This window comes from Enterococcus sp. DIV0240d, assembly GCF_051711245.1.
In the GTDB taxonomy this organism is placed as follows: Bacteria; Bacillota; Bacilli; order Lactobacillales; family Enterococcaceae; genus Enterococcus_D; species Enterococcus_D casseliflavus.
This window is the reverse complement of sequence record NZ_JBIOMG010000001.1, coordinates 1,397,274-1,454,944: the sequence shown is the minus strand read 5'-3', so window position 1 is coordinate 1,454,944 and position 57,671 is coordinate 1,397,274. Positions and strand designations below refer to the sequence as shown.

The 57,671-nt window shown below is 42.4% G+C and carries 50 protein-coding genes and 1 pseudogene (2 of these 51 cut by a window edge); 13 read left to right on the top strand and 38 right to left on the bottom strand.

What is annotated here, in order from left to right:
* The 8 genes in view from IGJ25_RS06860 to IGJ25_RS06825 are tightly spaced (at most 46 nt apart) and all read right to left on the bottom strand, a layout consistent with a single transcriptional unit that may run on beyond the window.
* On the bottom strand, positions 1-550 hold the 5' portion of the coding sequence (locus IGJ25_RS06860; RefSeq protein WP_375847844.1) for an NAD-dependent epimerase/dehydratase family protein. Its footprint begins 299 nt before the window's first position; the window shows 550 of its 849 coding nt (coding positions 1-550); the start codon lies at positions 548-550; its stop codon lies beyond the left edge, outside the window.
* Positions 547-1,161 carry a sugar transferase gene (locus IGJ25_RS06855; RefSeq protein WP_276530029.1) on the bottom strand — a complete coding sequence of 205 codons (615 nt, stop codon included), beginning with the start codon at positions 1,159-1,161 and terminating at the stop codon, positions 547-549. Before IGJ25_RS06855 ends, IGJ25_RS06860 begins: the two co-directional genes overlap by 4 nt.
* A gap of 10 nt (positions 1,162-1,171) precedes the next feature.
* On the bottom strand, positions 1,172-2,989 hold the full coding sequence (locus IGJ25_RS06850; RefSeq protein WP_142964381.1) for a polysaccharide biosynthesis protein: 1,818 nt from the start codon (positions 2,987-2,989) through the stop codon (positions 1,172-1,174).
* 12 nt (positions 2,990-3,001) lie between these two features.
* Entirely contained in the window at positions 3,002-3,766 is a 765-nt protein-coding gene (locus tag IGJ25_RS06845) for a tyrosine-protein phosphatase (protein WP_142423691.1), read from the bottom strand.
* Positions 3,767-3,789: 23 nt separating this feature from the next.
* Positions 3,790-4,497: a CpsD/CapB family tyrosine-protein kinase gene (locus IGJ25_RS06840; protein ID WP_375847848.1), complete on the bottom strand. Its 708-nt coding sequence runs from the start codon at positions 4,495-4,497 to the stop codon at positions 3,790-3,792.
* Between the two features lie 9 nt (positions 4,498-4,506).
* Positions 4,507-5,286 carry a YveK family protein gene (locus tag IGJ25_RS06835; RefSeq protein WP_375847849.1) on the bottom strand — a complete coding sequence of 260 codons (780 nt, stop codon included), beginning with the start codon at positions 5,284-5,286 and terminating at the stop codon, positions 4,507-4,509.
* A 14-nt stretch (positions 5,287-5,300) separates the two neighbouring features.
* On the bottom strand, positions 5,301-6,233 hold the full coding sequence (locus tag IGJ25_RS06830) for an LCP family glycopolymer transferase (RefSeq protein WP_015509384.1): 933 nt from the start codon (positions 6,231-6,233) through the stop codon (positions 5,301-5,303).
* Between the two features lie 46 nt (positions 6,234-6,279).
* Positions 6,280-7,149 carry a hypothetical protein gene (locus IGJ25_RS06825; protein WP_438779202.1) on the bottom strand — a complete coding sequence of 290 codons (870 nt, stop codon included), beginning with the start codon at positions 7,147-7,149 and terminating at the stop codon, positions 6,280-6,282.
* A gap of 914 nt (positions 7,150-8,063) precedes the next feature.
* Here IGJ25_RS06825 and IGJ25_RS06820 point away from each other — a divergent pair.
* Positions 8,064-8,438, top strand: a complete 375-nt coding sequence (locus IGJ25_RS06820) for a helix-turn-helix domain-containing protein (RefSeq protein ID WP_438779201.1) — start codon at positions 8,064-8,066, stop codon at positions 8,436-8,438.
* Positions 8,439-8,780: 342 nt separating this feature from the next.
* Positions 8,781-9,470, top strand: coding sequence for a hypothetical protein (locus tag IGJ25_RS06815; RefSeq protein WP_438779200.1), 690 nt, complete (start codon positions 8,781-8,783; stop codon positions 9,468-9,470).
* A gap of 222 nt (positions 9,471-9,692) precedes the next feature.
* Here the strand turns inward: IGJ25_RS06815 and IGJ25_RS06810 are convergent, their stop codons facing one another.
* The 3 genes from IGJ25_RS06810 to IGJ25_RS06800 all read right to left on the bottom strand — a co-directional run bounded on the left by IGJ25_RS06810 (position 9,693) and on the right by IGJ25_RS06800 (position 12,380).
* Entirely contained in the window at positions 9,693-10,892 is a 1,200-nt protein-coding gene (locus tag IGJ25_RS06810) for a 3D domain-containing protein (protein ID WP_438779199.1), read from the bottom strand.
* 205 nt (positions 10,893-11,097) lie between these two features.
* On the bottom strand, positions 11,098-11,865 hold the full coding sequence (locus tag IGJ25_RS06805) for a putative ABC transporter permease (protein ID WP_438779198.1): 768 nt from the start codon (positions 11,863-11,865) through the stop codon (positions 11,098-11,100).
* A gap of 137 nt (positions 11,866-12,002) precedes the next feature.
* Positions 12,003-12,380, bottom strand: coding sequence for a DUF7006 family protein (locus tag IGJ25_RS06800; protein WP_005234961.1), 378 nt, complete (start codon positions 12,378-12,380; stop codon positions 12,003-12,005).
* Positions 12,381-12,869: 489 nt separating this feature from the next.
* Between IGJ25_RS06800 and IGJ25_RS06795 the strand changes: the two genes are divergently transcribed.
* Positions 12,870-13,598, top strand: coding sequence for a hypothetical protein (locus tag IGJ25_RS06795; protein WP_438779197.1), 729 nt, complete (start codon positions 12,870-12,872; stop codon positions 13,596-13,598).
* Here IGJ25_RS06795 and IGJ25_RS06790 read toward each other — a convergent pair.
* From IGJ25_RS06790 to IGJ25_RS06780, 3 genes are all read right to left on the bottom strand, one after another.
* A complete protein-coding gene (locus IGJ25_RS06790; RefSeq protein ID WP_438779196.1) occupies positions 13,557-15,434 on the bottom strand; it encodes a glucosaminidase domain-containing protein in 1,878 nt (625 codons plus the stop codon). The two genes, IGJ25_RS06795 and IGJ25_RS06790, sit on opposite strands and share 42 nt — an antisense overlap.
* A gap of 33 nt (positions 15,435-15,467) precedes the next feature.
* Positions 15,468-16,934 carry a PcsB-like coiled-coil domain-containing protein gene (locus IGJ25_RS06785; protein WP_438779195.1) on the bottom strand — a complete coding sequence of 489 codons (1,467 nt, stop codon included), beginning with the start codon at positions 16,932-16,934 and terminating at the stop codon, positions 15,468-15,470.
* A 366-nt stretch (positions 16,935-17,300) separates the two neighbouring features.
* The gene (locus IGJ25_RS06780) at positions 17,301-17,921 is read right to left on the bottom strand and encodes a TetR/AcrR family transcriptional regulator (RefSeq protein ID WP_223079900.1); all 621 of its coding nucleotides are present in this window, start codon (positions 17,919-17,921) and stop codon (positions 17,301-17,303) included.
* Between the two features lie 109 nt (positions 17,922-18,030).
* On the opposite strand from IGJ25_RS06780, the gene IGJ25_RS06775 reads away from it, so the two are divergent.
* Complete coding sequence (locus IGJ25_RS06775; RefSeq protein WP_438779194.1) at positions 18,031-18,633, top strand: ECF transporter S component; 603 nt, start codon at positions 18,031-18,033, stop codon at positions 18,631-18,633.
* A gap of 132 nt (positions 18,634-18,765) precedes the next feature.
* Here the strand turns inward: IGJ25_RS06775 and IGJ25_RS06770 are convergent, their stop codons facing one another.
* From IGJ25_RS06770 to IGJ25_RS06735, 8 genes are all read right to left on the bottom strand, one after another.
* Entirely contained in the window at positions 18,766-19,125 is a 360-nt protein-coding gene (locus tag IGJ25_RS06770) for a DUF1304 domain-containing protein (protein WP_015509373.1), read from the bottom strand.
* Positions 19,126-19,127: 2 nt separating this feature from the next.
* The gene (locus IGJ25_RS06765; protein WP_128431865.1) at positions 19,128-19,415 is read right to left on the bottom strand and encodes a putative quinol monooxygenase; all 288 of its coding nucleotides are present in this window, start codon (positions 19,413-19,415) and stop codon (positions 19,128-19,130) included.
* A 14-nt stretch (positions 19,416-19,429) separates the two neighbouring features.
* Positions 19,430-20,065: a nitroreductase family protein gene (locus tag IGJ25_RS06760; RefSeq protein ID WP_008378805.1), complete on the bottom strand. Its 636-nt coding sequence runs from the start codon at positions 20,063-20,065 to the stop codon at positions 19,430-19,432.
* Positions 20,066-20,079: 14 nt separating this feature from the next.
* Entirely contained in the window at positions 20,080-20,487 is a 408-nt protein-coding gene (locus IGJ25_RS06755; protein WP_008378808.1) for a MarR family winged helix-turn-helix transcriptional regulator, read from the bottom strand.
* A 209-nt stretch (positions 20,488-20,696) separates the two neighbouring features.
* A complete protein-coding gene (locus IGJ25_RS06750; RefSeq protein ID WP_438779193.1) occupies positions 20,697-23,363 on the bottom strand; it encodes a cation-translocating P-type ATPase in 2,667 nt (888 codons plus the stop codon).
* A 765-nt stretch (positions 23,364-24,128) separates the two neighbouring features.
* A complete protein-coding gene (locus IGJ25_RS06745) occupies positions 24,129-24,998 on the bottom strand; it encodes a cation diffusion facilitator family transporter (RefSeq protein ID WP_438779192.1) in 870 nt (289 codons plus the stop codon).
* Between the two features lie 177 nt (positions 24,999-25,175).
* The gene (locus tag IGJ25_RS06740; protein WP_086292080.1) at positions 25,176-26,315 is read right to left on the bottom strand and encodes an LCP family protein; all 1,140 of its coding nucleotides are present in this window, start codon (positions 26,313-26,315) and stop codon (positions 25,176-25,178) included.
* Positions 26,316-26,508: 193 nt separating this feature from the next.
* Positions 26,509-26,973, bottom strand: coding sequence for a VOC family protein (locus tag IGJ25_RS06735; RefSeq protein ID WP_060793041.1), 465 nt, complete (start codon positions 26,971-26,973; stop codon positions 26,509-26,511).
* Between the two features lie 77 nt (positions 26,974-27,050).
* Here IGJ25_RS06735 and IGJ25_RS06730 point away from each other — a divergent pair, with 77 nt between their 5' ends.
* From IGJ25_RS06730 to IGJ25_RS06710, 5 genes are all read left to right on the top strand, one after another.
* Entirely contained in the window at positions 27,051-27,983 is a 933-nt protein-coding gene (locus IGJ25_RS06730) for a helix-turn-helix transcriptional regulator (RefSeq protein WP_225000932.1), read from the top strand.
* A 74-nt stretch (positions 27,984-28,057) separates the two neighbouring features.
* Positions 28,058-28,417: a hypothetical protein gene (locus tag IGJ25_RS06725; RefSeq protein ID WP_438779191.1), complete on the top strand. Its 360-nt coding sequence runs from the start codon at positions 28,058-28,060 to the stop codon at positions 28,415-28,417.
* 150 nt (positions 28,418-28,567) lie between these two features.
* Positions 28,568-29,107: a GNAT family N-acetyltransferase gene (locus tag IGJ25_RS06720; protein ID WP_438779190.1), complete on the top strand. Its 540-nt coding sequence runs from the start codon at positions 28,568-28,570 to the stop codon at positions 29,105-29,107.
* A gap of 15 nt (positions 29,108-29,122) precedes the next feature.
* Entirely contained in the window at positions 29,123-30,853 is a 1,731-nt protein-coding gene (locus IGJ25_RS06715) for an ABC transporter ATP-binding protein (protein WP_438779189.1), read from the top strand.
* Entirely contained in the window at positions 30,850-32,604 is a 1,755-nt protein-coding gene (locus IGJ25_RS06710; RefSeq protein WP_010747846.1) for an ABC transporter ATP-binding protein, read from the top strand. The genes IGJ25_RS06715 and IGJ25_RS06710 overlap by 4 nt, the downstream gene beginning before the upstream one ends.
* Positions 32,605-32,671: 67 nt before the next feature.
* Here the strand turns inward: IGJ25_RS06710 and IGJ25_RS06705 are convergent, their stop codons facing one another.
* A complete protein-coding gene (locus IGJ25_RS06705; protein WP_438779188.1) occupies positions 32,672-32,944 on the bottom strand; it encodes a GNAT family N-acetyltransferase in 273 nt (90 codons plus the stop codon).
* A 320-nt stretch (positions 32,945-33,264) separates the two neighbouring features.
* On the opposite strand from IGJ25_RS06705, the gene IGJ25_RS06700 reads away from it, so the two are divergent.
* The gene (locus IGJ25_RS06700) at positions 33,265-34,452 is read left to right on the top strand and encodes an IS110 family transposase (protein WP_438779187.1); all 1,188 of its coding nucleotides are present in this window, start codon (positions 33,265-33,267) and stop codon (positions 34,450-34,452) included.
* Between the two features lie 93 nt (positions 34,453-34,545).
* On the opposite strand, the gene IGJ25_RS06695 is transcribed toward IGJ25_RS06700, so the two are convergent.
* The 5 genes and pseudogenes from IGJ25_RS06695 to IGJ25_RS06675 all read right to left on the bottom strand — a co-directional run bounded on the left by IGJ25_RS06695 (position 34,546) and on the right by IGJ25_RS06675 (position 40,299).
* Positions 34,546-34,830: a (4Fe-4S)-binding protein gene (locus IGJ25_RS06695; RefSeq protein ID WP_438779186.1), complete on the bottom strand. Its 285-nt coding sequence runs from the start codon at positions 34,828-34,830 to the stop codon at positions 34,546-34,548.
* A gap of 191 nt (positions 34,831-35,021) precedes the next feature.
* Positions 35,022-37,214 (bottom strand): alpha-galactosidase, encoded by a 2,193-nt coding sequence (locus IGJ25_RS06690; RefSeq protein WP_438779185.1) that lies wholly within the window; start codon positions 37,212-37,214, stop codon positions 35,022-35,024.
* A 40-nt stretch (positions 37,215-37,254) separates the two neighbouring features.
* Positions 37,255-38,070 (bottom strand): annotated as a pseudogene (locus IGJ25_RS06685) (carbohydrate ABC transporter permease); the annotation flags it as partial.
* A 2-nt stretch (positions 38,071-38,072) separates the two neighbouring features.
* Positions 38,073-38,948, bottom strand: a complete 876-nt coding sequence (locus tag IGJ25_RS06680; protein WP_010747841.1) for a carbohydrate ABC transporter permease — start codon at positions 38,946-38,948, stop codon at positions 38,073-38,075.
* A gap of 61 nt (positions 38,949-39,009) precedes the next feature.
* Positions 39,010-40,299, bottom strand: coding sequence for an ABC transporter substrate-binding protein (locus IGJ25_RS06675; protein ID WP_438779184.1), 1,290 nt, complete (start codon positions 40,297-40,299; stop codon positions 39,010-39,012).
* A gap of 168 nt (positions 40,300-40,467) precedes the next feature.
* Here IGJ25_RS06675 and IGJ25_RS06670 point away from each other — a divergent pair, with 168 nt between their 5' ends.
* Both IGJ25_RS06670 and IGJ25_RS06665 read left to right on the top strand, forming a co-directional pair.
* A complete protein-coding gene (locus IGJ25_RS06670) occupies positions 40,468-41,991 on the top strand; it encodes a response regulator transcription factor (RefSeq protein ID WP_438779183.1) in 1,524 nt (507 codons plus the stop codon).
* Positions 41,988-43,691 carry a sensor histidine kinase gene (locus tag IGJ25_RS06665; RefSeq protein ID WP_438779182.1) on the top strand — a complete coding sequence of 568 codons (1,704 nt, stop codon included), beginning with the start codon at positions 41,988-41,990 and terminating at the stop codon, positions 43,689-43,691. The genes IGJ25_RS06670 and IGJ25_RS06665 overlap by 4 nt, the downstream gene beginning before the upstream one ends.
* Positions 43,692-43,800: 109 nt before the next feature.
* On the opposite strand, the gene yicI is transcribed toward IGJ25_RS06665, so the two are convergent.
* The 4 genes from yicI to IGJ25_RS06645 all read right to left on the bottom strand — a co-directional run bounded on the left by yicI (position 43,801) and on the right by IGJ25_RS06645 (position 49,180).
* Positions 43,801-46,083, bottom strand: coding sequence for an alpha-xylosidase (gene yicI, locus IGJ25_RS06660; protein ID WP_438779181.1), 2,283 nt, complete (start codon positions 46,081-46,083; stop codon positions 43,801-43,803).
* Positions 46,084-46,095: 12 nt separating this feature from the next.
* Positions 46,096-46,971 carry a carbohydrate ABC transporter permease gene (locus IGJ25_RS06655; protein WP_159160345.1) on the bottom strand — a complete coding sequence of 292 codons (876 nt, stop codon included), beginning with the start codon at positions 46,969-46,971 and terminating at the stop codon, positions 46,096-46,098.
* A complete protein-coding gene (locus tag IGJ25_RS06650; RefSeq protein ID WP_008378847.1) occupies positions 46,968-47,834 on the bottom strand; it encodes a carbohydrate ABC transporter permease in 867 nt (288 codons plus the stop codon). The genes IGJ25_RS06655 and IGJ25_RS06650 overlap by 4 nt, the downstream gene beginning before the upstream one ends.
* A 71-nt stretch (positions 47,835-47,905) precedes the next feature.
* Positions 47,906-49,180, bottom strand: a complete 1,275-nt coding sequence (locus IGJ25_RS06645) for an ABC transporter substrate-binding protein (protein WP_438779180.1) — start codon at positions 49,178-49,180, stop codon at positions 47,906-47,908.
* A 117-nt stretch (positions 49,181-49,297) separates the two neighbouring features.
* Here IGJ25_RS06645 and IGJ25_RS06640 point away from each other — a divergent pair, with 117 nt between their 5' ends.
* Positions 49,298-50,245 carry an AraC family transcriptional regulator gene (locus tag IGJ25_RS06640; protein ID WP_311955212.1) on the top strand — a complete coding sequence of 316 codons (948 nt, stop codon included), beginning with the start codon at positions 49,298-49,300 and terminating at the stop codon, positions 50,243-50,245.
* A gap of 81 nt (positions 50,246-50,326) precedes the next feature.
* Here the strand turns inward: IGJ25_RS06640 and IGJ25_RS06635 are convergent, their stop codons facing one another.
* The 6 genes from IGJ25_RS06635 to IGJ25_RS06610 form a co-directional block, all read right to left on the bottom strand.
* Entirely contained in the window at positions 50,327-51,754 is a 1,428-nt protein-coding gene (locus IGJ25_RS06635) for a 6-phospho-beta-glucosidase (protein ID WP_225000941.1), read from the bottom strand.
* A gap of 16 nt (positions 51,755-51,770) precedes the next feature.
* On the bottom strand, positions 51,771-53,642 hold the full coding sequence (locus IGJ25_RS06630) for a beta-glucoside-specific PTS transporter subunit IIABC (protein WP_225000942.1): 1,872 nt from the start codon (positions 53,640-53,642) through the stop codon (positions 51,771-51,773).
* Between the two features lie 116 nt (positions 53,643-53,758).
* Positions 53,759-54,595, bottom strand: coding sequence for a BglG family transcription antiterminator LicT (licT, locus tag IGJ25_RS06625; protein WP_010747835.1), 837 nt, complete (start codon positions 54,593-54,595; stop codon positions 53,759-53,761).
* A gap of 227 nt (positions 54,596-54,822) precedes the next feature.
* Positions 54,823-55,869 carry a TIGR04086 family membrane protein gene (locus IGJ25_RS06620; RefSeq protein ID WP_225000943.1) on the bottom strand — a complete coding sequence of 349 codons (1,047 nt, stop codon included), beginning with the start codon at positions 55,867-55,869 and terminating at the stop codon, positions 54,823-54,825.
* 345 nt (positions 55,870-56,214) lie between these two features.
* Positions 56,215-57,327, bottom strand: coding sequence for an NADH-dependent flavin oxidoreductase (locus IGJ25_RS06615; protein WP_438779179.1), 1,113 nt, complete (start codon positions 57,325-57,327; stop codon positions 56,215-56,217).
* A gap of 172 nt (positions 57,328-57,499) precedes the next feature.
* A protein-coding gene (locus tag IGJ25_RS06610) for a MarR family winged helix-turn-helix transcriptional regulator (protein ID WP_010747832.1) crosses the window boundary here: on the bottom strand, positions 57,500-57,671 show its 3' portion. The gene runs 200 nt beyond the window's last position; the window shows 172 of its 372 coding nt (coding positions 201-372); its start codon lies beyond the right edge, outside the window — the gene reads right to left on this strand; its stop codon occupies positions 57,500-57,502.

Below are 57,671 nucleotides of genomic sequence, written 5' to 3'. Positions count from 1 at the left end.
GAAAAACTGGCAATTTATTTGCCAACTTGACCAATTGTTGGTAGTTCCCCTTACTCCCCGGTCCATAGATCATTGGTGGACGTAAAATAGCAACATGGAAAGTATCATCATTTAATGGTTGTAAGCCAATTTCCGCTTGCAGTTTGCTGTCGCCATAGAAATTGGAAGGATTTGGTTTGGTATCTGGAGTGATTACACGTTTTTTGTTGATATTTGTTTCTTCACCATAAATAATGATGGAACTCATATAAATGAATTGTCCGTTCTTTCCTGATAGATCTTGTTTATATTTTTTTGCTGTCTCAATTGCAAGGTCTCGATTGACTGCATAATAGAGCTGTTTGGTTTCTTCGCTTACTTTCGATACATCTGCGTGCGCGATACCTGCTACATGAAAAACCGTATCATACTCCGAAAAGTCATGTTCTCGCCACGCGTCACCTCGTACACTTAGTGTGTCGATTTGATACTCGTCTTGAAATTGTGTCATCCATTGTTTGAAGGATATACCAATATAGCTGTTTGCACCAGTAATCAGGATCTTTTTCATTTTACATCCTCCTTTTTCGCCGAACCAGTTCCGCCTTCGACAACGCCTTCGCTTTTAAAGACGGAGATTATAGTTCCAAAAAAGCATTTTAGATCCATCATTGGCGTGATATTTGCTGTGTACTGTCCGTCTAAACGTGCTTTGTAGTCAATCTCTAATTCATCCCGTCCACTGATCTGTGCGAGGCCTGTTAGTCCTGGACGGATATCATTTGCGTGGTACTTGTCTCGTTCTTCAATCAAATCATATTGGTTCCATAGCGCTGGGCGTGGTCCGATGACTGCCATGTCCCCTTTTAATATATTAAATAATTGCGGTAGTTCATCCAGACTTGTTTTTCTAAGGAATTTTCCTACTCGTGTAATAAAAAAGTCAGGATTTGATAACAAATGAGTTGGTGTCTCTTGAGGCGTATCTACTTTCATTGTCCGAAATTTATAGATATAAAAATGGGTCTTGTTTTTTCCTACCCGTTTTTGTTTAAAGATGACTGGACCTTTTGAATCGATTTTGATAGCTATACATAGAATCAAAAGAATTGGTGACAATACGATGATGCCAGCTAAAGATAATAAAAAATCTATCCCTCTTTTTAAACCGTCTTTATACACTTTACTCCCCCTACTTATTCGAAGCATTTGCAAAAGTGACAATATCTTTAGCCAATTGTTCATCGTCTTGCGGCAGGCTCTTGACAAAATCCATCACTGTTTGCATGGAGTAACCTTTGATGTTTCCTACAAAGATTTTCTCATAAACTGCTTCATCATTTCTTTCCTTATCCAACAATAGTTCTTCATATAGTTTTTCCCCTGGACGGATACCTGTTTCAATGATTTCGATTTCGTCTTCGCTATACCCGCTCAATCGGATCATGTTTTTGGCTAGGTCTACAATCTTCACTGGTTCACTCATATCTAGAATAAAAATTTCGCCACCTTTTGCTAATGCGCCAGATTGAATAACTAAACGACTCGCTTCAGGAATCGTCATGAAATATCGGGTCATACGAAAGTCTGTTACAGTGATTGGACCACCTTGAGCAATTTGTTCTCTGAATACTGGAATCACACTACCTCGAGAACCAAGGACATTCCCAAATCTGACAGCTGAGAATTTCGTACAGCCTTCTTCATTCAATCCAGTCACGATCATTTCAGCGATTCGTTTTGTTGAACCCATGACATTTGGAGGATTGTTAGCTTTATCTGTCGATACCATGACGAAGTTTTTCACTTTTGCTGCTTTAGCTGCTTCTGCTACATTTTTTGTACCGAAAATATTGTTTTTGACTGCTTCTTTTGGATTATATTCCATCAGTGGTACATGTTTATGAGCAGCTGCATGGTAGACGATATCTGGATGATATTGTTCCATGATCTCATTGATTTTCTCGCGATCTTGGATATCTGCGATGATCGGTACGATTTCTGTAGGACAATTTTGATGATGCGTGCGTAACTCAAGGTCAATCAAGTAGATCGAGTTCTCCCCATGTCCTAAAAGCAATAGCTTTGCAGGATTGAATTGAATGATTTGCCGACAGATTTCTGAACCGATCGATCCTCCTGCGCCGGTGACAAGAATGACTTTGTCTGTGATCTGATCTTTGATGGATTCAATATCCAGCTTTACCTCATCTCTTCCCAGTAAATCCACTACGTCAATTGTTTTTAATTTTGATACGCTAATTTTTCCTGAAGCAAGTTCTTCTATAGAAGGCATCGTGTTGACTTTCACACGAGCGGATTCGACTAACTCGAAGATTCTTCGTAATTTTTTTCTTGATAAGGAAGGGATAGCGATCGTTACCATTTGAATGTCATATTTTTCAATCAATTCCGGAATATCTTTTAATGCACCTAATACTTTTTTTCCTGAAAGATACGTATTTCTTTTATTTGGATCATCATCTACAAACCCGACAACGTGGATATCTTGAGCCGTTTTGGATCCAAGAAAGCTGTTGTATAAAATACGCCCGCCTTCGCCAGCACCAACGATCAAGGTATTTTTAGCAGAATCTGTGGATACATATCTCATATTTTTTGTTTCGATGTAGATACGCCAGATCAATCGGCTACCGATGATCAATAAGAGCGAAAGCAGATAAGCAAAGATAACTAACCGTAAACTGTATCGCCGATTAATGAACATCAGTATGAGGATACTTGAGGCAGCACTTGCAGATAGTGAACTAAAAATTGCAATGATCTCTCTTAAATTTGTATAGCGATTGATCCGAGTGAAAACTTTGAATAAACTACCATAAAATAAATAAATACCAATCGACAAACCGATAGAGATTAAAATAAGGTCCATTGGTATAGATACAAACGGCTTCATGAATTTAGCTGCTGCAATATTTGCAGCAATTAATAACAAGCTGTCCACAACAACCAATGTGGCAATTTTTCTTCTTCTTGTTAATACAAACACCTTACATTCCCCCTAAAATAAACCAAACTTCTTCTTTTTTGCCTCTTCATAGACTGGATAGCTGATCTCATCCCCGTTGATCAGGTCCTTTGCGACTTGTTTCATTTGTGCTACTTTTTCCTTACCAAAGTCCTTGGCGATTTGCTCATAACATTCTTTTAAGTAAAAGGTACGTTTAGAGACCCCATGGGCATCGGAAGCGACCATCTGAACAAGATTATGTTCAACCATTGTTTTTGCGGTTTTTTGAATCTCTTTTCCAAATACGCCGACATAACTTGGCGCAGTTAACTGAGCTAAACAGCCCATATCTAAAAATGGGATTAGATTGTTAGGGTCTTTCCTAAAATGAGCATTCCGCTCGGGATGGACAATGACTGGAATTTTTCCCAGCTGTAGTAAATCGAAGAAAATTTGTTCTGTATACGTAGGTACTTCAATCGTAGGAAATTCTATCAAGATATACGTATCATCAAGATCTGTAAAAAGGATGTTATTTTTCTGTATATCTTCAATTAAATCTCCTGTTATTCTCACCTCTTGTCCCTCAAGTACTGTCAAGGACAAGCTCCGTGCGTCCAATTCTTCTTGTAAAGAAGTAACGAGAGAAATGACCTCTGACTTCGGATTGCGGTATTTTCCATTGTTATGATGTGGGGTACAAAGGATATGCGTAATTCCTTGGCTAATCGCTTTTTCAGCCATAGCGATGCTCGCATTGATGTCTTCTGCTCCATCATCAATTCCTGGTAAAATGTGGCAATGTAAATCAATCATTTCTCTCGTCTCCTTCAAACTAATTAATTTCCATAATAATAGTAGTATCCTGAATCTTTCGAGTGTTCGGCACCGTTATAAACGACACCAACAATTCTTGCTTGAACCATATTTAAAAGATCTCTCGCTTTTGTTAAGGATTCTTTCCGAGCAACATTCTCTCGAACCACTAAAATCGTTCCGTCTGCTTTAGATGCCATGATTTGCGCATCAGTTACTGCTACAACTGGTGGCATATCAAAAATAACCACATCATAAAGATTTTTCGCTTCTTCCATCACTTGATTCATTCGTGCTGACCCAAGTAGCTCAGATGGATTTGGTGGTTTTGGTCCACTTGTTAAAACAGATAAATTATCGATAACCGTTTTTTGGGCTGCTTCAAGGACGCTCGTTGAGGTGCTTAACACGGTACTCAATCCACTCGCATTATTTAAGCTGAATGTCTTGTATACTGTAGGCTTCCGCATATCGGCATCGACTAACAAGACCCGTTGTCCTGATTTAGCAAAAACAACCGCTAAATTAGCTGAGGTTGTCGATTTTCCTTCGCTAGGCTCAGAGGATGTAATGACAATGGTCTTGATTTGTTTATCTGCTGAAGACGCAAATTGAATATTTGTACGGATCGTACGATATTGCTCTGAGATTGGTGAAGAAGGATCAATTAGCGTGATCAAACTTACTGCATGTGTCTGCGTCCCAGTACGTTCTTGTTTTTTTGCCATCATTGTTCCCTCCTAGACTCGACTACGACTGCGGCGTGATTCTGCCGCTTTGTCGCCTTGCGGTTTCTTAATAAATGGTGCACTTGGTTTTTTCTGAATGGTCGCAGCCAATTCTTTTGGTGACATTCGGGGTACAGTACCTAATACGGTAAAGCCTAATGTTTCAGTTACAAATTTATCATCTTTGACAGTTCGATCTAGCAACTCCAATAAGAAGGCTAAGCCAACACCGACCATGATGCCTAGTACTAGACCAATGGCTAAGTTTAGTTTGTTATTAGGTGAAACTGGAGTGGTACTAGCTACCGCACTTGAAATGATTGAGATTTTATCAACATTCATAACATCTTGGGCATTTTCTTGAAAGACCAATGCGGTCGTGTTGGCAATATTTTGCGCTGACACTGCATTGGTACTAGTTGCCTGAATGGAAAACATTTGTGAGTTTTGCGATTGATTGATTGAAATGGATTCCTTCAATTGTCCGACAGTCAAGTCAAGGTTATTTTCAGACTCCAAACGATCCTTGACTTGTGTCATAACTAAATCGCTGACGATCATATCTTTATACGTATTGATCATTTGCAAGTTTGTATTTACATCGTTTGCATTGGTAGTTTCTGATTGAGGCAATGTCACAATCAACTGGGCTTGTGAACTGTATTTAGGTGTAATGACAAAGAAGGTGAATATCCCTGCTAAAGCTAAACCAGCAAACATTGAAATAAAAATAGCAGCTAAGTGTTTCCGTAGAATTGCGAATATTTCTTTTAAGCTAATTGTTTCTTCCATCTTTTCTCCACTTCCTATTCATTCTCTAGATTTAGTTGAGCTTTCAACTCTTTTTGAACTCTTGCTAGTTCTTCGTCACTCACTCGCTGATATGAGATGCCGTCTTGCATGAATCCTTCCCCTTGCAACTGATCTTGTTTGATTGTTTGAAAGGCACTGCGATAATTAAATGCTAAAGTTCGCATGTCATCGAAACTCATATCTGTTTTCATGTTTTGCTCAACAGCATTTAAGATCGTTTGATATTGGGTGATGCCATCAAGACTCAAGACTTTCTTAACGATCCCTTCAACGATTTTACGTTGACGTTCTTGACGTCCATAATCGCCGTTTGGATCTTCATAACGCATTCTTGAATAGGCAAGGGCTTGTTCGCCATTTAGTGACGTACGTCCGATAGCAAAATCAAAGCCATCTTGCGAAAAGGTGATTTCATTGTCAACTTCAATGCCGCCGACTGCATCGACTAATTCTTTTAAACCAGCCATATTGATTGATACATAATGATCGATCGGAATATCCAAGAATTTTTCTACGGTATTCATTGCCATCGCTGGTCCACCAAAAGCATAGGCATGGTTAATTTTATCTGTCGTCCCGTGTCCAACGATATCGACATAGGAATCTCGTCCAATACTCACCACAGTCGTCTGGTTGTCCTGTGGGCTGATGGTCGCAACCATCATGGTATCAGAACGGCCTTGTTCGACTCTGCCTAAATCACCGGTATCGATCCCCATCAGTAAAACCGAGAAGGACTCTTGTTGGGATAGATCGACATCATTTTCACGTAGGCGATCTTCTCGATCACGCTCAACTGATTGATAAGTTTCGTTAATTGAGTTTGACACATCAAAATATAGTTTAGCAGCAACACCGATCAATCCGATGACTAACACTGCAACGATTGAAAAAATAATTAGAAAGATTTTTTTTCCTTTTGACATTTGCTTTCCTCCAGTTATCTCTTTTTTCTTTGATACATGTTTTCAATTAGTAGACAACGTCTGAACTTTGATCTGTCCAGGTGCCGTCTCCTGCTGATGTATCCTCTGAATAACTTTCCGTTGAAGCGGGGGGTGTATACGTGCTGTACCCTGTGTACCCCATTTGGGTAGCGACTTTGTCTGCTAATTCGGTGTATTTCTCTTTCAATTCTTCATTGCGAACTTTGCTGATACTGTCGACTGCACTCAGGTATTTTTCTAAGGTGACTTCACTGGTCACCTCATCCCCGTCAAGCATTTCATCAAAAGTTTCTTGTAATTTTGCAATGCGGTCCAATTGGGTATCCGCATACTCTAAATAGGAAACAACTAACTCTTTCCATTTACTATCTTCAAAAAAGCTCAGATTTTCACGGACATTCCCAACATCCGTTTCTTTTAGATCGGCTCTAATGATGACATCATTCTCAGCACTTTGCCAATTTGAAACGCCTTCAGTAAATAAGGCTTCCGTATCCGCTTGTACTTTTAATTTTGCCTCGATGTCTTTTAGTTGATCATCAAGGGCGGCTTTTTCTTGTTGGATCTCGACTGACTCAGTTGGTAATGCATCATCATCGATCCCATAATCGTCTGCAGATACTTTCACTGCAGAAAGTTTTGCGACTGTTTTAAGAACGTCTTCCTCTTTAAGATCTTTTCTTAAAAATATTTGATCCTCGTCGCTGTATAATTCAGCAATTTCATTAGACAACTCATTGATGCGATCTTTTTCGCTGGCAATCGCTGTCTGTGCGTATTCGACTCGCTGCTGATATTGTCTTTGGTTATTTTGTCGGTAACCAATGAAACATATTGCAACTGCGCCAATACCCACGGCTAAAACAGTCAAAGTCTTTACTAACGGCTTTCCCATGAACACACTCCCTACTTCAATTGTGCTTGTTTAAGCATGCTGCCTTCGTCTGACATAATAAAGGCAATTCTAGTTTATTATAAGAGAAATGTATCATTAAATAAAGGAAATTCCTGTTTTTTCTTTTTAAAGGTATATTTTTCATCAACAAAAGACTTATATAATGGCAAACATCAGTTATTTTAAATATACATAAATAACGTGTAGCATACTTGACAGTTTTTTTAAACCCTCATTTTAAATAATGAATAATTCAGTGATAATCGTTGTTCTCATCGTCTTTGAGAGTTGTCACATCATAGAAAAATAACCTCTAGTGATTATATTCAATCATTTTCTCAACATCTTTTCATTATAAATAGAAAACATAAGAATTTCAGAAAGAAAAGTTAAATGTTGTTGTTATTATAAATCGGTTGAATAAAACGGAATATTTTTCTTGGGGCACATAGGGTTTCCTTCGCGGTTACTATTTAATTACACCAATCGTTCCTATTAAAATTATAAGTTATCTTCGGAAAAGTGACTTTCTCCCTCAAATTCACCTCACCAACTTCTATCGGTTTATTTTAAATATAGTTAATCACTCAATTTTTATTTTATCGTAATAAAATTGTCACCTCTCTCTTACTATTCAATGCCAATCAATTTCCTTCTTTGCACTGAAAAAACGTGTTTCTACCTATATATATGCCGATCATCAGTTGATTTATAGAAAATGCAAAAAATCTTGCACAGGCACAGGTATAGATTTCACCAACCGATGAAATACGTGATTTGTTTTTTCTTCCCTATCTTCTTTAAGATGAATAAGTAAGATTTGCGATTTTATTCATGAAAGGAGCCACGTCTTGAGAAATTTTCAAATTAATTTTATTACCAACACAGCAACGATTCGATAGCTGAAAATTTTGATGGCATTCGAGAAAAATTATCAATGTTCGACTCAAGGTTTGGCAAAGATTTCAGGAAGTACCACGCGAACAATCGTAACTGACGTGACGGATCTCAAAGAGTATTTTGGCGACTGTTTATCGATCGATTCTTCTCACAAGGGGTATATTTTTTCAATCAAACATTCCGCTGTGTATTTAATGAAAAAACGTGCGCTGATTGCCGATGAGATTTTGTTCCATATCATCGAAAGTATTTTCCACAATGATCTTTATAGCTCATCGGAATGGGCAGAGAAGTACCATATATCAGAAAGCACCGTTCTTCGCTATTTGCGGAAAGTGCAACCTATTTTTTCTTTCTATCGTTTGGAGATCCAAACAAATCCCATTTGATTTATTGGTGAAGAGATCAATATTCGCAAATTTTTCCATGATTTCTATTATGAATCGGAAATTACTGCCCATACGATCTTTCCACCCATCGCCATCCAAAATATCACGGCTAGTGCTTTTTCAAGATGTTATCAACTGGACCAACATGCTTGTTCATTTGGTGAATTCAATTATTACTTGTATATCACCTTTGAGCGCCATTTTGCAGGTCAACGTATCGAGTTGCCTAAGCAAATAAAAAAACTATTTGAATAGTATAATGATTTTCGGCTATTTTCTGAAATCAATGAGGCTGTAAGTGAGCAATATCAAAAAGAACTTCCCCACGAGGAAGTCCTTTATTTGTTCTTATTGGTAAAAGCCCGTCGCTCGATCAGCAACTTAGCAATCGAGCAAACCTTTTGTAGAGAGTATAATCATTGGCCTGAAATCAAGCAGCTTGCGGCAGCCTTTGTCAAGGATTGCTTGCCAGATACACAAGATAGCGCTCGCGATCGACTCTTAGTGGAGTCCTTTTTTACGGTAGCAAAAATCAAGCAATTATTATCCCCCTTATTAAATCATATGATTTCTGATACCGTTCAATTTGTCGAAGAGGCGTATACGGACGATTACCATCTATTTAAAAACTATCTGTTGACGCAACCATTAGCTAGAGAAATTTGGGACAGTAACACATTGGAGCACTTAGGGACGAGTCTTACGATGTACGTTACTTCTATTAAATCTTTGTACTGGCAAGCCAAGAAGAATATCGCTTTTTTGTTCGAAGGCCCCTTTTATTTATGCCAATTATTAAAATGCAAATCTGTTCGTTATTTGCGCAGTTCTCGGACCTTTTATTTTCCGGACTCCAATGAATTGTCGGCAGGCTATTTGGAAAAAAATCAGATTGATTTGATCGTTACCAACTATACGGAATACATTACGGAATATGCCCAAGACATTGATTATTTGCTATTCAAAACCTTCCCCGATGAGCACGACTGGGAAGCTTTAGAGGAAACGCTAAATGCTAATTTCAATCCTTGATCAGCGAACACCCGCCGTTCCCCTCGATCTGACCAAGCTATTCAAAATATGCACCTGAGAATGAGTGTAAGAACTTGTGAGAAGTTTAACAATAAATCCAGAGCCTATCGCTTATGTCGTCACTGACGCAGCGATAGGCTCTCTTCTTATGCCTTCCTACATTATAAGTAAAAAAAGAAGCAGCCACTTCATTCAGTGAGCTGCTTCTTGCTAGTTGATTGATTAATCGAGGATCGTTACTTTTACTTGACGACGGCCCCATTGGATACATTGTGCGACGTTATCAAAGTGAACATCAATGATGTTTCCTTTGATCGCGCCACCAGTATCAAGCGCTAATGCTACGCCATAACCTTCAACATTGACTAAGGTGCCTAACGGAATCACGCTTGGATCAACGGCAACTGCCATTGGATTTTTACGTAAGTCTGTCCCACTTGCTGTAAAGAAACTAGAGCCAGCTTCTTTATACGAGTAAGCAGTTGATTCCATCATCAATGTTCGACCACTACTTGTATTGCTGTTGTTGCTATTGTTATTACTGTTGTTAGTTGTATTGCTTGAGCTGCTGTTCGAGCTATTGTTGTTGCTTGAAGAGCTGCTCGATGATGAGCTGCTGCTTTCAGTCGTATTGCTGCTCGATGAAGCAGACGCTTGTGATTCAGAAGCGCTTGAACGTTCAGCAGCTTGGGCTGCTTCTTTTTCAGCTTTTTCTTGCGCTGCTTGTTCCGCCGCTTCTTTGGCTGCTCGTTCTTCTGCTGCTTTTTCAGCAGCTAAGCGAGCTGTTTCAGCTTCTTTGCTGGAAGCGATTTGTGCCAAGGTTGCTTCGTTTTCTTTCAATTGGGCTTGTAGATTCGCAATTTTTGAATCCAGTGTTTTGGCTTCTGATTCTAATGCGGTTTGATTTTCTTTCAATGATTGCTGTGTTGACTGTGCTTTTTCTTCTAAAGCTTCCAGCTTTTCTTTTTCTGCTGTCAATGAATCGATCTTTTCTTTTTCCAAGTTTTGTAACATCGTCATCGCATAGGCACGATTGATAAAATCTTGGATGTTGGATGATTCTAATAGTACCGTCCAGTCTCTGGTAGCCCCACCATTAACTTGGATGTCTTTCATACGTTCCGCAACGACAGCTTCACGCTTTTCAATTGTTTCTTGTGCAGTTTTGATTTCTGCTTTGGTTGTTGCTAATGATTCTTCATTTTCAGCGATTTGAGCTTTTAGCTCTTCTACCTCACTGTATTTCGCATTCACATCAGTCAATGCAATCTGTACTTCCGTACTGATTTCCTGACTTTGCTGCATGACGGCACTTTCTTGCTCTTGCAATGATTCAAGTGACTCAGCCTGCGCAAAGATTGGAGAAACGATTCCTGCCGCAAAGACAGCGACAACGATTGTTCGTAGTTTCTTTGCCTTCAAAAAATTCCCTCACTTCTCACTATGGTTTCCAACATATCCTATTATACAAATTCTTAAGAAGAATTTTATTGCAGGACCTTTACAATTTGTTACAAATTATCGTAAAAGTGGGTGTTTTCATCGTCTTTTCCGACTGAAATTAGTCAAAAGTGGGAAGAATCAGCATTGATAAGGGTTTATTTTTTGTAATCTAACCGTAACAAACCTATTTTTTCTTACGAATGGCTTCAATAAATCGATACAATTCCTGACTGCTTTTTATCTGATTGATTTCTAACTTTTGAAAGTTTTTTAAGAGCCTTCTTTGATGGAAATTCAATCTCGGTAGATTTTGTTTTAATACGCGCCATTCTTCTGGAAACGCTGCGAAGCGCCCTTGCCAATCGTTTTTATATTGCTCAATATTTTCAGCCAATTCTTTTTTGTGCTGCTCAAAAGCTTGATTGACCTGTTGCACCGCTTTCTGAAAGGCAACCAAGTTAGCTAGGGTATAGCCCATATCAAAAGAGAGAACCATTAATAAGAAAACTGGCAATAAGAATCCTACGCGAGCACTCAATGTTTGAACAATCTCCAGCATTTGCGGATGAACAAATCGAACAATGAGCACACAGCACACGCCCCAAAAAAGAGAAATCGGCAAAGCCACCCGTCCATTGATATTCAGTGGTACTTCTTTGTAATCCCACCATGAGGCATGAAAAAACCGCTCGAGTAAATAACTTGTCACATATTCAAGCACGGTGACCAACAACGCTGCCGCAAAGAACAGTGGAATCACTTGCTCATGCAATGGCCGTAACAAATAGACAACGCCCAGAATTCCAAAGCCGTAGATGGGTGTGATTGGACCAATAAGGAACCCCCGATACACAAAGTGCTTGGCTTTTAGTGAGCAATAAATGGTTTCCCAAAGCCATCCGATAAATGAGTACAAGAAAAACACTAAAATGATCCGTTCAAATTGAACCATACCTCTCCGCTCCTTTTCAAACTATCACAATGATTTGTGCAATCGTACTTATCATCACAATCATACCACAAATCAATCGGTCTTATTTTGAATCAGTGCAGTAGCTTATTCCTCGTTTGAACGTTCTTTTTTGTTGCTTATTGATCACCAAAAATAATTGATGGGTGCACTTGTTCTTTCAAACTATAGCCACATAGTTCTTTGTTGAAGGTAAAATGATCTTGTTCCACATTTGCAATGATCTCATCTTCGGAAAATCCGTGAAAATCGTAGTCATTGATGTAACTGCGAAGTAATACTAATTTTGCATCGATCAAGAGAACTCTTTGGATATCCATCCAAAAAGCCATGTCTTTGTTTTTCAATATTTTTTTCAATTCTGCTTCCTGTGCTAACCAGTACGCATAGACTGATGGCATTTCACCTTTAATGGTTTCAGCAGATAATCCTTCTCTCATTTTTACTAGATACTCATTTACTGATTGATAAAACAATTTCCTTCCCCCTAGTTCCATTATTTTTAAACGTAGATCTTATGTTTCTTCTATTCCTCGCCGCTTTGAGCTATCTTTCTCTATCCGGCTGTCGCTGATGTCGCCCTACTTTTTGTATCGAAAGAAGCCATAGTATTTCGCAACAAAATTCTGACAATTATTCAAAACAAATAGATAAATAAAAAACACACTATTATTTTATAGATATAACCGACACAATTTTTAACTTCACTATTCTTTTAATGCTTCCTTTCTTTTCTAAAGCATAGCAAAAGTCGCCCCGTATTTATAATCAACTTTTGCATCAATCTAAGAAAAAAGTGAAAATAAGCGGTAACAGTCAGTTATTTCGGCTTCATTTTTTTAAATTTATTATTTAACAACCCTTTATTTTTTTCTTTTCATGCAGTAGCTGAGAATATTTTATTGCGTTATTTCCTTTCCTATTATACGATTAACTAAATAATGTTGGTTATTTGAAAATAGAAAACAAAGGGGAACGTGAGAATAATGAGAAAAAGTGTTGTTTTTAGTTTATTGGGGTTCACACTTCTTTTTGCTGGCTGTACGCCAAAAGAGGAGAAAACAGCTTCAGAAAGCACGGAAAATGCAAGCACTACAAGCTTATCTATGACTTCGTCAACAGAAGTCGCGCAAGAATCGACGGGCTCTTCCAGCGAAGCGGCTTTACCAAGTTCGGAACAAACCATCACAGGCGTGAGTGGAACAAACTATACCATCGATTTACCTAGCAATTGGCAAGAGGTACCTGATTTCACTTCATTGAATCCTGACAATGATTTCATGTTGTCCGATGCGTTAGAAACAAAATACTTAGCTGCAGTCGTTGAATCGAAACAAGATTTTGCCGATTTAGAAACTTATCTCGGATTGGTTCAAGAAAATTTGGCAACGAGCTTCGATACGACTGCCACCTTTTTACCAATTCCTGACACGAAGGCCTATTTCGTTGATTTCCCAGCGACAGTTGAAGGGCTAAATATCCACTATATTTATTATGTACTTGAAACCGAAAATAATTACGTTCAGTTGTATGGTTGGACGTTAGAAAGCTTATACGACTCTTCAAAAGAGGAACTAACAGCGATCATGAACAGCTTCAAAAGAAGAATAAACAAAACATCTGTAACCATTTTGGCAAATAGCCGCAAAAATGGTTGCAGATGTTTTTTCTTTTTATCTACGGACTACAAGACGTTGCCGTACCAGAATCAATGAGCCAGAAAGGTTATTCCATTGCATCAACTGATTCACAGTCACACCGTAGCGTTGCGAAATCCCCCATAGAGTGTCTCCCGAACGTACAGTATAGGTGGTGCTGTTTGATGAGGAAGTGTTCGTTTCTTGAACATACGCTGCACTTACCCAACCACGTCCTTCAATTCGATACCAGACATTGTTGCCATTGACACTGGTTCCGGTCTTTTGCGCAACTGCGCGAAAAGAGGAATTGTTCACCAATAAACCGACAATTCTTGCACTGGTAGACGCATCGGAGCGAATGTTCAGAGCTGCCGTTGTACGGAACTCTTTGTTGATACTTTGTTCAGAGCTATTACTTCCAGCGTTGACTTCTGTCACGTACGCAGCACTCACCCAGCCGCGTCCTTGGATTCGATACCACACATTGTTGCCGTTGACACTCGTTCCCGTTTTTTGAGCGACTGCTCGAAATGTTGCATTGCTTGCCAAGGAGCCAACAACAGAAGCGCTAGTCGATGCGTCGGAACGGATGTTCAAGGCGGCGGTGGTGCGAAACTCTTTGTTGATGCTTTGTTCAGCACTTTTGTTACTGTTATTATTATCGTTGTTATTACCATTATTATTATTGTTATCATTCCCACCCGTATTCGATGAGATCTCCGTCACGTGAGCGGCACTTACCCAACCACGTCCTTGAATTCGGTACCACGTCGTATTGCCGTTCACACTGGTGCCGCTTTTTTGCGCTACTGCTTCAAATGTTGCATTGGCAGCCAATGAACCCACGATCGAGGCGCTGGTGGAAGCATCCGAACGGATATTGAGTGCTGCATTTGTTCTGAATTGCTTATTGATCGCCTGTTCAGAATTGTTATTGCTGTTATTGTTATTATCGCTTGAACCGCCACCACTTGATGTATCGTACTGGGTCAAATTGTACGTTTCAATCAAGTTGTTTAGCTTACTTGCATAAGACGTGTCGGTGGCATAGCGTCCTTGCAGCCATTGTGTCGCGTCACGATAAGAATTCGTATTAGACTTCCATGCCCCATGGTAGAAGAAAACCCCCGGCGAAAATGAGGTGGTTCTCAAAACGTGCGCATTGTCTTGAAAAGATTCTTTTAATGAAGGGTATTTACGAAACTTCGCAATAATCGGATAGAGATTGCCATTCCCGTCATCTTCCAAGGTTTGCATCTCTACAAATTGACCATTGTAAGATCCCTTGATACCAAACATATTATTGGCAAGAGTAGTCAGCGTGGATTGCCCCCAACCTGATTCTAAGATCGCTTGCGCAATCATGACTGAAGCGTAGAGGTCATTTGCCCCCGCCACTTCTTGTGCCATTGGTCCTACTTGCTGAATAAATGCTTGCTGATTATTAGAACGTGCCATTGGATTGTTGTAGTTGGGCATGACCTTCGTTTCAATGGCGATCCGCTCTTCTTCGGACAGAACAGGAATGTCACGATCGATTTCTGCTTCATTCTGTTCAGAAGCATCATCTGCTGGTTCATTTTCGGGTACGTCTTGAATTTCTACTACATCCGAACTTTCAGCTTCTGATGGTTCGGTACTATCTTGCGTTGCTGGTGATCCCTCGTTCACTTCTTGATCTTCTACAATGCTCACGGAATCTTGCGTCGATGTGTCTTGGGTTGACTCTGCTGTTTCAACTACTTGAACACCATTTTGGGTTTCTGCTGACTCAAGTGTATCTGCTAAGACATTCATCGGCAAAATATTCACCGTACTAACAAGTGCAGCGGTTGCCGCCGCACTTTTACGGTAAAGAAGTCCTCTTCTTTGTTTCTTCGCACGATAACGAAGCTGTTTTCTTTCTTCCATTTGTCTCTCCTTAAAACTACAGCTAGCTACTTCTTACATTCTTACTGCAAAGCTAGGTGTAAAATGAGCGGTACTGCCAACAGAAACATTTTGTTCTGGGCGTGGTGCATGAATGTATTGTCCGCCACCTAAAGCAATGGCTACATGATAGGTGCTGCCTGATGAACCCCAGAATAACAGATCTCCTGGTTGTGCTTGGCTAACAGAAATCACTGTACCCGCTGTTTCTTGTGGTACCGTCCATCCACCAATATCTCTCCCTGTTACTTGTAAAAAGACATAGCGAGTAAACCCAGAACAGTCAAAGCTGTCCGGTCCTTTGGCACCCCAAACATAGGGTTTTCCGATATGCTTATAGGCTTCTGCCACGATTGCAGCCCCATTTGTTGATGCTGGTGCAGAAGGTGCTGGCGGTGTCACGATCGGTGCTGGTGACGGAGCAGGCGTTGGCGCTGGTGTTGGTGTAACGGGCGTCGGTGCTGGCGTTGGTGCAGGAACCGCAGGTGCACTGTCCGCTGTCGTCTCTGGTGCTGCAGGTGTCACTGGTGTTTCTGGCTCTTGAATTTCAGGTGTATCTACTGGTGCTTCTTCTGGAGCCTCTGGTGTTTCAACTGGTTCAGATTCTTGCGTTTCCTCTGGCTGTGTTTCTGCTGGTGCTGCTGGCTCTTCCACTGGCGCTTGGCTCTCTGTTTCTGCGTCAGATTCGGTGCCCTCTGCTTGAACAGCCGCTTCATTCAAGGCTGCTGCTTCCGCTGCAGCTTGTTCCGCTTGGGCTTGTAAAGCCGCAACACGGGCAGCTTCTTCACGAATTCTTGCTTGCTCCGCTTCATAGGCTTCTTTTTCCGCACGCAGCTGCTCTTTTTCTTCTTCTTTCGTTGCTTCTTCGTAGGCTAACTGACTAACCAAGACATTCAATTCTGCTTGGCTTGCTTCCAAGACACCTTTTTGTGCTTCCAGATGGCTCTGTGCTGCTTGCAATTCTGCCACTTTTTCTTGTGATTCCGCACGCTTTTGTTCAACTGCTTGTTGGTCGGCTTTTTGCTGTTCGATTACTTCATTATTCGCTCGAATGATCGTCGTCATGGCATGGACCCGACCCACTAGATCACTGACAGAATCAGCTTCTAGTACGGCTGTTAGAAAATTGTCGCCTTTTCCATTGACTTGTGTTTCTCTGGCTTGCTTTTCGATGTTTTCTGAGCGTTTGGCAATCCGCTCTTCTAACTGACTGATTTCCTGATCCAATCCTTCGATCGCTTGCAACAAATCACTTTGCTGCGCTAAAATGATTGCTGCTTCTTGATTTAATGAATCAATTTCTGCAGACAATCCATCAATTTCCCCTTGTACGCTTTGACGTTGCTGTCTCAACTGATCAATCTCGTTATTTTTTTGTTCGATCAATTGATCATGATTCGTAGCAAAAACGGTCACAGGTCCGCCGAATGATGACAATACAATGCCACACATACACACTGTTGCAAAGATTTTCTTCTTCATCTGATCCTCCAAATTCAATTTTAAAACTTTTTTTTCATTTATTTGACCATTTTCATTTTACCATAGTTCAGCAACAAACCCAATCCGTAAGCGATTTACATTTTAGTTACACAAATAAACTCTGTTTTTTTATTGCATGTTCCCCACTCCTATGCGATCGACACGCCACGTGAATGCCTATATATCACCTATTCAAGAAAACTTCATAGAAAAAGTCTTTTTTCTTAAGAAAAAATAAATAATGTTGTAGATTTCACTTTGATTACATTAATTTTCTGCAAAATATGCTTGATTCACAAAAATTTTACAGATGAAAAAAGCTCCTTCCTAGTGTTTACTAGAAAAGAGCGAGTTTTTTTGTCTTAGTTATTCGCGATAAGGGAGTAGTTGTCTCATTACAGCGATTTGGTCATCAATGGTCTGTTCTGTGATGTGACCGGTCAGAGCCAAAATCCCCAATCCTTCAATCACGAACATATAGTTTTCTGCAATCACTGCCAAGTTTTCATCTTTTAACACGCCTTGCTGAACGCCGACTTGAAAGATCTCATGGATCGTCCGTTTCGTCTCAGAAAGTTGTGCTTGCTGCAGGGAACTGGAGGCTTCGGTTTTATGCGTATAGTAATACTCGTAGACGGCTCGCAGCATACCGTCAGAAATGCTGTGGAGTAGACGCTTGCGATGGTCGGAAAAATATTTGTTTAAAATCGTTTCAAAGGGCACTTGCTCCATGATCATCTCTCGTACATCATCAAATTTTCGTTTGGAGCGCTGCTCTAACACTGCCAAAAAAATCTCATCCACCGAACGAAAGTATAAATAAATGCCGCCACGACTAATGCCGCACTCTTCGATAATGTCCTTCATTGTCGCATCAATCAAGCCTTTCTTACTAAAGACGACTTTGGCACTTTCAAGAATCAAATCACGCTTTTGTTGTTTTTTCTTTTCCGCTGTAGTCAATTCGCTCTGTTGCTTATTTGCCATTTTTTTGGCTCCTTTCATCACATTATTAATGACACTCGTGTCATTTTGTTGTATAATCAACCTAACTTAAAAATGACACGAGTGTCATTATAAAAAAGGAGTTTTTACAATGAATACAAAAAGTAAAACCTATCACCTTGTCATTCGTGCCATTTTGACTGCTATTATTATTTTACAGACGATGGTGCCTTTCCTTGGATTTATTCCGATCGGTATCACTAGTTTAACGATCATCCATATCACGGTGATCGTCGCTGCCATCGTTTTAGGGACAAAAGACGGGATGTTCATCGGCTTAGTCTGGGGTATTTTTACCATGATTCGTGCGTTTACCTCTCCGACAACGCCCTTAGACATTGCCGTTTTCACCAACCCAATCATCTCGGTGGTTCCCCGTGTATTGGTTGGCTTAGTGGCTGGTCTCTTGTTTACGATCATTTACAAAAAGACCAAAAAAGTCGTCGCTGCTTCGATTGTTGCAGCAATCTTTGGGACCATCACCAATACAGTTTTGGTCTTAACGTTAATGGGAACCTTATATACTGGCTTAGTTGCCACTACCTATGGTGTCGATGCTTCGGCTTTATTCGTGACCCTCGGTGGAATCGCTGTAACGAATGGAATTTCTGAGGTGATCACAGCTGCGATCTTAACACCCATTCTAGTAAAAGCCTTATTTGCAGCAACCAGTTTACGTCCCGAAAATCGTTAGTCCCTTCTCTTATCCTATCATTTTTTTCACGTTCTGAGTACTCTTTGCCCAAACATTAAAAGCCCCCGATCGAAGAAAGCTTCTATTGTATAGAAATGCTTTCTTCGATCGGGGGACTTCTTCTTTTATTGGTTAAAAAAAGGTGGATAGCAAGGCAAGGATCGCTAGACCGCCTTGGGTCAAAATAATTTTCTTGTCGCTAGTCACACTGCCATATGCAGCCACTAAGATAATGTAGATCAACAGCAAGCGACTGATTTCCAATGGTGCTGAAGCAAAGGTAATACTGTAAAGTAACCCCAAACCAATCAGCCCATTGTAAACTCCTTGGTTTTTGAACAAGGTCACAACGATCGGTCGTTCAAGCTCTGTTTTCGTCACGTTGAAGACCCGCGCCGTTGCTTTGGACGTAGTGGCAAATGTTTCTAAATAGAGAATATAGAAAAACTCTAAGGCAACCAGTACAATCAAAATCGTCGATAAAATCGTCATCTTTATTCTCCTTGCTGAGCGACAACGATCTCGCTCGGTTTGGCTGCAAATTCAGGCATTTGTTGAAATAATTGTTGCAGCAGCGGGTTTTGATTGTGGGCGGTAATTGCTTCTTGATTCGCCCATTTTTCGACCATGACAAACCGATTGTTCTCTTCCAATGATTCATAGAGATGATAGCCGTGGCAGCCTTCCTCAGCTCTCGCCGATGCTAATAATGGCGTAACAGCGGCTAAAAAATCTGCCCGCTTTTCTTCTTTGATGTAAAACGTTGCATTGATGATTTCCATCGTTTTCCCTCCTCTTATAGAAATGTCGTAATTTGTTCTGCGTCTAACCGAACGGATTCATAGCCTAATTCTTTGGCTTTTCCGACTGAAAGGATCATGACAGGAACATAACGTTCTTTGTCTAAGCCAAAAGCTTCGGCTAATTGATCTGCTTCAAAGCCGCCGATTGGGTTGGTTTCATAGCCATGCGCCCGCGCAACTAACATAAATTGCATCGCTGCTAAACTAGCGTCGATCTTCACCACATCATTCATTTGTTCTTTTGTAAGATTTTCGTAATGCGGAATGATCGCTGCTAATTGTTGGTCACGTACTTCTGCTGGCATTTTGCCTTCTGCTACTGCTTTGTTATAGATTTCTTCTCCTAGTTCATGACAAAGCATATCACCAAAAATCAAGACCATTGCAGAAGAGGTATCATTTTGACGGACGTTGAAACGAATCAACGGTTTCAATTTTGCTTTTTGCTCATCGCTTTCCACAACGACAAAGCGCCAAGGCTGCATATTGACTGAGGAAGGTGCTGTCGTTGACTCTTGGATCATGGTCAACATTTCTTCATGGGGGATTTTGTAGGTTTCATCATAGACACGAACCGATTTTCGGCCAAAGGTGATCTCTGAAAAATTGTTATTGCTGTATTCTGTCATGGGTTTGCCTTCTTTCATGGAACTAATTTCATAAGTAATGTTAGAAGCTGTGCTTCTTCTTCTTCGGTCAAATTGATGCCTAACGACTCCTCAGAGCTGGCATGCTTTGAAGCACAACTAGCCAAATCGGCTTGTGCTTTCGGTGTCAAAGAAACAAAAATCTCGCGGTTATTGTCTTTGTTTCGTTCCCGTGTCACAAATTGTTTTTCTTCGAGAATCTTCAAATGCCGCGTGACCGCTGCACTATCGATCTTCAATTCATTCTGTACTTGATTTTGGGTACAGCGTCCTTGCTCATTCAAAAACTGCAGCAACTGATAACGGGTCAGACTAAAGCCAGTCTCTTTTTCAAAGATCGCCGTTAATTCTTGATTCACGATTTTCATCCGATACAGCAATCCGCTTAGCTCACGTAAATTCATTGCATAAACCGCTCCTTTCATCATTGACTTGTCAACTGTTGACTAGTCAAGTATAAATCATTTTCTTTTGCTTGTAAAGAGTAAGCAAAAAAGACCCGCAGCTAGGCGAACCTCATCAAGAATCGAAACAGAAATTCTTTGATAAAGGTACACCATCAGGCTGCGGGTCTTCGTGACTCCAGTTTTGAGAAAATACGGTAGAATATATTTTATTTTAATTGGAAGAGTTTCTTCAAGCCCATCACGATCAGTGTAGAGATCGCTGCTGCTGCGAAGATAATGCCCCACGTGCCAGCTTGAATCGGCATCGTATCCAATAGCTCATTCATAAACGGTACATAGACCGCTGAAAGCTGTAAGCCCACGGAAAGGAGCAATGCCCCCATCAATGGTTTGTTTTTCAAGAGGGTTTTGTCTAAACCAAAGCCGCTGCTCTTACGAACGTTGAAAATATGCATCAATTGCGCCACTGCCATAAAGGTAAAGGTTGCTGTTTGTGCATAAAGCAACTCGTGATCCGTCAGCATCAGGAAATTGAAGAAGCCAAACGCCACCAAACCAATCACGACCCCACTTAAAATGATGCGTCCTAAGAAACGCTTGTTAACGAGGCCATCCGCTTTTGTGCGGGGCTGGCGCTTCATAATGTCGTCTTCAGCTGGTTCAAAGGCTAATGCCATGGCTGGAGCAATATCGATGACTAGATTCAAGAAAAGGATATGCAGCGGTTGGATCGGCATGGGCATCAAGAAAATGACACTTAGAAAGATCGTCACGATCTCAACCATATTACAAGAGAACAGGAAGGAAACATATTTTTTGATGTTGTCAAAAATGATGCGTCCTTCTTTGATAGCATCGACGATCGTTCCAAAACGGTCATCCGTCAAAATCATATCGGAAGATTCTTTGGCTACTTCTGTCCCCCGAATCCCCATGGCGATCCCGATATCGGCGCCGTTAAGTGCTGGCGCATCGTTGACCCCATCGCCAGTCATTGAAACGATATCGCCTTCTTCACGCAACGCTTCCACAAGCTGTAATTTATTTTTTGGTGAAACTCGAGCAAAGACAGCGACTTCTTCGATTTTTTCGTTAAAGCCTTCTTGCCCTGCCAATTCATCGATCTCACGGCCCGTCATGGTTTTTTCATGGTCTTTTAAGCCAATTTCTTTGGCGATCATGGATGCCGTCTTCGGATGGTCCCCCGTGATCATTTTCACTCGGATCCCCGCTTCTTGTGCGACCTTCACTGCTTCTTTGACATCTGTTCGCGGCGGGTCGACGATGCCCGCAAAGCCTTGGATCTTGATTTCCTGTAGTGCTGCTTTCAGCTCTGCTTCGTCCGTTCCACCTTGATAATCCTTGATGCAACCGACAGCGATCACCCGCTGCCCATGACTGGCTAACGTGTCATTGTATTCATGAAGCTGTTCTTTTTCTTTGGCATCAGCATCGGCTAAATCAATCAAGACATCTGGTGCCCCTTTGATGATCAATGTCCGTTGCTTTCCTTCATACACGGTCACCATGTATTTGTTGTCGGAATCAAAGGGCATTTCTGCGATTTTCTTCAGCCCGCTGTCCTGCTCTTTTTGGCGATTGATGCCGATTTTTTGACCTAAAACGACGAACGCCCCATCTGTTGGATCACCGAGGATCTCGTATTGCCCTTCGTTTTCACGTAAAGTGGCGGTGGTACATAAAGCACCATTTTCGATCATCCCTTGCAGCGCATCATGATTGGCTGCATCGATCTCGGTTTCATCCTCCGAGTCTGCCTTGTAAAATTTCCCGTTGGGTTCATACCCATTTCCTGTTACTTTGAACATTTCTCCTGAACCTAAAATGATCTCAGCAACCGTCATTTGGTTTTCTGTCAGCGTCCCCGTTTTGTCACTGGCAATGATACTGGTGGCGCCCAAGGTCTCAACAGCTGATAACGATTTGACCAGTGCTTTGTGCTCGGCCATCGTCCGCATGCCTCGGGACAATGTGATCGTCGAAACGGCTGGCATTGCCTCAGGTATCGCTGCGACCGCCAAAATAATCGAGATATGGATCATTTCGACAAATGGTTGATTCGTCAAGACCCCAGCGATCAAAACTGCCACCGCAGCAAAAAGCGCGGCAATAATGATTGCTTTTCCTAGCTTGTCCAATTCGATATCTAACGGCGTTTGACGCTTTTTGTCACCCGTCAGCATGTCACTGATTTTTCCGACCTCAGTCTTCATACCGGTTTCTGTCACTACAGCATAGGCATTTCCCCGAGTTGCCGCAGTTCCTGCAAAAACGACATTGCGGCGATCGCCTAGTGGAACATCTTCTTCATAGGTTTCTCGTGCATCTTTTTCAACAGCTTCTGACTCACCGGTCAGCGCTGATTCGATGCAGGCAAAGTTGCTCGTTTCAAGTAAGCGGGCATCTGCCGCAATGGCATCCCCTTCTTCCAGAACGAGAATATCGCCTGGAACGATTTTTGCCGACTCGATCTCCATTACTTCTCCATCACGAATCACTTTTGCGGTAGTGTAAATCATGCTTTGAAGAGAATCAATTGATTTTTGTGCTCGTAATTCTGTGATAAAACCTGTCATTACAGCAATCACCACGGCAATCAATACTGCAATTCCTTCAATCGTTTCCCCCATCGCAAAAGAGAGTAACGCAGCTGCTAGCAATAAATAAACAATCAAGTTGTTCAAGTTATGCCACAGCAATTCCCATACAGAAAGGGATTCTTGTTGCTGGATCGTGTTTTCTCCGTATTTTTCTAAGCGTTTGTCAGCTTCTTTCCCGCTTAGGCCTTGCTTGCGGTCACTTTCAAAATGTTTCAAGGTCTCTTCAGTCTTTTGCTGGTAAAATTTTTCCATCAAATTCCTCCTTTTAATTGTAAACTTCTTGCCGAGGGTTTCCACGTTTCTGAAGGGATAAATCGGTACAGATACCTTGCACAGTCATTTTTTGATTTGAATCGGTTCAGGCGATCGCTGAATGAAGGGAATATAACCAATAAGAAAAGCAAGCGCAGGTTGACTGGCTGAGGGAAAAGGTATGTGTGTGAGCATCGATCATTTTGCGAGCAATGAAGTCGCTTCTTTTAATCGTCGCAAGTGATCTTTCTATGTACGTACTTTGTGAAAAAACCATCCGACCTACTTCTAACCTATCATGGATGAAGATGTTCGCAAAGGATTTTGCTTCACAAGTGGTGTAAAAAAACAGTCGTAACAAAATTAGCACCACCGCTTTTGGTGACGATTGGGCAGCATGTCAGTAATGCCAAACAGGTACTCGTTTCGGTGTTTTCTTAATAATCTAAGCTTTTGCTATGTTGTGATTTACAATGTTACAACTCTAGCAAAAAAATAACTTTAAAAAGAGAACGCTTGCTGTCCTTACTTTATTTTAACAAAAAACAACAAACTTTTGAACAAAAAAAGTGTTTATTGCTAAAAAAACAATTAAATTGCGACCTCTCGCTGACATTCTCCTTCCTGATCGCCAGAAAAGGTTGAAGCAAAACAAGCCATTGATCCATTGTGTTCATATAAAACAAGCACGCCAATACCCCAAAAAAGCATTCCTCGTTTGAATGATAAATCACCAACCGAAGAATGCTTCGTATTTATTCTACTTTATGAGGGAACTTCCTCACTCTCGATGTAGCAATAGACTCGCAGATCAGGCAAAGCCTGTTTGATCCGCTGTTCGATGGTATCGATAAATATGCTTGGTTCTTCGGGTCCTAGCTTCAAGGCAAGGTCGGCGACGATCAAAAGTTCTTCTGGACTTAGATGGAGGGTTCGCAAATCTTTGATTTGAATGATGGCAGGATCGGCTAAAATTTGTTTGATCGCCATTAAATCAGAAGCAGAAGCGCCTTCTCCAATCAAGAGGCTATAAAATTCTTTGGCTAAAAAGACAGCAGCAGCAATCAGCAACAATCCACCCAAAATGCCGCCGAGGGAATCAAATATCGGATTATCCGTCAATGCGGTCAATAAGATTCCTGCGATGGCGATCGTCACACTACCTAAGGCAAACAAATTTTCCGTGAAGCCTAAAAGCAGATCGGAATCGCGGCTTTCTTTTAAGAAACGGACGAGGGGCTGTTTTTGCTTGTTTTGTTCTTTGACTTCTTGCCACCCCTCTTGAACAGCTGTCACTTCAATGAACAAACTGACAAATAAGATCGCTGCCACCAGCTGGAGCTGTTCCACTTCGTGGGTGGGGTCTAGCAGATCACGGCTGGCTTCAACAACCGCTAAAATTCCACCACCTAAAAAAACTGTCATGGCAACTACAGTACTAAAAAAATAGGTCGCTCGTCCTTCACCAATGGCTAGAAGTCCTTGATCGATGCAATCGATTAGACTATGGATACTTTCATTCATCAAGACTGCACTGCCGCTAAAGAAGTAGCCGATGGCTTTCATGATCAACCCTAAGACATGGGTCAGCAAAACGATTCTACGGGCTTTTTGCTCTTGCTGTTTTTCCATCATACTTCCTCCTTCGGTGTCGGACTCGCTGTAACAAGCTGTCTCTTTTCTTAAGCATAGCACTGCACTTCCTAGATGAAAACGAAAGTGGCTTGCGGGTCTGACCTTGTCTTCACTGGGGTTTAAAAAGGACTGAGGGCACAAAAAAAGTCAGGATCGCTCCTGACTTTTTTCTCTTGATTAGTAGCCGGTTCCGTCATCAACGACTTCCGAGCCGTATCCGTCGCCAGTTCCTGCACCGGTTTCGGTTCCTGTATCGGTACCTACGCCGGTTTGGGCTTCTGTATTCGCATCTGCTTGTGTATCTGCGGGTGCTTGACCTAATGCTTTCAACATATCGTTACGAATTTCATTGTAAGAATAGTCTTGAATATATACGATCGATTGTCCATCATAAGATTCCCCATCGTACCATTCAAAGGTATGTTTTTGAATATCGAATCCAGACAACATATTGCCTGCTAAAGATACTAAGTCTTCAAACTTGAAGTTTGTATTCACGTCTTCGCTGACTGAGTCTAAGATTTCTTGGTACTTGGTGACATTATTGATTTTCAAAGCTTGGTGGATCGCTGCTTCAATAACTTCTTGCTGACGATTTCCTCGATCCACATCGGTATCCATTTTACGGATGCGGGCAAAAATCAAGGCTTGTTCACCGTTCAACAATTGACGACCTTCTGGGATCAACGTTTCTCCCGTGTTGTCTGAAGTATATTTCTTGTTGATGTCGTAAGGCACATCAACAGTGATCCCTCCGATGGCATCGATGATTTTCTCAAAACTGGTAAAATTGATGTTTACGTAATAGTCAATTGGCAATTGCAGGTAGTTTTGGACTGTTTCAATCGTTGCGTCTTCCTCACCAATCGTGAATGCACTATTGATCTTGGCGGTAGCAGCAATCGTCCCGGTTCCTGTTCCATCATAAATGTTGGTCCAAATGTCTCGAGGGAGACTGACCATATCGATTTTCTTGTTTTCGCCATCGTACACCATGTAAATCAAACTGTCGGTACGGGCACTGTCCAAATGTTCTGTCTTTTCACGTTCCGCATCATTATCAACACCCATTAACAAGATCCCAAACTTTGAATTCACGTCAGAAGCTTTTAATGAGTTGTCCTGTTTACTTTTATTAGAGCTGATCACAGCGGATTCTTTAAACATTTTATCCACTGAATTTTTTGCTGCATAATACGTATAGCCGGCAAATAAAACGATGCCTGCAATGGCGAAAAGAAAGATTCCTCCAATAATCACGCGTTTGTTGCGCGCTTTGTGGGCTCTTTGCTGTTTATATCTCGTCTTTCTATCCATAGTGCCTCCTTCATTTCTCCTGAATTGCTCTCCCCGATTGTACCAGAATTTTTACGATCCGCCTATTTTTTTAAGAAGTTTTATTCTTTTTCTGTGAAGTCCTTTAAACATTCCTTAAAAATAATTCTGGGATTGAAAGAAACTTGGATAATTAGTCAACTTCTATGGATATTTTATTAAAAAACGAGTTTTTTCATTCACCCTTTTTGGAGGGATCAACTTCTTTTTCGACAGTCAGCTGAATAATTACACCAAAGGGATCGCGAACACTTGCATAAAAAAACGCAAAAGCATTCTCACTTGGTGCTTGGATCGTCTGACTGCCTTTTTGCCTCAATCGTTGATAAAGCTTCTGAGCTATTTGGCTCTCCGCTAGCGTCAAACTCAGTGACAAGTGATTGCCTCGCTGAATGGTCTCTCCTTCAACTAATGGATTGTCTGCCAGCTGTAACTGAAAATCTCCGATCTGTAGGATGGAGTGAGAAAGATACTGTTCTTGTCCCGCAAGAATCTCCAGCGTTGGATCAAGTCTCTCACGATACTCCTGGTTGGTGATGGCAAATAAGAGGGTTGCGTCTAGTGTTTCTTGATAAAATTGAATGGCTTCTTGTGCTTTGCCGTCTAAGGTTAAAAACAAAGCGATTTGGGGTTCGATCATTTGTTGGTTCCTCCTTTTCTTGTTACCATAAGTGTAACTGTGAATATTGCCAAAACTTGGCACCATTGGAGAAAGAAATGAAAAAATCAGAACGCTTAACACAGGAACTATTGTATTTACAAGGAAAAACCACTTTTCATCTAGCCGATTTGATGGAAACCTTCGCAATCTCAAAACGTACAGCCGTCCGTGATGTCCAATCATTGGAAGAGCTGGGCTTGCCTCTCGTAGTAGAAACCGGTCGTTATGGCGGCTATCAGATTTTGAAAAATCAACTGACCCCCTTGTACTTTGACAAAAATGAACGGTATACCCTTTTCTTTGCTTTGCAGCTCTTACAAAAATTAACCGATTCTCCTTTTGATCGGAGCTATCAAGGGCTACGGCGAAAACTGTTGCAGTCTTTTTATCAAGGAGACACCGAGTGGTTAGAAAAAATGGAGACGGCGGTTTCGTTTCAAGGGGTGCCTCAATTGACGAGTACACCGATCCTCTCAGCGCTTTTTTCAGCGATCGTACAAGAACAGGTCATCCAATTTAGCTATCAGCGTTATCAAAAAACGAACAAGACCGTACAACCCTATCAGCTGGATTTTCGCGCTGGTTACTGGTATTGTTTGGCCTATGACTGTCAAAAGCAGGCTTTTCGCCGCTATCGCTGTGATGCAATGCAGGGACTTGCTCCGACTGAAAAAACAGGCTATACCTTGCAGCAGTTAGCTGAAAAACAGCTGCAGCAACAAGTGTTGACACAATCACTGGGCTATCACATCCGCTTTGATCTATCGGCAAAGGAACGCTTGTGGCAAGAAAAATATCCTGACATGGCAGTGGTGGAACGTTCTAGCGAGCTTTGCTTAGAGGGGCACATTGCCGACAATGAGCTGGGTTTTCTGGCTGATTTTCTCTTGCAATTTGGTCCAACCATCAAAGAAATCCACCCGTTAGTCCTCAAACAAGCGTATACTGAAAAAGTTCGGCAAATGCTGCAGCCATTTGCAACGGACTGACCGCTTTCCTGCATTGATTACTGATTGCTTGCTTGCGGCGAAACTGATTCTAATTGATAAGGAGTTTTCTACCCATGTTTCTTTTAAATAAAAAAATCTTCCAAGCGTTGGCTGCCCCCTATAGGACAGAAGGGGCTGCCATCGGCTATGCAAAATGGCAGTCCTTCAACGCCATCACCAGCCGTAGCCTGCTCGTCTTGGATAATCAGCAATTGACGATTTTGGCGTTGAATCTTTTCTCGACAAAAGTCGTGCAGCACAAAAGCATACCGCTTGCTGAGCTGAAAAAACAGCACAAAGATCCTGTTGTAGGGATGCTCGTCCCGATTCGCTTTACTTATAAAGGGGAAACCTACCGTTTTCAAATGCAGCGAGTGATCTTGCCCTTGGGAGATTGGCAAAAAACCTTTCTTGCCCGCTGGCAGTCGTGGTAAATGAGCAGCAACTGGCAAGGTTCGTTTTCCTAGAAAAAGACTTTTCAAGTGATTTACACTTTTTTTGCAAGAAAATAAACAGATTTTTCAAGGGATGTTTTCGGCTATTTCGTTCTATGGTAAGATGTCCCTAAAGAAATGGAGGCTGTTATGGGTTTTATTGAAAGTGAACGTTTACTGCTCCGTCCGTTTCAAGAAAGTGATTTTGCCGATACCTTTGCTATTTATCGGCAAGCGGAAGTCTGCCGTTTCTTACTTCATGAGCCTTGGCAGACAGAAACGGTAGCTGCGGCTTTTGCCAAAAAATGCCAACAGCACGCCTTGACGGACCAAGCAGGTCTTTCTTTGGCAGTACTACACGATCAAACGGTCATCGGCGATTTATCGGTGTGGTCTACTGGTCAGCCATCTTCCGTTGAAATCGGCTATGCCTTCCATCCGTCATTTGGCGGACAAGGGTTTGCTCAAGAAGCATTGAAAGAATTGTTGGGCTGGTTGTTTGCCAGTCAGAAGATCCATCGGGTCCAAGCGACGCTAGACGCCCGCAATCAGGCCTCAGCTAAGCTTTGCCAACGCATAGGATTACGCCAAGAAGCACATTTTATCCAAGACTGGTGGAACAAGGGGGAATGGACCGATAGTTTGGTTTTTGCCTGTTTGGCCAGTGAACATCCTGCTCATCCGAAATAATTTAGGAGGTTTTTTATGATTAGCTTGTTACGCTATGCCAAGGATTATCGCAAACAGATTATTCTTGGTCCGTTTTTCAAATTTTTAGAAGCGGTGTTTGAATTGGTCCTGCCTTTGCAGATGGCCGCTCTAGTCGATGAGGGGCTACGGCAAAACAATTGGTCGAAAGTCGTTGAAATAACGATCTGGATGATCGTGATGTCTGTGGTAGGCATGATCTGTGCCGTCATCTGTCAGTATTATGCTTCCGTCGCTTCTCAAGGCTTCGGGACGGAACTACGCAATCGCTTGATGAAAAAAATCAACACCCTTTCCCATAGCGAACTAAACTTATTCGGGACGGATACCTTGATCACCCGAATGACCAACGACATCAATCAGATGCAGATTGCTTTGGCGATGCTGATTCGGCTGGTGGTCCGTGCGCCCTTCTTAAGTATCGGTTCGGTGATTATGGCCTTTGTCATTGATTGGCAAGCTGGCTTGATTTTCCTACTCGTCTTACCGCTCTTTTGTATCGTCTTATTCTGGATCATCGCCAAAACCGTGCCATTATATAAGAAAGTTCAAATTCATCTCGACGAATTGAACGAACTAGTGAGTCAAAATTTAAGCGGGATTCGGGTGATTCGTGCTTTTGCCCGCACAAAAACGGAAACGAAACGCTTTGATAAGGCAACTGATGATTTAAGTGATGTCTATTTACGGGTGACAAACCTGTCTGCTTTATTGACGCCTGCCACCACCTTGATCATGAATGTCGGCATTATCGCGTTGTTTTATATCGGTGGATTCAAAGTCAATATAGGCAATTTGCAGCAAGGACAAGTGCTGGCACTGGTCAATTACATGAATCAAATGCTCTTAGCATTGATCGTGGTTTCCAACTTAGTGATCATCTTTACTCGTGCCGCAGCATCTGGTTCACGGATCAACGAAGTGTTAGCCACTGAGCCGTCGATCGGCGACGAACTTTCAGAAGTCTTTATGGATCAGCCGAAAAACAACGTCGGAGCGATTCGCTTTGAGCACGTTGATTTCCGCTTTTCAAAAGAATACGGATTAGCCTTGAAAAACATTGATTTCCAAGTCGCACCGGGGTCTATTTTAGGTATCACTGGACCAACCGGGAGTGGGAAATCTGCCTTGACCCAATTGATCCCCCGCTTCTACGATGTGGCAGAAGGCAAAGTGATCGTTGACGGGCACGATGTGCGGAAATGGCCTTTACAGCAATTACGCCAAAAAATCGCCATGGTGCCTCAAACTGCCGTGCTGTTTACGGGAACGATTCGAGAAAACTTGCAATGGGGTAAAAAAGATGCCACCGATGAAGAGTGTTGGCGAGCACTCGAAATCGCTCAAAGCCGCGACTTCGTTGAAGCCTTGCCGCAGCAATTGGATACCCCGATTTTTGAAGGCGGCAAGAACTTTTCTGGGGGACAAAAACAACGGTTAACAATTGCCAGAGCATTGATCGCTAAACCAGATATCTTGATTTTGGATGATTCTCTAAGTGCCCTTGACTATCAAACCGATCTTGATTTGCGGATGGCTTTAAAAGAAAGCATTCGTGGTACGGTCATCATCATCTCCCAACGGGTTCGCTCCATTCAAGATGCGCAGCAGATCTTAGTCTTAGACCAAGGGAATTTGGTAGGCAAAGGGACCCATGAAGAGCTACTGGCAACGTCAAAAGAATACCAAGAAATCGTGGCATCACAGGCAGAGGAGGAAGAAGCATGAAAAAGAAATCATTCGATTGGTCGGCCTTTCGTCGCTACCTCCCTTATTTGACTGCCTACGCGAAGGAAACTTGGGCGGCAGTTGTCCTCGGGATCGCTGCTGGTGTTTCCTCGGTTTATATGACGTATCAGATCGGTCAAGCCGTCGATCAGCTGATAGGTGCCGATCAAGTGCAGTTCAGCGCCCTCTATCGCATTTTGCTTTTGTTTGCCGGAGTGGTTTTAGTGACTGTGGTCAGTCAATGGTTGATCCAGCGACTAGGCAACCGCGTGGCGTATTTATCCGTCGCCGACTTACGTAAAAAAGGCTTTGCCCATCTCAATACATTGCCGTTGCGCTATTATGACCAAAACTCCCACGGCAACATCGTCAGTCGCTTTACCAACGACATGGACAATATTTCCATTGCCGTCGCTGCAGTCTTTAACCAGTTGTTCTCTGGTATTTCGGTCGTCTTGATCGCCTTAGTCGTCATGCTGCAAATGAGTGTGCCCTTAACGTTGGTCGTATTGGTTTCGACCCCGATCATCTTTTTGGTCAACTGGATCGTGGCACGAACGTCTCAATCGCATTTTGCTCGCCAACAAGAAATCGTCGGCGAAATTTCTGGCTTTGTTACGGAAATGATCGGCAATCAAAAAATCGTCAAAGCCTTTGATCGAGAAACCATCAACCAAAACCGTTTTGAAACGATCAACCAAGAATTGAATGTCCGGGGGCAAAAAGCACAGTTTTCTTCTTCTTTGACCAATCCCCTTTCACGATTCGTCGATCACTTGGCGTATCTGTCAGTCGGCTTTGTCGGCGGTCTGCTTTACTTTTCTGGTTCAGGTGCTGTCACGGTTGGGGTGATCTCCAGCTTTACGATCTACTCCAGTCAGTTTTCGAAGCCATTCATTGAATTGTCGGGAATTACCACCCAGATCCAAACGGCATTAGCTGGACTTTCAAGAACCTTTGAGCTATTGGATCAAGAGCCAGAAACAGCCGATGACCAAGAATCTCAATCACTGGGTGAGATCAAAGGCGAGATTGCCTTTGAGGAGGTTTCTTTTGCTTATGATCCTGGTCAAAAATTGATTGAAGATTTCACTTTTACCGCAAAACCTGGAGAAACCGTCGCGATCGTCGGAAAAACTGGTGCTGGTAAATCGACGTTGGTCAATTTATTGATGCGTTTCTATGATGTTGATAAAGGGGCAATCAAGATCGATGGCACCGATATTCGTCAGTTGAAACGAGAAGAATTACGGCAAAGCTTCGGAATGGTCTTGCAGGATACGTGGCTCTTTGATGCCTCTTTACGAGAAAACCTGCAATACGGCAATGACACTGCCACAGATGAAGAAATCTATGATGCCTTAAAGCATGCCTATATGTATGAGTATGTGATGCGCTTACCAGAAACACTAGATACACCGATCGGTCATCAAGGAATCAAGATCTCTGACGGGCAACGGCAGCTATTGACGATCGCCCGCACGATGATCAGCAACCCACCCATGCTGATTTTGGATGAAGCAACCAGTTCGGTTGATACTCTGACTGAGAAAAAAATCCAAGATGCTTTCTTGAAAATGATGGAAGGCAAAACCAGCTTTGTGATCGCCCATCGCTTATCAACGATTCGAGCAGCAGACAAGATCCTGGTGATGGATGCCGGTCAAATCGTGGAGCAAGGAACCCATGAAGAACTACTAGCAGAACAAGGCTATTACTACCGCCTGTACCATGCTCAATTCCAACATTGATCAGCCATACCACAAACCCCCATCAGCTCAAAGGTACCTGCTTGAGCTGACGGGGGTCTTTTTTTATTTATTGGTTCCAAACATCGGCATATTCTGGTTTGCGTTCAAATTCTTTTTTGGCAAAGGTACACAAAGGAATGATTTTCTTTTGTTCTTTGCGGGCTTTTTCCACCCCTTTTGCCACTAATTTTTCGGCCAGACCTTGGCCCCGATAAGCGGGATCGACAAAGGTATGGTCAATGATCAAGCGTGTTTCGCCCGCTTCCGACCAGGTCATTTCACCGATTTCTTTGTCGCCGTCTTTTAACACAAATCGAGTGTTTTCTTCTAAGATTTCCATGGTTCTTCCTCCTTGTATATTAGAGTTAGGGTTTTAACCTTCCGGTTTTGATTGGATAACCCTATGAACCATCGTTATTTTAATTTGGTATTAACTCATTCATTTTGAGATAATATATTTATTGGATTGAGAGGCTATGCCGTTGCCTCCTTGAGTTTTGAAGCTCGTAATCGAAAGACTGGCACCTCTCTCTGATAAGTGGATTACGTATGAGTTAGATGTTGAAAGTTTTTGCTTTACTCCGTATCTCGTACAAGGTAGTGACGCTTTTCAGTTGAGCGGGTTTCAATCCAAAATATTTTTTTAGAAAGGTCAAATGTATGTACTTCTTAGGAATTGATATCGGCAAGCGAACTCACGTGGCTTCTTTAATGAGTGAAGAAGGTAAAGTGATCCTAAAAGGTTTTTCTTTCCCTAACACTACTGAAGGAGCTGATTCCCTGATTGAGCGGCTTTCAAAATATTCAGAGACTCCCGCTGACTTTATTGTCGGAATGGAAGCTACGGGTCATTATTGGCTCTCCATCTTTTCATACCTCCACGAATCAGACTTTTTGATTCACGTTGTGAATCCTCTTCAAACCGATGGCTGGCGCAAAGGAACAGAAATCAGACAACGAAAAAATGATATTATTGATTCTGTTTTGATTGCTGACTTGATGCGTTATGGTTCCTTTGTAGAAACAGTATTGTCTGATGAAAATGTTTTTTCGTTAAAACAACTTTCACGTTACCGAACCTATTTAGTAGGTACCGCAAGCGACTTCAAACGAAAAATCATAGCTGTACTAGATCAAGTGTTTCCTGAATATGCATCAATTTTTTCTAAACAAGGTATTTTCGGAAAAGCGTCTAAAGAGTTATTGCTTGAGTTTAGTTCTCCTATAGAGCTAGAAGAAATTTCGGCAGAAACGTTGGCTCAATACTTAGCTGAGTTAAGCAGGAACCGAATAAAGCCAGAGAAAGCAGATCAATTGAAGCAAGCAGCTTCTAACTCCTTTGGAGTGAAATTTGCTCAAGAAGCTTTTACATTTCAATTACGCTCCATGATTGAACAATTGAAATTCATCGAAAGCCAAGTAAAAGAAACTGAAAAAGAAATTAAGCGCATAATGAGTAATTTAGACTCTGTTATTCTCACAATCCCTGGAATCGGCCCTATAAATGGCGCGACAATTCTTGGTGAAATTGGAGACATTCGCAAATTTTCTAATCCGAAAAAACTGGTTGCTTATGCTGGCATAGACGCGTCTGTGTCCCAATCTGGGCAATACGAAGCAACACATAATGTTATGAGCAAGCGTGGATCTCCATACTTACGAAAAGCCTTGTTTTCAGCTGCTCTAGTTGCTTCTCGATGTGATCCTGTTTTTCGCGCGTTTTATCAGAAAAAAATTTCTGAGGGAAAGCATCATCTGACGGCCTTAGGTGCTGTTTCTCGTAAGCTTTGTTATGTGATTCATGCTATTTTAACTAAAAATGAACCTTATAAGATTGTTTCCGATTAGCTATTGAACAATCAAAAAAATCTAATAGTGAAAGGTCTATTTGTTGTACTCATTTTTTGGACTTAACTGTTATAAAATATTTTTTTGATTTAGCTAATTTTCACTTGACTCTATATAGTTAGTCTTTAATATGTACTTTAATGCACCGCTGGGGCAAGTGTGGATCACTTGTGCCGCTTGCGCTGCTTCCCCGTTATCAGGAATCACCCATGGGCGCCGTCCAACTTCAAAAATAGCGGGATTGCCCCGCACACAGTTGCCGCTGTGAGTGCAAATTTCTTTATTGTAATAAATATCGATCGCTTCGCCACGATACTTCCGATATCCTGCAGCGATCAACCCTGCTTCTGTTTCCTTGCCTAGTGGCTGTTCGTCCATGTTGAACACCCTCCTCTTATTGATTGTCAGAAGCAATCTGCCTGCCTCCTCCTTCATCATACGACTTCTCGAGAAAAAAATAAATCATTTGTTCAAAAATAACCTCTCAGTTGCCGATCATTAGCCAAAAGCTTGCGGCAGCACAATAAAGCGTCCCGTCAAAACATGTTGCTTTGACAGGACGCTGATTTTCATTCGTGAGGCGCTTTTGCAACAAAATGAAACCGCTGCGTGGCGTAATCCCCTGCTAAATGAGGATCGATATACAACCCGAGCTGCATCAATTCATCGCCACCGAAGGTCTCTCCCCCACTTTGATAGGTAAGGTCAGGATCTAAGCCAGCCAGTTTTAAAGTAACCAATGGTGCAGAGGCTTCGGCTAAGACTCGGAAGTAAAAGACGATCGCTTCTTTTTTATCTGGGGAAACATACAGCCAGGCGGTGTCATTGCCTTCATAAGGGCTGAGCAGTCGAACAAAGCGACCCAACTGCAGCAGGCGCCGATGTTTTTTATAAAAAGCGATTTGTTCTTTGATCTGCGCTTTTTCTTCTTGTGTCAGCTGTGTCAAGTCAAGCTCATAGCCCAACAAGCCAGACATTGCAGCATTGCCACGAATCGCTAGATCCGTTGCCCGTTGGGTCTGATGGTTCGGGATCGCTGAGACATGGGCACCCATGGTGGATGGCGGATAGACCAGACTGGTTCCGTATTGGATCTTCAGGCGGGCGATGGCATCGGTGTTGTCGCTGGTCCAAATCTGCGGCATATAATACAAGAAGCCAGCATCAAAGCGCCCACCGCCACCAGAACAGCCTTCAAACAGGATCGTTGGATAGGCAGTGGTCAGTTTTTCCAGAAATTCATACAAGCCCAGCAGATAGCGATGTGCGACTTCCCCTTGCTGGGCAGGATCGAGGAGCAAGGAATAGACATCCGACAGACTGCGGTTCATGTCCCATTTGATATAGTCGATGGCAACCGTATCAAACAGTTGGGTTAACTGGTGATAGAGATGGTCTCTGACATCTTGCCGAGAAAAGTCCAACACATACTGACTGCGGCTAAGCGCTGGCTTGCGATTGGGTACTTGTAACAGCCAATCAGGGTGCTGTCGGTTTAGTTCACTGTCACCAGAAATCATTTCTGGTTCCAGCCAAAGCCCGAATTGCAGCCCTTTGTCATGGACTTTTTGGGCAAATCCTGCCAAGCCAGAAGCCAGCTTGCCTTCGTTTTCAAACCAATCGCCTAATGAGGTTTGGTCATCTTCTCGCTGACCAAACCAGCCGTCATCCAAAACAAACAGTTCGATTCCCAGCTCCTTGGCTTCATCAACGAGGGCATCTAGCTTTTCTTCATTGAAATCAAAGTACGTTGCTTCCCAGTTATTGATCAGGATCGGCCGTTCTTGCTTTTTGTATTTGCCTCGAATCAAATGCTCGTCATAAAAATCATGATAGGTGGCTGACAGCTGATTCAAGCCAGCCTCACTATAAGCGATCACGGCTTCTGGGGCTTGAAAGCTTTCAGTTGGCGCCAATTGCCAGGCAAATTGATGGCTGTTGATCCCCATGATCACACGGGTTTGTTGGTAAGGATCTTTTTCGATAATGGTTTCATGATTGCCGCTATATAGCAAGCTAAAACCAAAACACTCCCCAGCAAACTCCGTAGCATTAGGTTCCAGCAAGACGGCAAAGGGATTTTGCTGATGGCTGCTGGAACCCCGCTTGCTGTCTAAACGCTTGATGCCGCGATGGATGGGTTCTTGGGTAATTTGGCGTTCCTTCGCCCACGCCCCCGGCAAGTGGATCAAATCAAAGGGCCGGTTAGGAAAATCCAGCGCTTGACTCGCCAGCTGCTCGATCGTAACAGGCTGGTTACCGTGGTTGATCACTTTGCTTGAGCGGACGATCACTGCCGCATCCTCAAAAATCGTGTAAAACAGCTGCAGTTCGAGTCCCGCCACATCATCTTTTAAGGACAGAATCAGTGTTTCGATGCCGTCGTCGGCCCCATGGGTCTGAGGCAATCCTGCTAGGGCGGGTTTGCCTTGTTGAATCTGGTAATCACTAAAGACAAAATGGCTGACTCGGCTGCCGTCAGACTGGCGAATCGTGTAGGCAGCTTCTCGAAAGTCCCCGAAGCCATTACCAGGAAACTCCAGCATCAAGGTGTCTAATGAGAAAAGCCGATCGCTACTGTCTGGGGGATTGGGTGAAAAGGAGCGATCAAGGCGTGGGTAGCGATAGCCACCAGAATAATGGGCTATTTTTTTTCCAAAATAAAGGTGCGCCACATTGCCCCCTTCCTCTATCTGTAAGAGATAGCTGATTTGATCGTTGCTTAAATGAAAGACGTTTAATTGTTTGTCAAAAAGAATCATATCGTACCCTCTACTTTGTATTTGTTTGCTGATGTCCCGCTTATTTCACGGAGCCCAGCATCCCTTGGACAAATTGTTTTTGTAAAACGAAGAAAATGATGGCCGTCGGCAGTGTGGCGATCACGATGCCGCACATCATCATGCCATAGTCAGGTGTATAAGAAGCACCCATTGCTGAAAGAACCAGTGGAACGGTCCGTTTGTCTGGTGATTGCAGGGCAACTAATGGCCATAAATAATTGTTCCAGCTGCCCATAAACGTAATGATCGCGGCAGCTGCGTAGGTATTTTTAGCCGTAGGCATGTAGACTCTAAAGAAAATACTCAGTTCATTCAAGCCATCGATCCGAGCAGCTTCGACTAATTCTCTAGGGAATGCCTTGATGTTTTGGCGGAAAAAGAAAATCAAAAAGGCGGTACAGACTGAGGGCAAAATCACAACAGCGAAGGTATTGATCCCGATCGGTGTGCCGCTAAGCTTGCTGAACATCCGATAGAGCGGGATCATTAGCGCGGCAAAAGGCACCATCATCGACAGCAGGAGAATATTAAAGATGCGGTCTTTGGTTTTCGTCCGATAGATCTCAAAGCCATACCCTGCCATGGAGGAGAACAACAGCGCAAAGACGGTCGTAATCACGGCAATCACTGCGGAATTGCCTAATGCCCGAGTAAAATTCAAGTCGGAAGAAAAGAGATTTTGGAAGTTGATCACCAATTGATCGCCAATCATGATTTTTCCAGCAACGATATCAAAGGTTTGATTGGTCATCCCTAGAATCATCCAAACAAATGGAAAAATAGAGATGAAAGCCAAAATCGCCAGAAAGACGTATTTTAAAGTGAGTGAGATTGTTTTCAATTTTCTTTTCCTCCTATTTTCGTTTGGATGATCGATAAAATCACGATCGCAATCACGATAACAAAGGAGACCGCAGCGGCGTACCCAAAGTTTGGCGTGAATTTGTAACTCAAATTGTAGATATATTGCGACAAGGTCGTCGTGGCATTGGCTGGTCCACCGCCAGTGATATTTTGAACTTCATCGAATAATTGCAGCGTACCGATCGTTGAGGTGATCGTGGTAAATAAGATGATTGGACGCAAGTTGGGAATCGTGATTTTGAAGAATTGATCCCATTTCGTGGCACCATCGATCTCTGCCGCTTCGTAAATACTTGGATCGATATTTTGCATACCTGAGATGAAAAAGATCATATTGTAGCCAGTCCAACGCCACGTGATGGCAAAAATGATCAGTACTTTTGCCCAGAAGGGGTCCGTCAACCATTGGATCGGTGCATCGATCAGGTGTAGCTGCGTCAAAAAGTTATTGACTAACCCATTTGCCGAAAAGAGACTTTTCATGATCAAGGAATAAGAAACCAAGGATGTGATACAGGGTAAAAACAAAGCGGTGCGGAACAGCCCTTTAAATTTCAATTTTTTGTCATTCAATATGTTCGATACGATCAGCGCCAAAAAGAGCATGATCGGAACTTGGACTAATAAGTATAAAAACGTATTGCCAAAGGCTTTTTTAAAGGTTGAGTCGCTCAACATCCGCTGATAGTTGCCAAGACCGTTAAAGGTCATCGCTGTCGGTGGTCCTGATTGGAATGACGTGAACAATGCCGAGACCATCGGAATAAAGACCAGCATCGTGATCAAAATGACGGGTAAGGTAATAAAGGCATTGCCGTTTGCAAACCAATTTTTTGTTTTGTTTTTCATTGTAATTCCCCCTTAACACAGAAACTCGCGATCGCTCACGAGTTTCTGCAAAGTTGTTCGATTAGTTTGCAATTTGTGCTTCCACTTGTGATTGTGCTTCTTCTAATACTTTATCAATGTCTTCGCCGTTGATCACTCGTTGCAAGCTTTCAGTCAAGACAGATTCAATGGCATAGGTGTGATTGCCGTAGTTCACGGCTGGAATTTCTTGTGACCATTGAGAGAAATCTTGGAAGACTTTTTGACCGCCATAGAAATCAAGACCCGACGTATATTCTTCCGTTTCTTCTGCAGCATTCATGGTTGAAACCAAACCGATCTCGGTAGCTAGTGTACCCATCAATTTTTTATTTGAAGCAAAGGTATTGGCTAAAAAGTCTTTGGCATTTTCTTCGCCGTCAACCCCTTTGATCACGTACCAGCCTGCTCCGCCGATGCTAGAAGCATTGACTGAATTGCTGTTGCCAGCGATAGATGGGATTGGAGCGATCGCCCATTTGCCGCTTTGGTCTTCCGCGCCTTGAATCGTGCTGGAATACCACGCACCAGTTGGCGCAGAAGCGACATTCCCCGATTGAACGGCATTTACCCCGCTATCCCAATCAGAAACTTGTTCAACTAAGCCTTCATTCAACAATGTTGCTAAGACAGTTAGACCAGCTTTGAAGGATTCATTGTCTTTGATGGTTACGGTGGAGCCATCTTCACCGGTATACCATTCGCCTGCCGATTGCATAATGATTCGTGCCAAGCCAAGATCGCTTGGGTCTAACGACATCATAGCGTGACCCGTTTTTTCTTTGACGTCTTTGGCGATGCTGATAAAATCATCCCAAGTAATATCTTGAAGATCCGCTTGCTCATAGCCTGCATCGGTCAAATAGTCTGTGCGGTAAAATAGTCCTGCGACGCCACTGTCAAACGGCACCCCATAAATGACATCGTCGACTTTATTGACCGCAAATTTATAGCTGGAGAAATCCTCCTCATTCACGATATCCGTTAGATCACTAAACGCATCTGGATAAGAAGAAAGGTATCCTTGGATGCGGTAGTCTTCGATCAAAACGATATTTGGTAGTCCGTCCGTATTTCCAGATGCCAGACTCGTATTTAATTTTTGAACGATATCATCTTGTGACATCGTCACGACTTCCACATCGACATCTTGATTTTCATACACTTTTTTGGCTTCATTGACTGCCTTGATGTTGAAGGTCTCATCCCATGCCCAGACCGTGACTTTGTTTGAGGACTCGCCAGAATCCCCAGAGCTTGTGTTGCTGTTTCCGCAAGCAGCCAAAGTCAGCACTGCAGCCGCCGTTACCATCGATGCAAGTAGTTTTTTCATTTTTATCCCTCTTTCCTTTTATTTACATGGCTAACTATACACCGATTTTGTAACCGTATTCAACGATTATGAAAGAGCTTACTAAATTTGTCCAAAAATAGAAAAAAGTTACAATACCTTTCTTTTTTGAAAGCGTTTATAATAAAGAAGAGATATAGGGGGGATACCATGACTATTTTACGCACGGTCTTAGTCGTTGATGATGAGGCAACGATCCGAGATGGATTGAAACATATGATACGTTGGGAGCAAGAAGGGTTTCGTCTCTTAGGCGATGCAGCGAACGGGCAAGAAGCTTTGGCGCTGATCCATGAACTGAATCCCGACATCGTGATCACGGATTTGAAAATGCCACAAATGGACGGTCTTCAACTCACAACGATCATTCAACAACAATATCCAGAAGTCCATTTTTTGGTCTTGAGCAGCTACGATGATTTCCAATACGTCAGTCAGTCTTTTAGAAATGGTGCCGTAGATTATCTTTTAAAACCGACACTGACACCGACACTCTTGTTGAAGACGCCGCACAACATCTCACAAAAGCTGTCACATACAAAAGGCTCCGTGACTGAGGAGACGCAGCTGCAAGAATCGTTGAATCGCTATTTAGCAGGGTATGAAGAACCGTTGGCTCCTTTGGCGGACTACCTTACATTAGATCAGTCGCAACAGCAAGCCCAAATTTTGACCACCAATTTTAGCGGCTTTCGTGCCAATGATCAGCTGCTGCATGCATTAACGGAATTTACTCAATCACAACCGCAGGTAAAGACGCTCTTTTTTCAAACCAGTAACAAAGATGCCGGCTTAGTGATCAGTTATCCAGAAGGAACGGATGTTTATTCCTCTTTGAAAGAAACGTTGGAACAATTGCGTTTTACCGAGCCAGACGCCTTCTTTACTCTCAGTGTGCCCTTTCAAAAGATTGAACAGTTGCGGGACCATTTTGTGACCCTTAAAGCCAAAAGCCAAGGACAATCGTTTTTTTATAAACGACAACGGTTGGTGCCAGAACAAGAACTCTTTTTGTACATTGAAAGTGATCGCTTTGATACGAAGAAGTTCTTACGGGCTTTGTTAGACAACAACTTTTTATTAGGAATCACCAGAATTGAGGAATATTTTAATGACATGATCTTATCCAATGTCGATCCGACATTCTTAAAACAACAGGCCAGCAGTATTTTTTACACGTTACTGTCCCGCTTGGAAGAAGAATTTCCCACTGCTCCACGCTTTAGCCGCTTAAAAGCCGAATTTTTGCATGCCATCGGTCACGTACAGTATTTGGAAGATTTTTCTGATTTGTTGTTGGCGACCATTGATGATATTCGTCAACAGCTGACGACCTTATCACCGCTGGATGAAGATGATCTACTCGTTGCGATCCAGCGCTTCATTCAAGACAACTACACCAAAAGTCTGTCTTTGTCTGAACTGGCTGAAACCTTTCATTTTAGTTACACCTATCTTTCGGCTTTTCTTTCTGCGAAACTGAAAATGAGCTTTTCTGAGTATGTAAAGAAAACCCGCTTGGATAAAGCCAAAGAACTGCTGACACAATCTGATCTGAATCTATCTGAAATCAGTGAAGCGGTCGGTTATTCGGATATTAGCTATTTTTCTCGCATCTTTAAGAAAGAATGCCAAGTCACCCCATCGAAGTATCGGCGGTTGAATCAATTATGAAAATCAACCAATGGATTCAGAAAAATGAATTATTCAGTCGGATCTTCCTCTTTGTTGTCGTCGGGGTCATTAGTGTTTGTCTGCTAACTGTCGTCGTGATCTATGGTCGCTCGAAAGATGCCTATGTTGCCTCGTACCAGAGTTCCAATCAGCTACTACTGGAAAAAATCCAAGAAGATTATGAGCGTCTGAACGAGAATATCCATCGAATTTTTGACATCGTCGATGAAAGCAAAGCCGTTGAAACATACTTAGAAGGCGACATGAATCAAGGCCGTACGATTTTAGAATTAGACGAGCAATTAAAAGACACCCGCTCTTTGTTTCAAGACATCCCCTCGAATTTAGTGTTGATTGGGGTCAACGGGGGCACTTTCTTTCAAAACGATGCGGTTCGCAATCAATCAGTAGATGATTTTCTCGCCAGTGCCTTTATCCAGCAGATCAATGACAATGACGCCATCAGTCAGTATTATTTCTTAGATCAAGGCTTGAGCACCTCCACCAGCGACTCCCCTGGCTTGATGTACGTGCGCAAATTGATGAAAGAAGAAACGATTTTCGGCTATGCCCTGATTTTCTTAAAAGAATCCGATTTTTCTTCGATCTATCGTCAACTCTTAGATACCAGTCTTCACTCGATCTATATCGTCAATGAGCAAAATCAAATACTCTCCACTTCTGATCCGAGCCTTTTAGGCAAGCCGTTTGAAGATCGTCTTGTCACGGTCAAAAGAGATACTAGCATCAATCAGCTGCCCCTTTATTCGTATCATTTTACTTTTTACGATGTTTTGGATGAATCGCATCTAGTACGCAATATGAATCTGATCAAGCCAGCTCTTTTGATTTCTGTCGTCAGTATTTTACTCTTTAGTCTGCTGGCATTTTGGATCATCCGCAACATCACCCAACCGATTTATCAGCTGATTGCCAAGCTGCCTGCGGTCACACAAGGCGATTTTAGCGACAAGGTTACCATCAACGGGACGTACGAAACGCGAGAATTGGGGCGTGCGTATAACTTGATGCTAGAGGACTTAGAATCTTATGTCGATCATTTAATGGTTACAGAAGCCGAAAAACGTAAGTTCGAGATCCGCTCGTTGCAAATGCAGATCCAACCGCATTTTGTCTACAACACATTGACTGCCATCAAGTTTTTGATCTGGCAAAACGAACAAGAAGCCGCCACCCAAGCGATTGAAAGCTTTGTCCAATTGTTGCGGCACACCTTTAACCGCAAAGAGATCGTCCCCTTAAAGGATGAGCTAGCGATCGTGGAAGAATACCTCGTGTTAATGAACGTACGTTACGGCAATCGCATCCAATCAACGATTTTTTCAGAAGATGGCTGCGAAGATATTCTTGTACCGAAGATGATTTTGCAACCGATTATCGAAAATGCCTACCTGCATGCCTTTCCCGAAGAGGATTCAGGTTTGATCCAGATTTTTTCTCGCGTCAGTAAGGAAGGCCTGAAAATTGAGATCATCGATACGGGCATCGGGTTCAATGAAGAGCACCCAACCAGCACCGCCAACCACTTTGAACATTATTCGGGTATTGGCTTGGACAATATTGATCAGCGTATCAAGCTGCTCTATGGGGAGAAATATGGATTGACTGTAGAATCACGCATCAACGAAGGAACCACCGTTCGCTTGCTGCTGCCGATCCAGCGGGAGGAACAAAACTGAGCCAAAGAACTAGGTCTGCACTTTGCCATTAGTTCTTCAATGCTTCGTTCACTACAAAAAACCTACCGTCCTTGATAGATACCCATCAAGAACGGTAGGTTTTGTTTCCCTATTCAAAGACAGTCATTTCTTGTCCGTCCATAGTGATCAAGCTGCCAAAAGGATGTCGTTGGGCATTTGCAAAGCTTCGATTGCGAAACAGCACCTGAACCTTTCCCAACCCTTCCATACAAATTCGATAACCGCTTCCTTCTGGTTCAATAGAAATTGTTCCAGCTGGCACGCCCTGCTGATCACAGACTTCAGCAGAAACTGCTTCCGTTATTTCAAAGGCATGAACGATCAGGTTTTTGGTGTAGTCATAGACGGCGGTCTGTTCAACGCTTCCTTCAACGATCAGTGAATTCGGTCGTACCATCAACGGTAGATGGAAATAGTCATAGCGTTCTTCCCACCATTTTTGGCCTTCATAGCGTTTGTTGTCTAAATAATTTGTCCAAGTTCCAGCTGGCAGATAGAACGGAACCTTTCCTTGCTCATTAAAAATCGGCGCAACTAGTAAGCGATCCCCCAGCATATACTGCTTATCAATGGCATAAACCGTCTGATCCTCTGGGAACTCTAGCATCAACGGACGCATCAGGGGAATGCCCGTTTTTGCAGTGTCTGCTGCTTGACGATAAATATAAGGCATTAGGCGGTTTTTCAATTTTGAAAAAGATTGACTGACTTTTGCTGCTTCTTCTCCAAAATTCCATGGTACCCGATATTCAACATTGCCATGGTAACGACTGTGGGTCGACAATAAACCAAATTGCGTCCAACGTTTATACAGGTCGGGGGTCGCTTGTTCTTCAAACCCGCCGATATCATGGCTCCAAAATCCAAAACCAGATAAGACAAAGGATAAGCCACCACGCAGAGACTCTGCCATCGAAGAATATTCAGATAAATTGTCGCCTCCCCAATGGACAGGAAATTTTTGGGAACCGACAGAAGCAGAACGGGCAAAAAGAACGGCTTGATTTTCCCGCATTTCCGCCAGCAGTTCAAAGACGGTTTCATTGTATAGATAGGCATAATAATTGTGCATTTTTTTCGGATCTGATCCGTCATAATAGACGGCATCTTCAGGGATCCGCTCACCGAAATCCGTCTTAAAGGAATCAACACCTAATTCAATCAATTCCTTTAAGCGATCTTTATACCATTGACGAGCCTCTGGATTGGTAAAATCAATGATCCCTTGTCCAGCTTGCCAAAGATCCCACTGCCAGACTTCACCTGCATGGTTCTTAATAAAGTACCCTTTCTCTTTGCATTCTTGATATACAGAGGCTTTTTGCCCAATGTAAGGGTTGATCCATAAACTGACTTTTAATCCTTTCTCATGGATTTTCTTTAGTAATCCTTTCGGATCAGGAAACAATTCGTCATTCCATTCAAACCCACACCATTCAAATTCCTTCATCCAGAAACAATCAAAATGAAAGACATCAAAAGGAATATCACGAGCTTGCATTTCATCGATAAAGTGCATCACTGTTTCTTCACTATAATCAGTCGTAAATGAAGTGGATAACCATAAGCCAAAAGACCATGCTGGCGGTAAGGCGGGTTTTCCTGTCATGTCGGTGTATTTTTCTAGAATGGCTTTCATATCTGGTCCATAGATGATGTAATAGTCCAGACGCTGCCCCTCGACACTGAATTGCGTGCGGGAAACGTTCTCAGAAGCCACTTCAAAGGAAACCTCTTCGGGATGATCAACAAAAATACCGTAGCCTTTATTCGTTAAATAAAACGGAATATTTTTGTATGCCTGCTCGCTACCCGTACCACCGTCTTGATTCCAAATATCAACGGTTTGACCGTTCTTGATAAAAGGAGTGAACCGTTCCCCTAATCCGTAAACAAGTTCATAAGGATCTAGCGAAAGCTGTTCTCGCATATACTGCTTGCCGTCATTACCCGAAATTTTAGCCTGTGCTTTAGGCATGGAAGAAGTCAACAAGCTACCTTCTCCGAAAAAGTCGATTTTAAAAGCCGCTTGTTTAGGGACTTTCGCTTCCAATGATCCAGATTTGAAGATATACATGTCTTCGTTATCGGTATCGATCATCACGTCTGCCGGTTGAGTATCTAGTGCAAACGACGGGGCGTGCATCGTCTTGTCATGATGCACCAAGCTGACTTTGATTACATCGTTTTGCGGAGTCGAAAACGTGAGTGTGGTTAAACCAAGGTTTAAGGTGTCGCCACGCCGCTGAATCTCTTGATAGGGCAGATAAAGGGTCAATTGCTCCTTTTCTACCTTATGATCATAAGCAATTCGGGGATGCTCAAGTTGGACGCCTTCTTTTGCCAGCCAATAGCCATTTGTAAATTTCATCTTCTTTTCCTCCTACTTTACTGCACCATCTGAGATGCCTTTCACTACATGTTTTTGCAAGGCAATAAACAAGAGAATGATTGGCAGAACAACGATCACCAGAGCGGCTAGCGCTAAATGCCATTGCTTGTTAAATTCGCCGAAGAAATAAAACATCCGCAAGGGAATCGTATACATTCCGGCTTTATTAATACTTAATGAAGGCAATAAATAGTCATTCCAAAACCACAATGTATTCAAAACAATCACCGTTACCGTCGTTGGTTTCAACAAAGGCAATATTACTTTCCAATAAATCTGAAAGGTATTCGCCCCGTCAATGATCGCTGCTTCATCCAGCGATCGTGGAATGCCTCTTAACGCACCATAATACAAAAAAGTCGACATACTGACAGCCAATCCCAAGTACATTATCATTAGACCCGGCTGATTTAACAAATTCATTCGTCCAAAAAGAGAAATCAGTGGAATCATGATCCCTTGAAAAGGGATCAGCAAGCCGATGGCAACAACAAAATAGAGGACTGAACTTAAGCGGCTGGTATTTCTCGATAAAGCGTATGCTGCCATTGAAGAAACAAAAACCACCAAGATCAAAGAACCGACAGTAATCAACAATGAATTCATTAAACTTCTGATGAAATCCAGTTTTTCTAACGCCTCTTGATAATTCTCAAAAGACAATCCGCCAGGCAGCGACAACGTACTCTGAAAGATCTCTGCTTTTGTTTTAAATGAATTGATCACGATCAAGAAAAACGGATAAAACCATAAACACGCAAGTAAAAGACCACTTACGATCAGCAGACTGTGCTGCAGCTTTTTTTTCTTCTGCCGTCTACTTTTTGTTTTTACTTTTTTAGTAGAGGAGTGACGAGTCTCGATCATGCGCTGATCTCCTTTCTGCGGGTAATTGAGATTTGAATAATGGAAATAATGACAATGATCACCAGAAATATCATCGCTTTTGACTGAGCAAAGCCCATTTTTCTCATTGAAAAAGCTTCATTGTAAATATTCATGGCTGCCATCTGAGTCGAATTAAACGGTCCCCCCTGTGTCAACGCCAAGTTTTGATCATAGATTTTAAAGGCATTTGACAGCGTCAAAAACAATGTTACGGTAAACGCGGGCATCAGCATGGGTAGTTTGATTCGGAAAAAGACTTGTAGCGGATTGGCGCCGTCCATATCTGCTGCTTCTAAAATTTCTTCTGGAATATTATTTAGAAACGAAATATAGATCAACATCATATACCCGCTCATCTGCCAGACGAACAAGATAACCAAACCCCAAAAACCTGTTTCTGGTGTATTCAACCAGCCATTAAAAAAATTGATCCCAGTCAAATCGGCGATACTCTCGAATGCTTTGTTAAAAATAAATTGCCATATAAATCCTAGTATGATCCCACCAATTAAGTTCGGCATGAAAAAGACGGTCCGAAATAGAGTAGTCCAGCGTCCCAGTTTTTGCGTGACTAAAGTTGCTAACAACAGCGCGATGACATTGATCAAGATCACACTGTAAACAGAAAATTTCGCCGTGAACAACAAGCTGTTAATGAACGCCTGATCTTTAAAAGCCCGCAAGTAGTTTTCCAATCCGATAAAGTCGCTGATCGTATTGCCGTTCCAGTTGGTCAGTGAGTAATATCCCCCTGTAAATAAAGGAATAAACAGAACGACCAATAATGCGACGAATGCCGGTGCTAGCAGCAGCCAAAATGATTTTGAACGATTTGTTAACATACAGCTCCTCCTATGATTTCCTTGATTTTGCCTATCCTGCGCGCATCACTGCAGGATAGGCATCACTTTGGTTATTGACGTTCTTGCGCCCAGCTGTTTTTCAGCTGATCAGTAAACTCAGTCCATGAGATTTGATCGGCTGCATAAGCCTGGAACTGAACCCCAAAAATATTTTGTCCGTATCCATCTGGATAAGAGTTATGGACCCAAGGAACCGTTTGGCCATTCGTTAAATACGTATAAATATCATTGGACAACGGATCAGAAATATCGTCACTGGAGAAGTTCGTATAAGCTGGAATAAACTCAAAATCATCGATGATCGCGGTCATCGCCTCTTCATCGGTATACATCCATGTCAAAAATTGTATGGAGGCATCGATCACTTCTTGTTCCTTATCTTTGTTGACACCCCAATACCAAGCTGGTCCGGCTACGATTTCGCTGCCGTCTCCCACTTGCATTGGGACGATCGCTAATTTTTCTTTTGCAAATGTATCATCCAAACTGTTTAATGTAGGAACGATCCAATTGCCTTGATGAATGATGGCAACCTTCTCACTGGCAAATAATTCTTCGACTGACGTGCTGTAATCCATTGATTCCAACGGTTGAGCATTGTATTGGATTGCCAGATCAGCGTAGTCTTTCAGTTGTGTCTCATAAGTTAAGTGAAGCTCTTTGGCTTCCAGTGTTTCTTTCAAGCTATCATTAAATTCAGGTGCAAAAAAGTTCGAACTGAATTGACTGGAAACCCATGTTTCACCGCCACTGAAGCCGAATACACCGTCTAATCCTAACTCTTCTTTCTTACTATCTAACGTTTCTACTGCCTCCTTAAAATCGGCAAATGTTTCAATCGCTTCACTATCGATTCCCGCTTGCTGAAACAGCTCTTTATTGATCAGCCAACCGTAGCCTTCGATATTCATCGGCAAGCCATAGACTGTCTCCTTCAGTGTTGCCCCTTCCAACGTTCCCTCAATTGCTTTTTGAGCTAATTCTGTATCCCCAAGGTCATATAACTTGTGTTCCCATGTTTGCGTATCTGCTAGTCCCCCCAGCATAAAAATGTCCGGTTCATCACCAGATGAAAATTTTGATTGGAGAGCCGCTGTGGCGTCTGTTCCTCCACCTACAGTAGTCATATTGATTTTTATGTCCTCATGGCTTTCTTCAAAAGCCGCAACCAATCGATCCATCTGTTCTGCAGTCTCTGTCTTGATGTTAAAAACTTCTAGTGTTACACTACCATCATCTGAGGTACCGCTTCCAGAATTTCCGCAACCAGCAATTCCGATCACACTTAACATAGTAGCAGCCGTCAACAAAATTCTCTTTTTCATGATTGTTCCCTCCTCAATCAATTCGATCACAAATTGATTATATTGATATTTCGGCCCTTCTGTAATCGTTATCTTAGCCGAAATACCTTGTAATATTGATGAAAACGGAGGAGACAGATGGTGACCCAACCCTATATTTTTACGCCCAACCCTAGTGAATATGATATTGATACTTCTTTAAAAGAGATCACGGAACATGGTGACAGCTTGTTTCCAGTCAGTGTTTATTTGACAAATCATCCTGCTGATCAAGCAAATATGATCCACACCCATTGGCATCGCGAGCTCGAAATCCTGTATATTTTTCGAGGAAAGATGGAAATAAAGGTAGAAGGTGTTTCTTACATCGCTAAAGAAGGCGAGCTTGTATTTATCCCTGCCAATCAGCTACATGAGGCATTAAATTATCAGCAAACAGCTTGTACCTTCTTTGCTATCGTCTTTGACGCGACCTTTATTGAGAGCCGCGTCTCTGATTTGATCCAGCAGTCCTATCTGGACCCGTTGCTTCATTCCGCGGATCAGCAAGCGATTCACATCACAAGTGATTTCGTTTCTCATATGAACATTCAACAGGCATTGACTCATATTATAGATTTATTTGCATTAAAGGAACCATTGTATGAGCTAGCGATCAAAGCGGAACTCTTTTTATTTATTAAATATCTTTGTCAAAATACCCAATACATTAACCGCAATAAGAAACCAATCGACAGTAAAAGCAAACTCAATACGTACAAATGCAAGAAAATCCTACTTTTTATTGAAGAAAATTATCAACGCCCAGTGACACTTGAGGAAATCAGTCAATATATTGGCTATAGCAAAGAACATTTCTGCCGCTTTTTTAAAAGAAATTTCCAGATGAGCTTTTTTACCTATCTAAATAAGTTCCGTATCAAAAAAGCGGAGTATCTCTTACTCCATACGGATTTAAAAATCATCGAAATCGCATTGGAAACTGGGTTTGATGATCCGAATTACTTTACGACACTTTTCAAAAGGGAGACCGCTTTGACCCCTTCCAACTATCGCAAACGACCGAGCAACACCACGAGTTTATAATTCTGAAAATCAATAAAACAAGGGTATCCCGCTAGTTGAAAAAGCGGAACACCCTTGTTTACTTTTTATAAATGAACTGGCTTAAGCCAAATCTTCCCCATTTGAGGCAATCACTTTTTTGTACCAATAAAAGGATTGTTTTTTGCTGCGGGCTAATGTGCCATTGCCTTCATTGTCGCGATCGACATAGATATAGCCATAGCGTTTCTTCATTTCTCCGGTTCCTGCAGAAACCAAATCGATACAGCCCCATGAAGTATAGCCCAACAGTTCCACACCGTCTTGGTCAATGGCTTCTTTCATCGCTGCGATATGCGCACGTAAATACTCGATGCGATACACATCATTGATTTTTCCATCTTCGTTTGGTGTATCCACCGCTCCTAGACCATTTTCGACGATGAAAAGCGGTTTTTGGTAACGATCATAAAGATCATTCATCGTGATCCGCAAACCAAGCGGATCAATCTGCCAGCCCCATTCCGACGCTTCTAAATACGGGTTTTTAATGGTCGGGAACAAGTTGCCTTCCGTTTTCTCAACACCAGAATCTTCTGAAGCTGCGACCCGAGAGGCATAGTAAGAAAAGGAGATAAAATCGACGGTATGGGCTTTTAATAAAGCCGTATCTTCGGCGGTTCGTTCCAAAGTGATTCCTTTTTCCGCTAGCATCTTTAAACCATAATTTGGATATTCTCCTCGCGATTGCACATCGATAAAGAAATAGTTGCCGCGATCGCTTTTTTTGCTTTCCCAGACATCTTTCGGATTGCAGCTGTAAGGATAATAACTAGCCGCTGCCAGCATACAGCCTACTTTGTTTTCTGGATCGATCTCGTGGGCGATTTTTGTTGCCAACGCACTAGCGACTAACTCATGATGAGCAGCTTGATATTTGATTTGTTCTTCATTTTCGCCCTCAGCAAAGGTCAGCCCTGCACCGAGAAACGGGGCATGCAAGATCATATTGATTTCATTAAAGGTCAGCCAGTACTTCACCAATCCTTTGTAGCGAGTGAAGATCGCCCGACAAAGGTTTTCGTAAAAGGCAATCATCTTACGGTTGCGCCAACCGCCATATTCTTTGATCAGATGGATCGGACAGTCAAAATGCGTGATCGTCACCAAAGGTTCGATTTGGTATTTGCGGCATTCTAAAAACAGTTCTTCATAAAAGCGCAAGCCTTCTTCATTAGGGGTTTCTTCGTCGCCCTTCGGAAAAATTCTTGACCAAGCAATCGATAAACGATAGGTTTTAAAGCCCATCTCCGCAAACAAGGCGATATCTTCTTTGAAATGATGGTACATATCGATCGCTTCTTTTGCTGGATAGAAATACCCTTCTTCAAAGGCAAGCATCTCACGCTTGCCGGTAATGACTGCTCGTCGGTCCTTGCCAGTCGGAATCACATCGACATTAGCAAGTCCACGCCCCCCTTGATCAAACCCGCCTTCACATTGATTGGCGGCTGTTGCGCCACCCCATAAAAAATTTTCTGGAAATCCCATGTCTTATTCTCCTTTTTTAGCCGATCACTTTGATGATTTGATCGCCAAACTTAATCGGACCACTGTTTGCCGTCAAAATGTCGCCCACTTCTGCACTGTTGGTGATAACGATCGGCGTGATCACTGGATAACCTTTTTCTTTGATAAACTCGATATCAAATGTAATCAAAGGATCGCCAACTGTCACTTTTTGTCCTTTTTCTACTTGATAGGCATAGCCTTCGCCATTCAATTGCACTGTATCGATCCCGACGTGAATCAGCAGCTCAATGCCTTCCTCACTGGTCAAGCCAATAGCATGTTTGGAATCAAAGACTGCTGTGACAGTCCCGTTGACTGGTGCTAGCACTTCTCCAACGGTTGGCTCGATCGCTACCCCTTGTCCAAGAATTTCTTCTGAAAACATGCCGTCATTGACTGCTTGCAGACTTTTTAGTTCCCCTTTTAAAGGTGCTTTGATCTCCGCGCCGCTGATTTGATGGGTTGGTTCTTGCTCTTTGTCTGCTGGTGTTGCTTCAGGTGCTTCTTCTGTAACAGGGTCTTTGTATAAGAATAATGTCGCAATAAATGTGACCACGATACTGATTGCCGCACCAATGCAGGCATTGGTCAAATGACGTAAGGTGTCATCGCCGATATAGCTTGGCAAAGTCAATAGGCCCGGTGAACCGCCTGAGAAATTGCGGACACGCATGATTCCCATAAACAGACCCCCAAATCCGCCACCGATCATTGCTGCATACAAAGGTGTTTTAAACCGTAAGTTGACCCCATACAACGCTGGTTCAGTGATGCCGAATAGACCTGTCAGACCTGCAGAAAATGCCAATTGTTTGATCGTAGAATCTTTGGATTTGAAACCAACGCCGATTGCTGCAGCCCCTTGACTGACGTTTGAAGCCAGCATGCCAGGATAGATCACTGTATCATAACCTGTGGTCATTCGGTTGTTGATACCGATAGGAACCAATCCATAGTGGGTACCCGTTGCCACGAACAATGGAGTGAAGGCACCGATCAATAACGGAACGATCCATGGGCTGACCGTTTCTAAGGCTTGGATCCCTGCGGAAATCGCTTCACTGATCATATAGCCTAGAGGACCTAAAGCAACTAATGCTACCGTCCCTACGACGAAGATCGTCAGCAACGGTTTGCTAAAGAATTTGATTGCTTTTGGTGAGACCTTATCAGCAATCGGTTCAACGTAAGACATGAACCAGACACTTAAGATGATGGGGATCACCGATGATGAATAGGTCACTGGTGAAATCGGCAAACCGAACAAATGGATGCCGCCACCTGACTCATTGACTGCTGTCACCATACCTATGAAGTTGGGATGCAGTAAAATTCCACCCACCATCATCGCCAGATACATGTTGGCTTTGAACTTTTGCGCAGAAGAAGCAGCCAGTAGAATCGGTAAGAAGTAGAACGCAGCATCTGCCATAAAGTTTAGGATTTGGTAACTTTGACTTTCTGCCGTCAAGACATTGAAGACCACCAGCAACGAAAGGACCGCTTTTAACATCCCAGCTGCCGTGATGGCTGGCAAGATCGGGGTGAAGATCCCAGTGATCGTATCGATAATTTTCGCTACACGTCCCCGATCGTCTTCTTCTGTTTCTTGATCACTAGTCAAATTGGTTTGGGCAGTGATTTCGTTGTAGACATTGCCAACATCACTGCCGATGATCACTTGGTACTGTCCGCCTTTGTTGACCACACCCATAATGCCTGGTGTATGTTTTAAGGTACTTTCTTGTGGTTTGCTGTCATCTTTCAAGTTGAAGCGCAAGCGGGTCGCACAATGGGTCAAGCTTTGGATATTTTCTTCCCCACCAACATTGGTGATGATCGTTTTTGCTAACTCTTTGTAATTCATGTCGTTCCTCCTATTTTGGTCCTTCGTTTGCTTTTCGTGTGTCAAAACATAAAAAAATACCTAAACGAACCCCTTGGGAGTTCATTTAGGTATAGCCTGCCAATCCAGTAACAATCCTAAGCACTTGTTATTCGTTTGATGTGTATAGTTAAATAGATCAATTCGTCTTCTTCTAACGGTCTACCGAATTCTTTGTTGATGTAGTCGCTGATTTTCAGTGCACACGCATATTCCTTCATATAGCGGTCTTTCAACATAAAAATAAAACTGCCGGTTCCTGCATCATCGAGCTTTGTTCCGCTGAATAAGCGCTGGACAAAAAATTTCAAATGGGTCACAAAGCGTTCGTAGTTCAATGAATACTCATCAAGCTCCATTGAAAAATGATATTTAACGATGTTTAGGATATGCTGAATGATCTTCGCCATTTCCGATACTTGACTGACCTGCGCCATATCCAACTCCGCATTGACGATGTGCAATGCAATGAAGCCGGCTTCATCTTCTGGCAGCTCGATCGCCAAGCGATTTTTGATGATCGATAACGCTTCTTTGCCAATGAGGTATTCATGGTTATAAAACCGCTTGATTTCCCATAGCAAGGCATTTTTGATTTCCATGCCATTTTGATAGCGCTCGATAGCATAATTGATATGATCGGTCAGCGTCAGAAATAATTTTTCGCTCAATTTTTTCCCAAGGGAAACTTTTGCAAAACTGATGATTTCATTCGCTGCTTGAATATGTTCGATAGGGATAGAAGAAAGTAATTGGGTTAGTTTTGTGACATTCCACTCTTGTGTACTGAGATAGACTTTCTCAATCTTGGTATCGTCGATCACATCGCCTGGCTTTTTCTTAAAGCCTAAGCCTTTGCCCATGACGACCAATTCTTGTTTTTCCTCATTCTCAGAAATCACAATGTTGTTATTGATCACTTTTGTTACGTTCATTTTAACGACCCTATTCTTCATTAGATTTCTTCACACAAAAAAATAGGTATAGCCCGCCTAAAGCGGTAACAATCCTCAGAGCCAGTGTAGCATGAGAAAAATCACTCGTCAATGGGGATTTTTAACCGCTTGTTTAAAAGCAGAAAACAGCGCTGCTGCCATTTGATTCTTTGGCAGAACGCTGTTCACTGGTTTATGGCTCACTAACTCTCTTTGTGAGAGGTGAATTAGATACGATTTTCGTGGTCAGCAGTTTTGACTAAGTTTGCTCCCACCAACCCACCGATTGACGTAAGAACGAGTCCTAAGACCATTGCCACAAAGCCCCAAATGGATGCTTTAGCTGTTGCATCACTTGCTTCTTCCGCTTTTTGACGAGCGTCTTCCACTGCTTGGTCAATGTCTTGTTTGGCTTGTTCAAGATTTTGTTGCGCATTTTCGATTTGTTTTTGCGCTTCATCAGAAGCATCTTGCAAACCAGTGACAATGTTATTGGTTGCTTCTTCTGCTTCTTGTTGGCTTAAATCAGTATTTTGAGCGACCGCATTTGAAATTGCTTCTTCATCCACTGAATCACCGATCGTTGTAGCACGATCTTGTAATTTGCTTGCTAAATCATCAATGATTTTATCAGCATCATTTGGATTGGTTGCAATGTCTTTACCGGCATCTTTGATGTCGTTCGTCGCATCAGACAATTGGTTTTGCAAGTAGTCTGGTTGCAATTCAGGAACATCGGTATCTTGTAAAACATCATTGACGTTCGCTTGTAATTCATCTGTATTGACGTCTTCCATGTTTCCTGTTATTTCATCGAAGGCTTTTGAAGCTACATCGCCTGCACCAGATGCCACTGTTTCAACACCACTGCCGACAGCAGAAGCAACGTTTCCTAAAAGTGAACCGACTACAGAAAAAGCACCGATCGTTAAGTAAGAGAGCATAACCATCATCACGATCATACTTGTTGCCCATGTTAAGAAACCATGCACCAATCCGACACGTCGAGCAGCAACACCAGAAACAAAACCAGCACCGAATAATGCCAAGACGAAGGTAATCACTGTCCAAATCAATAATCCTGTCCCAACACCATCTAATGGGTTATTAGAGGTTGGTTCCACCATACCAAAACCGATTGCTGAGCCAATCATTGACAGTGTTATGAACAATGCGATAAATGTTACGACCCCTGCAAAGATAGACCCCCAAGACAAATTATAGCCTGCCTCCCGCTCATCTGAACCTAAATAATTTCTAAATCCTCTTTTCATCATTACATCCCCTTTTTGTTTTTTTAACCTGAATTAAGTCTAACAACTGATTGTTTTTTTATCAATCAACTCGACTTGCGCTATCTTTTTGTAAGAAAAATGAATGATTCTGAATTGTTTGACTATTTATTAAAATAAACTAAAAACTCATTCGTGTATTTTAACTAAAAAAATCTTTTCGTGCTCTTTCTTTCGATCACAGGCTTGTTTCTCCCAGTCTTCTCCTGATTCGTCATTTTGAAACTAATAGGGTCTCATTAGAGAAAAACAGCTCTTCTCAATGTGCCAAAAATGAGTAGCGATCATAAAAAACCACCTTCGCCCAAGGCAAAGGTGGTTGACTGCTTATTTTTCTTCATTTAGGCGATCTGGCATCATGTTTTCCATAAAACTCCAAACGCCGTTTTGTAATACGAGTTCCTCACGTTCGTAAGTAGAAACCGTGGTGCGGATCAACGCATCTTGACCGTCTAAGACTTTTTGTCCCCAATGAGGATCGATCAACAATGCCCGGCCCACTGCTACAAAGTCTGCATGTTCTAGCAATCCCGCGGCATCTTTCGATGTTCGGACATCCCCTACACCAATCAAAGGAACCCGCTGAGCGATTTTTTCATAGACATACGCCAACATCGATTTTTCTTGGTACGCTTTTGAAATCGATTTTCGGGTATAATCCGCAAGGGAGATGTGCAGATAGTCTAATCCTTTTTCTGCCAGTTGGTCCACTAAGAACAACGTATCTTCAAAGCGAATCCCTGGTTCTTCGAATTCTTCCGGTGAAAAACGATAACCGACGATAAACTCCTTCACACCTGATTGGTCCACTGTTTCCAATACTTCATCGACGAGCTTCTCAATAAAACGATAACGGTTCTCTAGTGAGCCACCCCATTCATCGGACCGACGATTTGAGTGCGGAGAAAAGAATTGTTGGATCAAATACGTATTGGCTCCGTGGAGTTCTACGCCATCAAACCCCGCCTTGATCGCCCGTTCGGTAGCTTTTTTAAAGTTTTCAATAATCGTTAAAATCTCATCTACTGTGACTTCTCGGGGAACTTGGGCATTTGGACGTTCGGCAGCAACTGCGCTAGCAGAAATCGGTTGTGTTCCTCGTAGGACCGAGTCATCCGTCATCCGACCGGCATGAAAAATCTGTAAAATAGCTTTGGTCCCATTGGTTTTGATGGTGCTGGCTAATTTACTTAATCCAGGTAAAAAGGCATCGTCGTAAGCGCCTAATTCCCCTTCCCAGCCCTTGCCATCTTCTTGGACATTGGCTGCCGCTGTGATGACTGCTCCGACTTCCCCAGAGCGTAAGCCATAGTAAGCCAACTCATCTTTCGTAATCACCCCATCAAAGAAGGACATCTTGGTCGTCATTGGTGCCATAATGATTCGATTTTTCAACTGCAATCCGCGTTTAAATGTTGCTTTGTCTGTTACATTTCGCATGGGTTTCCCACCTTTTCCATTGGATTCATTTCGCTTTGTGGATCTGACTGGCTTAGTTTTTCAAGGAGATCCTTAAAGCAAATCGGTGCATCTTTTTTCCCTTCATTAAAATATACATGCACATGCATCTATATTACAAAAGAATCAAGGAGAAAACAAGTGAAAAACATCATTAGTCCAGCATTTCCTCCAAGACTTTTTCAAAAACGACTTTTGAACGTTGCAGTTTCTTTTCCCCTGATTGGGTCAAATCAATATAGATCCCCCGCTTATCATCTTGACAAGAATGCCGTTCAATCACACCGCACAGCTTGTCTTCCATGCGCATGATCATACGTGACATC

Bases quoted from the DNA above. Each gene is read 5' to 3' on its own strand.
- IGJ25_RS06845 (WP_142423691.1), bottom strand. From the start codon at position 3,766: ATGATTGATTTACATTGCCACATTTTACCAGGAATTGATGATGGAGCA.
- IGJ25_RS06840 (WP_375847848.1), bottom strand. From the start codon at position 4,497: ATGATGGCAAAAAAACAAGAACGTACTGGGACGCAGACACATGCAGTA.
- IGJ25_RS06835 (WP_375847849.1), bottom strand. From the start codon at position 5,286: ATGGAAGAAACAATTAGCTTAAAAGAAATATTCGCAATTCTACGGAAA.
- IGJ25_RS06830 (WP_015509384.1), bottom strand. From the start codon at position 6,233: ATGTCAAAAGGAAAAAAAATCTTTCTAATTATTTTTTCAATCGTTGCA.
- IGJ25_RS06825 (WP_438779202.1), bottom strand. From the start codon at position 7,149: ATGGGAAAGCCGTTAGTAAAGACTTTGACTGTTTTAGCCGTGGGTATT.
- IGJ25_RS06820 (WP_438779201.1), top strand. From the start codon at position 8,064: ATGGCATTCGAGAAAAATTATCAATGTTCGACTCAAGGTTTGGCAAAG.
- IGJ25_RS06805 (WP_438779198.1), bottom strand. From the start codon at position 11,865: ATGGTTCAATTTGAACGGATCATTTTAGTGTTTTTCTTGTACTCATTT.
- IGJ25_RS06800 (WP_005234961.1), bottom strand. From the start codon at position 12,380: ATGGAACTAGGGGGAAGGAAATTGTTTTATCAATCAGTAAATGAGTAT.
- IGJ25_RS06795 (WP_438779197.1), top strand. From the start codon at position 12,870: ATGAGAAAAAGTGTTGTTTTTAGTTTATTGGGGTTCACACTTCTTTTT.
- IGJ25_RS06790 (WP_438779196.1), bottom strand. From the start codon at position 15,434: ATGGAAGAAAGAAAACAGCTTCGTTATCGTGCGAAGAAACAAAGAAGA.
- IGJ25_RS06785 (WP_438779195.1), bottom strand. From the start codon at position 16,934: ATGAAGAAGAAAATCTTTGCAACAGTGTGTATGTGTGGCATTGTATTG.
- IGJ25_RS06780 (WP_223079900.1), bottom strand. From the start codon at position 17,921: ATGGCAAATAAGCAACAGAGCGAATTGACTACAGCGGAAAAGAAAAAA.
- IGJ25_RS06775 (WP_438779194.1), top strand. From the start codon at position 18,031: ATGAATACAAAAAGTAAAACCTATCACCTTGTCATTCGTGCCATTTTG.
- IGJ25_RS06770 (WP_015509373.1), bottom strand. From the start codon at position 19,125: ATGACGATTTTATCGACGATTTTGATTGTACTGGTTGCCTTAGAGTTT.
- IGJ25_RS06765 (WP_128431865.1), bottom strand. From the start codon at position 19,415: ATGGAAATCATCAATGCAACGTTTTACATCAAAGAAGAAAAGCGGGCA.
- IGJ25_RS06760 (WP_008378805.1), bottom strand. From the start codon at position 20,065: ATGACAGAATACAGCAATAACAATTTTTCAGAGATCACCTTTGGCCGA.
- IGJ25_RS06755 (WP_008378808.1), bottom strand. From the start codon at position 20,487: ATGAATTTACGTGAGCTAAGCGGATTGCTGTATCGGATGAAAATCGTG.
- IGJ25_RS06750 (WP_438779193.1), bottom strand. From the start codon at position 23,363: ATGGAAAAATTTTACCAGCAAAAGACTGAAGAGACCTTGAAACATTTT.
- IGJ25_RS06745 (WP_438779192.1), bottom strand. From the start codon at position 24,998: ATGATGGAAAAACAGCAAGAGCAAAAAGCCCGTAGAATCGTTTTGCTG.
- IGJ25_RS06740 (WP_086292080.1), bottom strand. From the start codon at position 26,315: ATGGATAGAAAGACGAGATATAAACAGCAAAGAGCCCACAAAGCGCGC.
- IGJ25_RS06735 (WP_060793041.1), bottom strand. From the start codon at position 26,973: ATGATCGAACCCCAAATCGCTTTGTTTTTAACCTTAGACGGCAAAGCA.
- IGJ25_RS06730 (WP_225000932.1), top strand. From the start codon at position 27,051: ATGAAAAAATCAGAACGCTTAACACAGGAACTATTGTATTTACAAGGA.
- IGJ25_RS06725 (WP_438779191.1), top strand. From the start codon at position 28,058: ATGTTTCTTTTAAATAAAAAAATCTTCCAAGCGTTGGCTGCCCCCTAT.
- IGJ25_RS06720 (WP_438779190.1), top strand. From the start codon at position 28,568: ATGGGTTTTATTGAAAGTGAACGTTTACTGCTCCGTCCGTTTCAAGAA.
- IGJ25_RS06715 (WP_438779189.1), top strand. From the start codon at position 29,123: ATGATTAGCTTGTTACGCTATGCCAAGGATTATCGCAAACAGATTATT.
- IGJ25_RS06710 (WP_010747846.1), top strand. From the start codon at position 30,850: ATGAAAAAGAAATCATTCGATTGGTCGGCCTTTCGTCGCTACCTCCCT.
- IGJ25_RS06705 (WP_438779188.1), bottom strand. From the start codon at position 32,944: ATGGAAATCTTAGAAGAAAACACTCGATTTGTGTTAAAAGACGGCGAC.
- IGJ25_RS06700 (WP_438779187.1), top strand. From the start codon at position 33,265: ATGTACTTCTTAGGAATTGATATCGGCAAGCGAACTCACGTGGCTTCT.
- IGJ25_RS06695 (WP_438779186.1), bottom strand. From the start codon at position 34,830: ATGGACGAACAGCCACTAGGCAAGGAAACAGAAGCAGGGTTGATCGCT.
- IGJ25_RS06690 (WP_438779185.1), bottom strand. From the start codon at position 37,214: ATGATTCTTTTTGACAAACAATTAAACGTCTTTCATTTAAGCAACGAT.
- IGJ25_RS06680 (WP_010747841.1), bottom strand. From the start codon at position 38,948: ATGAAAAACAAAACAAAAAATTGGTTTGCAAACGGCAATGCCTTTATT.
- IGJ25_RS06675 (WP_438779184.1), bottom strand. From the start codon at position 40,299: ATGAAAAAACTACTTGCATCGATGGTAACGGCGGCTGCAGTGCTGACT.
- IGJ25_RS06670 (WP_438779183.1), top strand. From the start codon at position 40,468: ATGACTATTTTACGCACGGTCTTAGTCGTTGATGATGAGGCAACGATC.
- IGJ25_RS06665 (WP_438779182.1), top strand. From the start codon at position 41,988: ATGAAAATCAACCAATGGATTCAGAAAAATGAATTATTCAGTCGGATC.
- yicI (WP_438779181.1), bottom strand. From the start codon at position 46,083: ATGAAATTTACAAATGGCTATTGGCTGGCAAAAGAAGGCGTCCAACTT.
- IGJ25_RS06655 (WP_159160345.1), bottom strand. From the start codon at position 46,971: ATGATCGAGACTCGTCACTCCTCTACTAAAAAAGTAAAAACAAAAAGT.
- IGJ25_RS06650 (WP_008378847.1), bottom strand. From the start codon at position 47,834: ATGTTAACAAATCGTTCAAAATCATTTTGGCTGCTGCTAGCACCGGCA.
- IGJ25_RS06645 (WP_438779180.1), bottom strand. From the start codon at position 49,180: ATGAAAAAGAGAATTTTGTTGACGGCTGCTACTATGTTAAGTGTGATC.
- IGJ25_RS06640 (WP_311955212.1), top strand. From the start codon at position 49,298: ATGGTGACCCAACCCTATATTTTTACGCCCAACCCTAGTGAATATGAT.
- IGJ25_RS06635 (WP_225000941.1), bottom strand. From the start codon at position 51,754: ATGGGATTTCCAGAAAATTTTTTATGGGGTGGCGCAACAGCCGCCAAT.
- IGJ25_RS06630 (WP_225000942.1), bottom strand. From the start codon at position 53,642: ATGAATTACAAAGAGTTAGCAAAAACGATCATCACCAATGTTGGTGGG.
- licT (WP_010747835.1), bottom strand. From the start codon at position 54,595: ATGAACGTAACAAAAGTGATCAATAACAACATTGTGATTTCTGAGAAT.
- IGJ25_RS06620 (WP_225000943.1), bottom strand. From the start codon at position 55,869: ATGAAAAGAGGATTTAGAAATTATTTAGGTTCAGATGAGCGGGAGGCA.
- IGJ25_RS06615 (WP_438779179.1), bottom strand. From the start codon at position 57,327: ATGCGAAATGTAACAGACAAAGCAACATTTAAACGCGGATTGCAGTTG.